The 57,289-nt window shown below is 63.4% G+C and carries 54 protein-coding genes and 1 pseudogene (1 of these 55 cut by a window edge); 23 read left to right on the top strand and 32 right to left on the bottom strand.

Going from position 1 to position 57,289, the window contains the following annotated elements:
• Positions 1-941 precede the first annotated feature (941 nt).
• The 3 genes from JQ575_RS21855 (at position 942) to JQ575_RS21865 (ending at position 2,922) form a co-directional block, all read left to right on the top strand.
• The gene (locus tag JQ575_RS21855) at positions 942-1,916 is read left to right on the top strand and encodes an N-carbamoyl-D-amino-acid hydrolase (protein WP_212035230.1); all 975 of its coding nucleotides are present in this window, start codon (positions 942-944) and stop codon (positions 1,914-1,916) included.
• A gap of 173 nt (positions 1,917-2,089) precedes the next feature.
• Positions 2,090-2,575, top strand: a complete 486-nt coding sequence (locus JQ575_RS21860) for a phasin (protein WP_312015986.1) — start codon at positions 2,090-2,092, stop codon at positions 2,573-2,575.
• 119 nt (positions 2,576-2,694) lie between these two features.
• The gene (locus tag JQ575_RS21865) at positions 2,695-2,922 is read left to right on the top strand and encodes a hypothetical protein (RefSeq protein ID WP_212035231.1); all 228 of its coding nucleotides are present in this window, start codon (positions 2,695-2,697) and stop codon (positions 2,920-2,922) included.
• Here JQ575_RS21865 and JQ575_RS21870 read toward each other — a convergent pair.
• From JQ575_RS21870 to JQ575_RS21880, 3 genes are all read right to left on the bottom strand, one after another.
• Positions 2,897-3,733, bottom strand: coding sequence for a Crp/Fnr family transcriptional regulator (locus JQ575_RS21870; protein ID WP_212035332.1), 837 nt, complete (start codon positions 3,731-3,733; stop codon positions 2,897-2,899). The genes JQ575_RS21865 and JQ575_RS21870 overlap by 26 nt on opposite strands.
• Positions 3,734-4,095: 362 nt before the next feature.
• The gene (locus JQ575_RS21875; protein WP_212035232.1) at positions 4,096-5,361 is read right to left on the bottom strand and encodes a D-amino acid dehydrogenase; all 1,266 of its coding nucleotides are present in this window, start codon (positions 5,359-5,361) and stop codon (positions 4,096-4,098) included.
• A 71-nt stretch (positions 5,362-5,432) separates the two neighbouring features.
• Entirely contained in the window at positions 5,433-6,761 is a 1,329-nt protein-coding gene (locus tag JQ575_RS21880) for an aspartate aminotransferase family protein (protein ID WP_212035233.1), read from the bottom strand.
• A 162-nt stretch (positions 6,762-6,923) separates the two neighbouring features.
• On the opposite strand from JQ575_RS21880, the gene JQ575_RS21885 reads away from it, so the two are divergent.
• A complete protein-coding gene (locus JQ575_RS21885; RefSeq protein ID WP_212035234.1) occupies positions 6,924-7,472 on the top strand; it encodes a cupin domain-containing protein in 549 nt (182 codons plus the stop codon).
• Positions 7,473-7,483: 11 nt separating this feature from the next.
• Here the strand turns inward: JQ575_RS21885 and JQ575_RS21890 are convergent, their stop codons facing one another.
• Positions 7,484-8,431, bottom strand: a complete 948-nt coding sequence (locus JQ575_RS21890; RefSeq protein WP_212035235.1) for a LysR family transcriptional regulator — start codon at positions 8,429-8,431, stop codon at positions 7,484-7,486.
• Between the two features lie 258 nt (positions 8,432-8,689).
• Here JQ575_RS21890 and JQ575_RS21895 point away from each other — a divergent pair, with 258 nt between their 5' ends.
• The 6 genes from JQ575_RS21895 (at position 8,690) to JQ575_RS21920 (ending at position 14,665) form a co-directional block, all read left to right on the top strand.
• Positions 8,690-9,772: an ABC transporter ATP-binding protein gene (locus tag JQ575_RS21895; protein WP_212035236.1), complete on the top strand. Its 1,083-nt coding sequence runs from the start codon at positions 8,690-8,692 to the stop codon at positions 9,770-9,772.
• Between the two features lie 44 nt (positions 9,773-9,816).
• Entirely contained in the window at positions 9,817-10,515 is a 699-nt protein-coding gene (locus tag JQ575_RS21900) for an HAD family hydrolase (protein ID WP_212035237.1), read from the top strand.
• A gap of 13 nt (positions 10,516-10,528) precedes the next feature.
• On the top strand, positions 10,529-11,836 hold the full coding sequence (locus tag JQ575_RS21905; protein WP_212035238.1) for an FAD-binding oxidoreductase: 1,308 nt from the start codon (positions 10,529-10,531) through the stop codon (positions 11,834-11,836).
• Positions 11,837-11,875: 39 nt separating this feature from the next.
• A complete protein-coding gene (locus JQ575_RS21910; protein ID WP_212035239.1) occupies positions 11,876-12,940 on the top strand; it encodes an ABC transporter substrate-binding protein in 1,065 nt (354 codons plus the stop codon).
• 130 nt (positions 12,941-13,070) lie between these two features.
• Complete coding sequence (locus JQ575_RS21915; RefSeq protein ID WP_212035333.1) at positions 13,071-13,883, top strand: ABC transporter permease; 813 nt, start codon at positions 13,071-13,073, stop codon at positions 13,881-13,883.
• Positions 13,880-14,665 (top strand): ABC transporter permease, encoded by a 786-nt coding sequence (locus JQ575_RS21920; protein ID WP_212035240.1) that lies wholly within the window; start codon positions 13,880-13,882, stop codon positions 14,663-14,665. Before JQ575_RS21915 ends, JQ575_RS21920 begins: the two co-directional genes overlap by 4 nt.
• A 5-nt stretch (positions 14,666-14,670) precedes the next feature.
• Here the strand turns inward: JQ575_RS21920 and JQ575_RS21925 are convergent, their stop codons facing one another.
• From JQ575_RS21925 to bla, 10 genes are all read right to left on the bottom strand, one after another.
• Entirely contained in the window at positions 14,671-15,888 is a 1,218-nt protein-coding gene (locus JQ575_RS21925) for a Xaa-Pro peptidase family protein (RefSeq protein ID WP_212035241.1), read from the bottom strand.
• A 19-nt stretch (positions 15,889-15,907) separates the two neighbouring features.
• Positions 15,908-16,792, bottom strand: a complete 885-nt coding sequence (locus tag JQ575_RS21930; RefSeq protein ID WP_212035242.1) for an ABC transporter permease — start codon at positions 16,790-16,792, stop codon at positions 15,908-15,910.
• 22 nt (positions 16,793-16,814) lie between these two features.
• Positions 16,815-17,858, bottom strand: a complete 1,044-nt coding sequence (locus JQ575_RS21935; protein ID WP_212035243.1) for a PotD/PotF family extracellular solute-binding protein — start codon at positions 17,856-17,858, stop codon at positions 16,815-16,817.
• 35 nt (positions 17,859-17,893) lie between these two features.
• Positions 17,894-18,946 (bottom strand): ABC transporter ATP-binding protein, encoded by a 1,053-nt coding sequence (locus JQ575_RS21940; RefSeq protein WP_212035244.1) that lies wholly within the window; start codon positions 18,944-18,946, stop codon positions 17,894-17,896.
• 2 nt (positions 18,947-18,948) lie between these two features.
• On the bottom strand, positions 18,949-19,779 hold the full coding sequence (locus JQ575_RS21945) for an ABC transporter permease (protein ID WP_249166807.1): 831 nt from the start codon (positions 19,777-19,779) through the stop codon (positions 18,949-18,951).
• A gap of 26 nt (positions 19,780-19,805) precedes the next feature.
• Positions 19,806-21,056, bottom strand: coding sequence for an amidohydrolase family protein (locus tag JQ575_RS21950; protein ID WP_312015987.1), 1,251 nt, complete (start codon positions 21,054-21,056; stop codon positions 19,806-19,808).
• 8 nt (positions 21,057-21,064) lie between these two features.
• Positions 21,065-22,300 (bottom strand): amidohydrolase family protein, encoded by a 1,236-nt coding sequence (locus tag JQ575_RS21955; RefSeq protein WP_212035245.1) that lies wholly within the window; start codon positions 22,298-22,300, stop codon positions 21,065-21,067.
• A 226-nt stretch (positions 22,301-22,526) separates the two neighbouring features.
• Complete coding sequence (locus tag JQ575_RS21960) at positions 22,527-22,742, bottom strand: hypothetical protein (protein WP_212035246.1); 216 nt, start codon at positions 22,740-22,742, stop codon at positions 22,527-22,529.
• 257 nt (positions 22,743-22,999) lie between these two features.
• Positions 23,000-23,254: a hypothetical protein gene (locus JQ575_RS21965; protein WP_212035247.1), complete on the bottom strand. Its 255-nt coding sequence runs from the start codon at positions 23,252-23,254 to the stop codon at positions 23,000-23,002.
• A gap of 190 nt (positions 23,255-23,444) precedes the next feature.
• On the bottom strand, positions 23,445-24,344 hold the full coding sequence (bla, locus tag JQ575_RS21970) for a class A beta-lactamase (protein ID WP_212035248.1): 900 nt from the start codon (positions 24,342-24,344) through the stop codon (positions 23,445-23,447).
• A gap of 100 nt (positions 24,345-24,444) precedes the next feature.
• Here bla and JQ575_RS21975 point away from each other — a divergent pair, with 100 nt between their 5' ends.
• The gene (locus JQ575_RS21975) at positions 24,445-25,362 is read left to right on the top strand and encodes a LysR substrate-binding domain-containing protein (protein ID WP_212035249.1); all 918 of its coding nucleotides are present in this window, start codon (positions 24,445-24,447) and stop codon (positions 25,360-25,362) included.
• 9 nt (positions 25,363-25,371) lie between these two features.
• Here the strand turns inward: JQ575_RS21975 and JQ575_RS21980 are convergent, their stop codons facing one another.
• From JQ575_RS21980 to JQ575_RS22040, 13 genes are all read right to left on the bottom strand, one after another.
• Positions 25,372-26,685: a c-type cytochrome gene (locus tag JQ575_RS21980; RefSeq protein ID WP_212035250.1), complete on the bottom strand. Its 1,314-nt coding sequence runs from the start codon at positions 26,683-26,685 to the stop codon at positions 25,372-25,374.
• Positions 26,686-26,743: 58 nt separating this feature from the next.
• Positions 26,744-27,142: a gamma-butyrobetaine hydroxylase-like domain-containing protein gene (locus JQ575_RS21985; RefSeq protein WP_212035251.1), complete on the bottom strand. Its 399-nt coding sequence runs from the start codon at positions 27,140-27,142 to the stop codon at positions 26,744-26,746.
• Positions 27,143-27,154: 12 nt separating this feature from the next.
• Entirely contained in the window at positions 27,155-27,310 is a 156-nt protein-coding gene (locus tag JQ575_RS21990) for a hypothetical protein (RefSeq protein ID WP_192734409.1), read from the bottom strand.
• Between the two features lie 34 nt (positions 27,311-27,344).
• A complete protein-coding gene (locus JQ575_RS21995; protein WP_212035252.1) occupies positions 27,345-28,355 on the bottom strand; it encodes a formate dehydrogenase subunit gamma in 1,011 nt (336 codons plus the stop codon).
• A gap of 65 nt (positions 28,356-28,420) precedes the next feature.
• Positions 28,421-29,017 carry a formate dehydrogenase FDH3 subunit beta gene (gene fdh3B / locus JQ575_RS22000; RefSeq protein WP_100418683.1) on the bottom strand — a complete coding sequence of 199 codons (597 nt, stop codon included), beginning with the start codon at positions 29,015-29,017 and terminating at the stop codon, positions 28,421-28,423.
• Positions 29,018-29,031: 14 nt separating this feature from the next.
• A complete protein-coding gene (locus JQ575_RS22005) occupies positions 29,032-31,998 on the bottom strand; it encodes a formate dehydrogenase subunit alpha (RefSeq protein ID WP_212035253.1) in 2,967 nt (988 codons plus the stop codon).
• Positions 31,999-32,011: 13 nt separating this feature from the next.
• Positions 32,012-32,236, bottom strand: a complete 225-nt coding sequence (locus tag JQ575_RS22010) for a hypothetical protein (RefSeq protein ID WP_212035254.1) — start codon at positions 32,234-32,236, stop codon at positions 32,012-32,014.
• A 41-nt stretch (positions 32,237-32,277) separates the two neighbouring features.
• On the bottom strand, positions 32,278-33,078 hold the full coding sequence (locus tag JQ575_RS22015; protein ID WP_212035255.1) for a molecular chaperone TorD family protein: 801 nt from the start codon (positions 33,076-33,078) through the stop codon (positions 32,278-32,280).
• A 146-nt stretch (positions 33,079-33,224) separates the two neighbouring features.
• Complete coding sequence (locus JQ575_RS22020) at positions 33,225-33,932, bottom strand: DUF3306 domain-containing protein (RefSeq protein WP_212035256.1); 708 nt, start codon at positions 33,930-33,932, stop codon at positions 33,225-33,227.
• Positions 33,929-34,447 (bottom strand): DUF3305 domain-containing protein, encoded by a 519-nt coding sequence (locus JQ575_RS22025; RefSeq protein WP_249166808.1) that lies wholly within the window; start codon positions 34,445-34,447, stop codon positions 33,929-33,931. The genes JQ575_RS22020 and JQ575_RS22025 overlap by 4 nt, the downstream gene beginning before the upstream one ends.
• Positions 34,448-34,472: 25 nt before the next feature.
• Positions 34,473-35,495, bottom strand: a complete 1,023-nt coding sequence (locus JQ575_RS22030) for a DUF6352 family protein (RefSeq protein ID WP_212035257.1) — start codon at positions 35,493-35,495, stop codon at positions 34,473-34,475.
• The gene (locus JQ575_RS22035) at positions 35,492-36,067 is read right to left on the bottom strand and encodes a DUF6505 family protein (protein ID WP_212035258.1); all 576 of its coding nucleotides are present in this window, start codon (positions 36,065-36,067) and stop codon (positions 35,492-35,494) included. The genes JQ575_RS22030 and JQ575_RS22035 overlap by 4 nt, the downstream gene beginning before the upstream one ends.
• A gap of 7 nt (positions 36,068-36,074) precedes the next feature.
• Complete coding sequence (locus JQ575_RS22040) at positions 36,075-36,830, bottom strand: biotin/lipoate--protein ligase family protein (RefSeq protein WP_212035259.1); 756 nt, start codon at positions 36,828-36,830, stop codon at positions 36,075-36,077.
• Between the two features lie 135 nt (positions 36,831-36,965).
• Here JQ575_RS22040 and JQ575_RS22045 point away from each other — a divergent pair, with 135 nt between their 5' ends.
• The 3 genes and pseudogenes from JQ575_RS22045 (at position 36,966) to JQ575_RS22055 (ending at position 40,480) form a co-directional block, all read left to right on the top strand.
• The gene (locus JQ575_RS22045; RefSeq protein WP_249166809.1) at positions 36,966-38,999 is read left to right on the top strand and encodes a 4Fe-4S binding protein; all 2,034 of its coding nucleotides are present in this window, start codon (positions 36,966-36,968) and stop codon (positions 38,997-38,999) included.
• Positions 38,962-39,861: pseudogene (locus JQ575_RS22050) on the top strand (Mrp/NBP35 family ATP-binding protein); the annotation flags it as partial. The gene JQ575_RS22045 and the pseudogene JQ575_RS22050, both read left to right, overlap by 38 nt.
• 115 nt (positions 39,862-39,976) lie before the next feature.
• Entirely contained in the window at positions 39,977-40,480 is a 504-nt protein-coding gene (locus JQ575_RS22055; RefSeq protein WP_312015988.1) for a tetratricopeptide repeat protein, read from the top strand.
• A 95-nt stretch (positions 40,481-40,575) separates the two neighbouring features.
• On the opposite strand, the gene JQ575_RS22060 is transcribed toward JQ575_RS22055, so the two are convergent.
• Complete coding sequence (locus tag JQ575_RS22060; protein WP_212035260.1) at positions 40,576-40,863, bottom strand: hypothetical protein; 288 nt, start codon at positions 40,861-40,863, stop codon at positions 40,576-40,578.
• A gap of 86 nt (positions 40,864-40,949) precedes the next feature.
• Positions 40,950-41,405 (bottom strand): Lrp/AsnC family transcriptional regulator, encoded by a 456-nt coding sequence (locus JQ575_RS22065; protein WP_192734397.1) that lies wholly within the window; start codon positions 41,403-41,405, stop codon positions 40,950-40,952.
• A gap of 157 nt (positions 41,406-41,562) precedes the next feature.
• On the opposite strand from JQ575_RS22065, the gene JQ575_RS22070 reads away from it, so the two are divergent.
• A complete protein-coding gene (locus JQ575_RS22070) occupies positions 41,563-45,027 on the top strand; it encodes an indolepyruvate ferredoxin oxidoreductase family protein (protein WP_212035261.1) in 3,465 nt (1,154 codons plus the stop codon).
• On the opposite strand, the gene JQ575_RS22075 is transcribed toward JQ575_RS22070, so the two are convergent.
• Together JQ575_RS22075 and JQ575_RS22080 are read right to left on the bottom strand one after the other, a co-directional pair.
• Positions 45,024-46,049: a histone deacetylase family protein gene (locus JQ575_RS22075; protein WP_212035262.1), complete on the bottom strand. Its 1,026-nt coding sequence runs from the start codon at positions 46,047-46,049 to the stop codon at positions 45,024-45,026. The genes JQ575_RS22070 and JQ575_RS22075 overlap by 4 nt on opposite strands.
• Before the next feature lie 57 nt (positions 46,050-46,106).
• A complete protein-coding gene (locus tag JQ575_RS22080; protein WP_212035263.1) occupies positions 46,107-46,793 on the bottom strand; it encodes a GntR family transcriptional regulator in 687 nt (228 codons plus the stop codon).
• Between the two features lie 153 nt (positions 46,794-46,946).
• On the opposite strand from JQ575_RS22080, the gene JQ575_RS22085 reads away from it, so the two are divergent.
• From JQ575_RS22085 to JQ575_RS22120, 8 genes are all read left to right on the top strand, one after another.
• Positions 46,947-47,720 (top strand): class II aldolase/adducin family protein, encoded by a 774-nt coding sequence (locus tag JQ575_RS22085; protein ID WP_212035264.1) that lies wholly within the window; start codon positions 46,947-46,949, stop codon positions 47,718-47,720.
• A gap of 57 nt (positions 47,721-47,777) precedes the next feature.
• The gene (locus JQ575_RS22090) at positions 47,778-49,343 is read left to right on the top strand and encodes an ABC transporter substrate-binding protein (RefSeq protein ID WP_212035265.1); all 1,566 of its coding nucleotides are present in this window, start codon (positions 47,778-47,780) and stop codon (positions 49,341-49,343) included.
• Positions 49,344-49,430: 87 nt separating this feature from the next.
• Positions 49,431-50,402: an ABC transporter permease gene (locus JQ575_RS22095; RefSeq protein ID WP_212035266.1), complete on the top strand. Its 972-nt coding sequence runs from the start codon at positions 49,431-49,433 to the stop codon at positions 50,400-50,402.
• Positions 50,399-51,238 carry an ABC transporter permease gene (locus tag JQ575_RS22100; RefSeq protein ID WP_212035267.1) on the top strand — a complete coding sequence of 280 codons (840 nt, stop codon included), beginning with the start codon at positions 50,399-50,401 and terminating at the stop codon, positions 51,236-51,238. The genes JQ575_RS22095 and JQ575_RS22100 overlap by 4 nt, the downstream gene beginning before the upstream one ends.
• A gap of 2 nt (positions 51,239-51,240) precedes the next feature.
• Entirely contained in the window at positions 51,241-52,857 is a 1,617-nt protein-coding gene (locus JQ575_RS22105) for an ABC transporter ATP-binding protein (RefSeq protein WP_212035268.1), read from the top strand.
• 3 nt (positions 52,858-52,860) lie between these two features.
• Positions 52,861-53,796: a glyoxylate/hydroxypyruvate reductase A gene (locus JQ575_RS22110; protein WP_212035269.1), complete on the top strand. Its 936-nt coding sequence runs from the start codon at positions 52,861-52,863 to the stop codon at positions 53,794-53,796.
• A gap of 42 nt (positions 53,797-53,838) precedes the next feature.
• The gene (locus JQ575_RS22115; RefSeq protein WP_212035270.1) at positions 53,839-54,903 is read left to right on the top strand and encodes a phosphotransferase; all 1,065 of its coding nucleotides are present in this window, start codon (positions 53,839-53,841) and stop codon (positions 54,901-54,903) included.
• A gap of 3 nt (positions 54,904-54,906) precedes the next feature.
• Positions 54,907-56,190 carry an aspartate aminotransferase family protein gene (locus JQ575_RS22120; protein WP_212035271.1) on the top strand — a complete coding sequence of 428 codons (1,284 nt, stop codon included), beginning with the start codon at positions 54,907-54,909 and terminating at the stop codon, positions 56,188-56,190.
• Positions 56,191-56,201: 11 nt separating this feature from the next.
• Here JQ575_RS22120 and JQ575_RS22125 read toward each other — a convergent pair whose 3' ends face one another.
• Positions 56,202-57,289: the 3' portion of an aminotransferase class III-fold pyridoxal phosphate-dependent enzyme gene (locus JQ575_RS22125; RefSeq protein ID WP_212035272.1), read on the bottom strand. The gene runs 160 nt beyond the window's last position; the window shows 1,088 of its 1,248 coding nt (coding positions 161-1,248); the start codon falls outside the window, past its right edge; its stop codon occupies positions 56,202-56,204.

Genomic DNA, 57,289 nt, shown 5'->3' on the forward strand with positions numbered 1-57,289 from the left:
CAATGCCGTAATCAGGTCGGGACAGCCTTGGAAAGGCGCTGCCGCCTCTTGACTCTCAACACGGTAGATCCCGGCTCAAGGCCGGGACGACGACGGCGTTTGTTGCTGCACCATCATCTAAACATGGCTTTTATCTAAACATGGCTTCACATTCTCGCGACGCATTGCGTCCGAAGTTTTCAAGATCATCCGCCCAAATTGAGAGGGCGCAGGGAAGACCGGGTGCGCGCTGCACCCGCGGTCCCGTGTGCGGTTTGCACTAAAAAAGCTGCACACGAGCATACAGGGCAGCGGAGAACACCCGGCCTTCCCTGCGCAATGGCTTTACGGCTTATGCCGTGATCTCCCCGGAGACGAGTTCTTGGTTGACTCCGTCGCCGCCGTTTCCGCTTGCGCTTCTCCGACAGCTTGACACCTGCAACGGGTGCCAGGACCACACGGTTTTGCCGTACGCTTAGTCCACGCCATCGTCTCAGCGCAAACCAGCGTCCACCGCAACCCGCCCAACGTCCGTGACGACGGCCGACGCCCTTCTGAGTAGGACGGGATGGCCAAACACATACTCCTGATTTTCTTTCTGGTAAACAGAAATATCTTTGATTCTGGGGCTTGACACGAATTCCGACAATCAGAAGTGATTTGCCCGTCGGGTTGATTTGTCGCACGCCGGTCGCCAGATTGCGCTTGCGCGCGAGACGACGTAGCCCGTAGCCCGGATGAGCCAACGGGTCGCGCGAATGCGCGCCCGATGACAGGCTCCGCGATATCCGGGTCTTCTCTTGCACTGCCCCGCATGTCGCTTGCGCTCATGCGGGCTACGCGCTGGTGTCGCACCGACCCAGCATATTGCGTAGCCTGTCGTTGGGTGGGCTGGCACGGGTTCTGCAGAGCAGCCAATTCAGATACGCACTCAACCCCGGTAACGGACCAGAGGAAAGACAGTGGCAAGATTTGTGAACGTCGCAGCGGGACAGTTGGGCCCTGTTGCCCGAAGCGAAACAAGGACCGAGGTTGTCGCGCGGCTGATGGCGCTGATGCGCCAGGCGCACGCCAACGGATGCGACCTGATCGTCTATCCCGAACTGGCGCTGACGACGTTCTTTCCGCGCTGGTACATGGAGGATCAGGCGGAGATCGATTTTTTCTTCGAGCATGAGATGCCCGGTCCGCAGACGCGAGCCCTGTTCGACCTGGCCCGGGAACTGGGCATCGGATTTTGCCTGGGTTACGCCGAACTGGCGGTCGAGAACGGCGAAACCCATCGGCACAACACCTCTATCCTCGTGGACAAGCGCGGCAACGCCATCTCCAAATATCGCAAAGTCCATTTACCGGGTCACGCCGAACACGAGCCGTGGCGTCGATTTCAGCATTTGGAAAAGCGTTACTTCGAGCCCGGCTCCGGCTTTGGCGTGGCCGACGCGTTCAACGGCACGATCGGCATGGCGATCTGCAATGATCGCCGCTGGCCCGAAACCTATCGCGTGATGGGACTGCAGGGCGTCGAAATGGTGCTGATCGGCTACAACACGCCGGTGCACAATCCGCCCGCGCCTGAGCACGACGACCTCGCGCTGTTCCACAACCGTCTTGTGATGCAGTCCGGCGCCTACCAGAACGGGACCTGGGTCGTGGGCGTCGCCAAGGCTGGTATCGAAGAGGGCGTCGACCAGATCGGCGGTAGCTGCATTGTGGCGCCATCCGGTGAAATCGTCGCCGCTTGCACGACCAAAGGTGACGAAATCGCATTGGCGCGCTGTGATCTGGATTTGTGCAACTCCTACAAGCGCACCACCTTCAACTTCGACATCCACCGGCAGCCCCATGCCTACGGGTTGATCGTCGAACGAAGGGGCCAGCACATGATGGCGGATGGAACGCCCGTGCCTTCGGGCAAAAGCGGTCGTGGCCCGTAGCGAAAGAATCCGACGCGAGAGTCAGAAAGCGAACGGAAGCCCCGGCGTTAGTCAGCCATATCTTGTTCAGGCAGGCGCGAGGCGGACATTTGCGGCAGCACCTTCAGGCAACTGCCTCGGAAGCTCCAGGCGCAAATCCGATTGCTGTTGACGACTTGAAAGGATGAAAACCCGTGGGAAAGGCCGATATTAAAGCCAAAGCGAACACCGATACGCCGAATGCGAAGGTCGAAACGAACGAAAAGCAAAACCTTGAAGGTTCGCTTTTCACGATGCCGGGAATTTTCCGCGGGATCGCCGAGCAGAGCATGTCGCGGACAAAGGACAACTACGAGAAGTTACAGGCTGCCTCGGGAGAGATAGCCGACATTCTCAGCGAAACCTATTCGACCCACGCCAAGACCGCCGCGGACTACGGGATCAAGGTCATCGAGATCGCGGGCGCCAACACCAACTCCGCCTTCGATTTTCTCTCCAAACTCACGGACACGAAGTCGCTCTCGGAAATCGTGCAGCTGTCAGCCGCGCAGACCCGCAAGAACGTCGAAGCCACGTCCGCGCAGAACAAGGAACTTTGGCAGCTCGCCCAGAAAGTCGCGACCGAGACGGCCGAGCCGATCAAGAAGGGCCTCACCAGGGTCCTGCAGAAAGCCTCCTAAGACGAACTTCCAAGGCCGCCGGGATCGGCTGGAGAAAGCGCCTTCGGTGAGAAGAGGTGCAGTCCAGCCGATGGCGAACGGACACGTTGCTGCCACACAACAGCCGAGGGAGAAACACGATGGGTATCATCATGATCAAGTGCCCTCAAACGGGACGCGAGATCCCGACGGGCATCAAGGCGGATCGGGAAAAATTTCGATGCAGCGTGGTGTTCTTCGCGCGCACCTTCTGCTCACTCTGCAAAGCCAACCACGAATGGTTCGCCAGGGATGCCTGGGTCAAGGAAGCCTGGGTTTACGAGCCAAGCGAGACGGCGGAGATCAAAGGCCTCTTGGCCGCGGGCTAGTCGTCCCATGCGTTCGCGGGTGCCGCTGCGCGACATCCACCTTGGCCAAAAGCGGATCTGGCGCGCGGAGGATCTTTTGTACCGGAGGGATGTGAGGCTTCATTCCTTCAGGCGAAACAATATGATCGATTCGACGGCGCATGACGTCGTAGCACTCGCATGCCGCGGCTTCGAGCCGCGGCCTGTCAATCTCGATCAGGCCCCGCCGATTGGACCGGATAGCCCGCAACGTCCGCAGCTTGTGCACGACATGCGTCACGGTCGTTCGACGTACGCCAAGCAGCTCCGCAAGCGCCTCTTGCGTGAGCGGCAGGAAATCACTGTCGACGCGATCGTGGATGTGGAGCAACCACCGGGCCAGGCGGGCCTCGACCGAGTGCAGCGCATTGCAGGCGGCCACATGCTGGAGTTGCGCCAATAGCGCTCTGGTGTAGATCTGCACCACGTCTCTGATTGCGCCACTGCGGCTGAGCGCCGCCTCAAATCTTGCCGGAGAAATCTGCAACGAGGTTCCGGCCACGCGAACGATCGCCGTAACCGGAGAGCGGGTAGGTCCCAATGCGGACAGGATGCCCACGGCCCCCTCATTCCCGACGACCGCGGTGGCTACCGTTTGTCCGTTTGGCATGTCCATGATGAACGCGATCGTCCCGCTGAGGGGGAAATAGATCTGTTCAACCAGGTCTCCCGATCGTAGCAGGACGACATCACGTTCAGACGACACTTTGCGGAGGTGCGGCGCGAGCAAATCGAAATCTGCCGCCGGCAACGCAGCTAACAGTCGATTACCTACCCTGGTAGTGGGCTCCATCACGGGAAACTCCTCCCTCGACGGACCGCGTCTTGCGCAGACTACTCCTGGCACCAGCCTGCGCAAGTAGCAGATTAGGCCTAGGTTACCAGAAACCTGCTGCGCCACTAGTTCCAGTAGCCCGAGCAGATATCCCTATTTTCCCACTCGGCCCCGCATGTGCGGGCTAAGCGCCAAGGGCGGTTTTTCCTGTCGTCATTGCGAGCGAAGCGAAGCAATCCATAGCGCGGCAAGCGGAGGCATGGATTGCTTCCGCCTACGCTCGTTGAGCTTCGGCGGACAAGTCGTCGCTTCGCTCCCTTGCGCAAACGCTTCGCGTTTGTCGCAGGCAATGACGGAAAGGCGAGCACCGTCCCGGCCCCTCAGCCAAACCGGTGATCGTATCTCGTGAGCGCCAGCTCCTTCACATCGATATCCGGCTTGCGGCCCGAGAGCATGTCCGCGAGCACCCTCCCCGAACCGCAGGCCATGGTCCAGCCGAGCGTGCCATGGCCGGTATTGAGATGGAGGTTGGAATAGCGCGTCGGGCCGATCACCGGCGGACCGTCGGGGGTCATCGGCCGCAGGCCGCTCCAGAACGTCGCCTTGCCGATGTCGCCGCCGCGCGGAAAAAGCTCGGTCAGCGAATGATCCAGCGTCGCGCGCCGCGCCGGGTAGAGCCTGTCGGAGTACCCCGAAATTTCCGCGGTGCCGCCGACACGGATTCGATCGCCGAGCCGAGTGATCGCGACCTTGTAGCTTTCGTCCATCACCGTCGATACCGGTGCGGCGTCGGGATCCGTTATCGGCACCGTGATCGAATAGCCTTTGACGGGATAGACCGGCAGCGAAATGCCCACCGGCCGCAGCAGCCGCGGCGACCAGCTGCCGAGTGCGACGACATAGGCATCGGCCTGCAACACGCCATTGGAGGTGGCGACGCCTGATATGCGCGACGCATCCGCGATCAATCCCTCGATGCCGACATTGAAGGCAAAGCGCACGCCGAGCTTTTCGGCCTCGAGCGCGAGCGCCTGCGTGAACATGTGGCAATCGCCGGTCTCGTCCTGCGGCAGGCGAAGCCCTCCGGCGATCTTGTCCGACACCTTCGCCAGCGCCGGCTCCGCGGCAATGCAGCCGGCGCGATCGAGCACTTCATAAGGCACGCCGTTTTGATTCAGGACGGCGATATCGTCGGCGGGGCCGTCGAGCTGTGCCGCGTAGCGGAACAGCTGCAGCGTGCCGCGCTCGCGCTCGTCGTAGCGAATGCCGATCTCGCTGCGCAACGCGCGCAAGGCATCGCGGCTGTATTCGGCGATCGGAATCATCCGCCGCTTGTTGACCGCGTAGCGCTCCGACGTGCAGTTGCGCAGCATCTTCAGCAGCCACAGCCACATCACGGGATCGAGCTTCGGCCGGATCACCAGCGGGCCGTGCTTCATCAGAAGCCATTTGATCGCCTTGACCGGCACGCCCGGCCCCGCCCATGGCGAGGAATAGCCGGGCGATACTTCGCCGGCGTTGGCAAAACTGGTCTCCAGCGCAGGTTTCGGCTGACGGTCGACGACCGTCACCTCATGGCCGGCTTTGGCGAGATAATAGGCTGACGTGACGCCGATGACGCCACTGCCGAGAATCAAAACTTTCACGATCCCTCATGCTTCTGCCGCGGCATCGTTCGATCACCGCACGATAGTCGATGCCGCAGTTAGAGCAAGGATCAGGCCACGCGCTTGATCGCGTCGCCGAGGATCGAGACCATCTCGTCTATGTGGCTCTTCTCCACGATCAGCGGCGGTGACACCGCAAGCGAGTCGCCGCTCTGGCGCAGATAGAGGCCGTTGTTGAAGCAATCGACCATCAGATCATAGCCGCGCGCGGCCGGCGCGTCCTTGCGCGGTGCGACCTCGATGGCGCCCATCAGGCCGACATTGCGGATGTCGATCATGTTCGGCAGGCCCTTGAGCGAATGCAGGCCCTGTTCCCAGTAATCGGCCATCGAGGCGCCGCGCGTCAGCAGCCCCTCGTCCTTGTAGATATCGAGCGTCGCGATACCGGCGGCGCAGGCCACCGGATGCGCCGAATAGGTGTAGCCGTGGAACAGCTCGATCTGGGCCTGCGGCCCCGTCATCAGCGTGTCGTGAATCTTGCGGCTGGCGAACACCGCGCCGCAGGGAACCGTGCCGTTGGTGATGCCCTTGGCGGTCGTCATCATATCAGGCGTGACGCCGAAATAATTGGCGGCGAACGGCGCGCCGAGGCGGCCGAACCCGGTGATGACTTCGTCGAAGATCAGGAGGATGCCGTGCTTGTCGCACAGGGTGCGCAACCGATTCAGGTAGTTCTTCGGCGGCGGCAGCACCGCGGTCGAGCCAGGTACCGGCTCGACGATGACGGCGGCGATGGTCTCGGCGCCATGCAGCGCCACCAGCCGCTCGACATCGTCGGCGAGTTCGGCGCCGTGCTCCGGCTGGCCCTTGGCGAAGGCGTTGCGGGCAAGATCATGGGTGTGGCTGATATGGTCGACACCCGGCAGATGGGTCGCGAAGGCGCGGCGGTTGTTCACCATGCCGCCGACCGACATGCCGCCGAAGCCGACGCCGTGATAGCCGCGCTCGCGGCCGATCAGGCGCGTACGCGTCGGCTGGCCGGCGGCGCGCTGATAGGCCAGCGCGATCTTCAGCGCGGTATCGACCGATTCAGAGCCGGAATTGGTGAAGAAGATGCGATCGAGCCCGGTTGGGGCGATTGCGGCAAGGCGCTCGGCGAAGTCGAACGCGAGCGGATGGCCCATATTGAACGAGGGCGCAAAATCGAGGTTCATCAGCTGGCGCTCGACGGCGGCAGCGATCTCCTTGCGGCCGTGGCCGGCATTGACGCACCAGAGGCCCGCGGAGCCGTCGATCACCTTGCGGCCGTCGATGGTGGTGTAATGCATGCCCGAGGCGGAGGCGAACAGCCGCGGCTCGGCCTTGAACTGCCGGTTGGCCGTGAACGGCATCCAGAACGATTCGAGCTTCACGGTGTTCGGAATCTGGTGAATCGTCATGGGGCGCTCCTGTGCGGGTTTCCCTACCCGACATCATGTTGATGATGTGCAGCAAGTCCTTTTCTGATACCATCCAAGCTATTGAATTTGCTGGGGGCGTTGGGTAGCATTCGTTCGATCCGCAACACACTCAACACCCCAAACCAACCCCTCGAGGCTTTGATGAGCATAGATGTCGGCGAACGGTTACGCTTCGTCCGCGCCCGCAACAAGATATCGCAGCGTGAACTCGCCAAGCGTTCGGGGGTGACCAACTCGACGATCTCGCTGATCGAATCCAACCAGATGAACCCGTCGGTCGGCGCGCTCAAGCGCATCCTCGACGGCATTCCGATGGGGATGGCGGAGTTTTTCGCCCTCGAACCCGACCAGCCGCGCACGGCGTTTTACCGCGCCGACGAACTGAGCGAGATCGGCAAGGGCAAGATTTCCTTTCGCCAGGTCGGCGACAATCTGTTCGGCCGGAGCTTGCAGATCCTGAAAGAGCGCTACGAGCCCGGCGGCGACACCGGACGGATTCCGCTGGTGCACGACGGCGAGGAAGGCGGCATCGTTCTCTCGGGCCGGCTCGAAGTGACGGTCGACAGCGAACGCCGCATCCTCGGGCCCGGCGACGCCTATTATTTCGAGAGCCGCCGGCCGCATCGGTTTCGCTGCGTCGGCGACAAGGCGTGCGAGGTGATCAGCGCCTGCACGCCGCCGACATTCTAAGGGCGGCCAAATCAATAGCTGGCGGCCATCAGCTTCAGGCGCGGGTAGAGCTTGTCGATCGCCACGATGTCGCTGCGCATTTGCGCGATGATCCAGTCCCTGATCTCGACGGCAACGGGGCGGATCGGCCGGTTGCGCGGGGTGACGAGTTCGCAGACCCGCCGCGTGCGGACGAGTTTTGCCGACGCCGGCACCAACGCACCGGTCAGCAGCCAATGCGCGACGACGGTGATCCAGCCGAGCGTCACGCCCTGCCCGAGCAGCGCCGCCTGCACCACGACCGCATAATCCGAAAAGCTCAGCGCCTTGGCCGGACCTGATGCGCCGGTGAGCGCGCCCGGATATTGCAGCACCCAGTCTTCGGGCGTGTCGGCCAGCTTGATGATGGTGCGCCCTTCGGCAGGCTTGCGCGCAACATTCGTGTCGCGGTAGCCGGGACTGCAGATCGGCAGCATGACTTCCTTCATGACCAGGGCGCCGCTGGTCTCGGGGTCGTCCTGATCGCGAAACCGCATGCCGACGTCGACGTTCTCGACCGCCCCGCGCAGCGAGCCCGAGATCAACTGGAACCGGAGGTCGACGTTCGGAAACGCGCGCTGCAGCTTGTCGATGCGCGGCATCAGCCAATGGTTGGTGAAGGCCGAGGAGACCGAGAGCGTGACGGTTTCGGTGCCCCGGCGCCGCCGCTCGATCTCGACCAGGCCGCTCTCGATGCTGCGAAAACCGTCGGTGACGCGGCGATAAAGCAGCTCGCCCTCTTCCGTCAGGGTCGCGCCGCCGGCGGTGCGGTCGAACAGGCGGACCCCGAGATAATCCTCGAAACGTCCCAGCATCCGGCTGACCGCCGGCTGGGTCACGTTCAGCTCGGCCGCCGCCGCCGTGAAGCTGCCGTTGCGCGCGGCGGCGTCGAAGACGAACAGCGCATTACTGGAAGGCAGCATCCGGCGAAGCTCAGGCATAACTTCAGATTATGACGCAAGTGATAATTTGGCAATTGCCCGGCCGCCCTAATTTTGATTGCCTTGCCGATCAAGGAGGCCTGCCGGGAAGCGGAGCATTCCGAGCAAACCACGGTCGGGGAGATTTGCCCAGTCGCGCGGGAAGCGTCCGCCTATAAATTGAGATCATGCCAGTTCAACGGCCCTTGCGACGAAGCAAGGGCGGCGGGAAATCGCATTCATGCGGCCAGCGGCGAAGCGCAACAGGAAGGTCGTTCATTGGGCAGCGGTGTTGAAAGCGTCGAAATCAAGTCCGCGAGCAAGCACTATGGTGCTGTCGTGGCGCTCGACAATGTCACGCTGAGCGTCGCGCCGCGCGAGTTCGTCTCGCTGCTCGGGCCCTCCGGATCCGGCAAGACCACGCTCCTGGGCCTGCTCGGCGGCTTCATCCAGCCGACTTCCGGTTCGATCCATTTCGGCGAGCGTGACGTCACGCTGGAGCCGCCGCACAAGCGCAACATCGGCGTCGTGTTCCAGAACTACGCGCTGTTTCCGCATATGAGTGTCGGCGAGAACGTCGCCTTCCCGCTGCGCGCGCGGCGGCTGCCGAAGGCCGATTGGCCCGCGAAAGTGCGCGGCGCGCTGGCGATGGTCGGCCTCGCCGGTTACGAAGAACGCGGCGTGGCGCAACTCTCCGGCGGCCAGCGCCAGCGCGTGGCGCTGGCTCGCGCGATGATCTTCGAGCCGCGTTTGATCCTGATGGATGAGCCGCTTTCCGCGCTCGACAAGCAGCTGCGGGAATCGATGCAGATCGAGCTGCGCCAGCTCCACAAACGCATCGGCGCCACCATCATCTACGTCACCCACGACCAGCGCGAGGCGCTGACGATGAGCGACCGCGTCGCCATTCTCAAGGACGGCCGCCTGATCCAGATCGATAAGCCCGCGCAGCTGCACGATCATCCGGCGGATTCCTTTGTCGCCAGTTTCATCGGCGAGGCGAGCCTGTTGCCGGTCCGCCGCATTGATTCCGGCAGCGTGGCGCTCGGCCCCGCCACCCTGCGCAGCGCGAGGGCGATCCCGAACGGCGATGCGCTGATGCTGGCGGTGCACAGCGAAAAGCTGCTGATCGACGACGGCGCGGATAATGCCGCGCTCAACCGGCTGACCGGCACCGTCACCGACGTCGTCTACCAGGGCGAAAGCCTGCGCATTTTCATCGCCCTGCCCGACGGCACCGCGCTCAGCCTGCGCCAGCCGAGCCATCACGAAGCCTATCGCCGCATCCCGCCCGTCGGCGGCCCCCTCACCGTGACCCTTCACCCGGAGGATACGATCATCGTACCGAAAGCCGCGGAATGAACGTCCACCACCAACGCAGTTCCAACACCAGAGAAGAAACGCCCATGTCGTTCAGCAATTTCAAGGTTCTCACTTTCGATGTCGTCGGCACCCTGATCGACTTCGAAACCGGCGTGCTCGACGCCGTCCGCAAGATATCCGGAAGAAGCGCCGCTGAACTCAGCGACGACAAGATCTTTGCCTCCTACAAGCGCGGCCGCGATGCGCATCCGGAGCGCTCCAGCGAAGTGATGTTCGACGTCTATCGCTACCTCGCCAAGGAACTCGGGCTGCCGGCCGATGATGCGGCCTGCGACTCTTTCCAACTGGCGGTGCTGCGCTGGCAGCCGTTTTCGGATTCGGTCGAGGCGCTGAAGCGCCTGCGCACGAAATTCCGGCTGGTCGCGATGACCAACGCCGACCGCGTCGCACTGTCCTGCTACGCCCACGCGCTCGGCGATCCCTTCGACGACACCGTCTGTGCCGACGAGACCGGCGTAGCCAAGCCGAACCCGGAATTCTTCGCCTATAATAAAGGGCGGCAATCGGCCTTCGGCTACAAGCAGTCCGACATCCTGCATGTGGCGCAGAGCCAGCACCACGACATCGGGATCGCGCGAAAACTCGGCTATAAAGTATGCTGGATCGAGCGCCGCCAGGGCATGGCGGGTTTTGGCGGCACGCCCGAAGTGCCTGAACTGACAAAACCCGATTTTCATTTCGCCACCATGAAAGCCTTCGCCGACGCGGCGGTCGGGCACTGAGGGGCGCGCGGCGATGGCACAAGTCTGGACCCCAATGGCATCGGCGAACTCGCTGTGGGCGAGTACGGCGACGCCGTTGCGGACCTTTCCCGTGCTGTCAGGCGCGGTTCAGGCTGACGTCGTGATCATCGGCGCCGGCTATACCGGGCTCTCCGCCGCGCATCATATCGCCAAGAACGGCCTCGCGCCGGTCGTGCTCGAAGCCAACCGTCCGGGCTGGGGCGCCAGCGGCCGCAACGGCGGTGTCATCACCGCAAAATTCCGGCAATCGTTCCGCGGCATCGATGCGGCCCATGGCCGCGCGATGGCCAAGCGCATGTACGAGATCGCGTATGAATCGACCGAGATCGTCGAGGAACTGGTTTCCGAATTCGGCATCACCAGTGCGCGGCTGACGCGCACCGGACAGGTCAAGGCCGCGCATAACCACGCGACGCTGAAGGCCGCGATCGATGAAGCCGAATGGATGAAGCGCGAGATGGGCGATGCCGATGTCCGGATCCTCGACGCCCATGAAGTGCGCGAGGAAACCGGCTCAAAGGCGTTCGTCGGCGGCGTGCTCAATCCGGGCTCCGGCGGCATCCATCCGCTGAACTACCTGCATGGCCTCGCCGAAGGACTCGCGGCGCGCGGTGTCGCTATCTATCAGGAAAGCCCGGCGCTGCGGATACGGCGCGAGAACGGGCGCGTCGTCGTTGAAACGCCGCAAGGCACGGTGCGCGCGCGGCAAGTCATCATCGCCACCAACAGCTATTCCGACCTGACCGACGCGACGCGCCATATGCAGCACACTTTGGTGCCGTTCCGCAGCGCCATCATCGCCACCGACCGATTGCCGCATAACCTCGCAGGCAGCCTGATGCCGACCGGGCGAACCTATACCGAGACCAAGCGCATGATGCGCTGGTTCCGCATGGTCGACGATCGCGTGATCTTCGGCGGCCGCGGCGCCTTCGGCAAACAGGATTCGGAAGCTGCCTTCGACGCGCTGCGCAAGGCCATGGTCGGCATTTTCCCGGAACTGAGCGACACACCGCTGGGATTCAAATGGTCGGGCCTCGTCGGCATGACGCTGGATTCCATGCCGCATATCGGCCGGCTCAACGACCACACCCTGTTCTCGATGGGCTACAACGGCGCCGGCGTCGCGATGTCCAGCCTGATGGGGCGTTATCTCGCGGCCTTCGTGCGCGGCGAGCAGCCTGATGTCGGCCTGCTCGATGCCAGCCGCCTCAAGGTCATTCCATTTTATCCGCTGCGTGAACCGGCCGTCCGAATGGTGGCCGGCTGGTATCAGTTTTTGGACGCGATCGGGCAATAGCAACGCAAAGGCCCGGTCATAACAGGAGGGGAACGTAAAATGGCAGTTGCTTCCAACACAGGACTAGGACGCGCGTTGTTCGGCGCAGCGCTCGGGCTCTTCGCGTCAACCAGCATCGCAGCCAACGCCGCCGAGCAGATCACCTTCGTGTCGCAGGGCGGCGCCTATCAGAAGGCGCAGACGGTTGCGATCCTCGATCCCTCGGCCAAGAAGCTCGGCATCACCATCAACCAGGACAGCATTCCCGACGCCTGGCCGGTGATCAAATCGCAGGTCGCCAGCGGCAAGCCGATCTGGGACGTGGTCGACGTTCCGACCGGCTATTGCCTGCGCGGCGGCGAACAGGGACTGATCGAAAAACTCGATTTCTCCAAGATTCCCAATGCCGCCGCCATGCCGGAAGCCTATCGCAATCCGTATTCGGTGGCGTACGAGTTCTATTCCAGCGTTCTGGCCTACAGCCAGAAGAAATATCCTGATGGCGCCACGCCGAACAGCTGGGCCGACTTCTGGGACGTGAAGAAATTCCCCGGCCGTCGCGCGCTGCGCAACCACCCCATTGCGACGCTGGAAGCAGCGCTGATGGCCGACGGCGTCGCGCCGGACAAGCTCTATCCGCTCGACGTTGACCGCGCCTTCAAGAAGCTCGAGGAGATCAAGCCCAACATCACGGTGTGGTGGACCTCGGGCGCGCAATCCGCGCAGCTCCTGAACGACGGCGAGGTCGACATGGTGATGGCCTGGAACGGCCGCGTCAGCGCGCTGACCAAGGAAGGCGCCAAGGTCGCCTATACCTATAACCAGGGCATCCTGCAGAGCACCTCGCTCTGCATCCTCAAGGGCGCGCCGAACCTGGCAACGGCGGTCAAGTTCCTCAACGAGGCCGTCGACCCCGTCCATCAGGCCAATCTGCCGCTGCACATCGATTACGGCCCGGCGAACCCGAAGGCGTTCGATACCGGCGTGGTCAAACCGGAGCGCGTCGCGCAGCTGCCGAGCGCGCCTGACAACGCCAAGAAGCAGGCGCTGATGTCCTATGCGTGGTGGGCGTCGCCGGACGGCGAAGCCGCCGAGAAGCGCTGGGTCTCGTTCGTACAGAAATAGGCGGAAATAATCCGGAGCGGGGTTCGACCGGCGCACCCCGCTCCAGCCATCTGGCAATGACAGGAACACGGCATTGACCCATTCCACACCAGACCTCTCGTTGCGTCACCATCGCCGCGAACAGGGCCTGATGCTGGCATTGGCGTCGCCGGCGCTGCTGGTGATCCTGCTCTTGATCGTGCTTCCGGTTGGCTGGCTCGCCTGGCAATCGATCTATCATGACGGCTTCACGCTGGAGAACTACCGCCGCATCTTCAGCGAAGCCATCTACTGGCGCAGCTTCTCGCTGACCTTCCAGATCAGCCTGCTGGTGACGGTGCTGGCGCTGCTGCTCGGCTATCCCATCGCCTATGCCGCCAGCGTGGTGCCGAAGGGATGGAGCGTATTGATTCTGGCGCTGGTGATCCTGCCGTTCTGGACCAGCGTCCTGGTGCGCGCCTATGCCTGGCTGGCGCTGCTGCAGCGGACCGGGGTGGTCAACCAGTTCCTGCAATATCTCGGGGTCATCGACGAGCCGCTGGCGCTGGTGCACAATACCTTCGGCACTGTCGTGGCGACCGTGCATATCCTGCTGCCGTTCATGGTGCTGCCGCTCTACGCCACCATGCAGAAGATCCCGCACGATTTGATGCAGGCGGGCGCCAGCCTCGGCGGCAGCCCTTCGCACACGTTCTGGCGGATCTTCCTGCCGCTGTCGCTGCCCGGCGTGCTCGCCGGCACGACCTTGGTGTTCGTGCTGTGCCTCGGCTTCTACATTACGCCCGAACTGCTCGGCGGCGGCCGTACCGTGATGGTGTCCCTGCTGGTCAGCCGCAATGTCGAACTCTACGACCAATGGGGCGCCGCAAGCGCCGTCGGTGTGGTGCTGCTGCTCAGCGTTCTCGTCATTTTCCTCATCGTCGGCCGGTTCATTCCGCTCGACCGCATCCTGGGGCAAAAATGAAAACGTTCTCGCTGCCCCGCATCGTCTTCGTCGTGTTCTGCGCGCTGGTGCTGCTGTATCTGATCCTGCCGGTGCTGATCATCGTGCCGATGTCGTTTTCGAGCACCCGCTTCCTGACCTTCCCGCCGCCATCGCTGTCGCTGCGCTGGTATGAGGAATACATTGGCAATGCCGCCTGGATGCAGGCGACCCGCGTCACCTTCGCGGTGGCCGCACTCACCGTCCTGATTGCAACGCCGCTCGGCGTCGCCGCCGCCTACGCCATCAGTAACTCGAAAATGCGCATCATGCGCATCGTCCACATGATGCTCATGCTGCCGTTGGTGGTGCCGATCATCATCACGGCGGTCGGCATCTTCTTTGTCTATGCCAAGATCGGACTGGTGGCGACGATGTCGGGACTGGTGCTCGCCAATGTCATGCTCGGCCTGCCCTATGTCATCACGTCAGTGGTCGCCGGCCTGCAGAGCTTCGATCCGGCGCAGGAGATGGTTGCGCGCAGCCTCGGCATGAACCGCCTGCGCAGCTTCTTCGCCGTCACGCTACCGCAGATCAAGGCCAGCGTGCTGACCGGCGCCATCTTCGCCTTCATCTCGGCGATGGACGAGACGGTCGTCGGCCTGTTCATATCAGGCGGCCAGTACCAGCCGCTGACAAAACGGATGTTCACCGCGCTGCGCGACGAGATCGATCCGACGATCGCCGCGATCAGCACGCTGATGACGGCGGCCTCGTTCTTGCTGGTGCTGATCGCCAGCACGCGGCAGAAGAAGAGCGGCTGAAGGCGTTATTTCTCCAGACCGAAGGGATCGTCGACCGAATGGGCCGGCTGGGTGAACCAGCGCGCGCCGGTTTCGGTGATGACCATGTGGTCCTCGAGCCGGACGCCGAATTCGCCGTAGATGCAGATGGTCGGCTCGTTGGAAAACGTCATGCCGGGCTTCAATACGGTCCTGTCGCCCTTCACGAGATAGGGCCATTCGTGCACGTCGAGGCCGATGCCGTGGCCCGTGCGGTGCGGCAGGCCCGGCGTGGCATAGCCGGGGCCGAAGCCGGCGCCGTTGATGACGCCGCGGGCCGCGATGTCGATATCCTCGCAGCGGTTGCCCGGCTTGGCGGCGGCAAAGCCGGCGGCCTGCGCCTCCTTCTCCAGGTTCCAGACGTCGCGCTGGCGCTTGCTCGGCTCGCCGAACACGTAGGAACGCGTGATGTCGGAGAGATAGCCATCGACCGGCGCGCCGGTGTCGATCAGGATCATGTCGCCCTCCTTCAGCACTTGCGGATACGGCACGCCGTGCGGATACGCGGTGGCCTCGCCGAACAGCACCGCGTTGAACGGCGGATCGCCTTCCGAGCCGAGCTTGCGGTGCGCGGCGGTGAGGAAGGCCTGCACTTCCGTGGTGGTGATGCCTTCGCGCATGATGCGGGCAGCCAGCCTGTGGGCTTCGAGCGTGATGTTCTTGGCCGTCTGCATCAGCGCGAGCTCCTGCTCGGACTTGATCATGCGGCATCCGGCGGTCACGTCGATCGAATTGATGAAGGTGTAGGCGTTGCCGGCGCGGCGCAGCCCGTCAAAGGTGAAAAACGGCGTCGCCTCATCGACCGCGATGGTGCCGGAGGGATAGCCGAGTGAACGCACGGTCTCGGTGACGGTGGCGGTCGGATCCTCGTCCTCCTCCCAGACCGCGATCTTTTCGCCGAACGAGGTCATGGTCTTGAGTTTCTCGACCTCGAAGGCCGGCGAGATATAGACGATCTCGCCCTTGGCCGGCAGCACTGCGCTGTGCATGCGCTCGGTGCGGCGGAACTTCAATCCGGTGAAATAGGTCATGCTCGAGGAGACATCGAGATAGAGCGCGTCGATGCCCTTCTCGCGCATGATGGCCTGGGCGCGCGCGATACGCTGCAGCCGCTCCTCGACGCCGATCGGCGGCACGTCGCCGCGCATGTTCTTGATTGCGGCGAGTTCCGCCTCCGCGGTCGAACCGCCAACACCAACCGTCATCACAAGTCCCTTTCAGTTATCATCGCCGGAACCGGCGCTGTACCAGGATATTTGCCGCCGCCGTCAATCCGAGGGTAGCCGTCATCAGGACGAACGCGACGGACGCGCCGAACGGCCAGTTGTTGAGCTGAAACTGTCCGTACACCAGCGGCCCCATCATCTTGAATTTGGGGCCGCCCAGCAGCACCGGCGTCGCATAGGCATTCATGCCGAGGATGAAGGTCAGGATGGTGCCGGCCAGGATGCCCGGCAGCGACAGCGGCAGCAGCACGCGGCGAAACATCGTCGCCGGCCCGGCGCCGAGGCTGAAGGCCGCCTCCTCGACATTGCGGTTGATGCCCTCGATCACGCTCTGCAATGTCAGCACCATGTAGGGCAGATTGACGGCAATGATGCCGGCAATGACGGCGCCCTCGGTAAACATGATCTGCATCGGTTGGGTAATGATTCCGATCTGCATCAGGGTGACGTTGAGAAAGCCCTTGGAACCGAACAGGGTCATCCAGCCGGCGGCGCGCACCGCATTGCCGACGAACAGCGGCAGCACCACCAGCATGATAAGCACGTTCTTGTACCGCGACTGCGTGCGCGCCAGTACATAAGCGAGCGGCAAACCCATCGCGAGGCAGATGACGGTACAAAGCGCGGCCACCCGCAACGTCGTCGCCAGCACGCCGGTGTAATAGGGATCAGAGAAGAACTTGACGTAATTGTCGAACGAGAACGTATCGATCATGATGCGCCGCGCGTCGACCTTGTCGAAGCTGTAGCGGAACAGGATCGCCAGCGGCAGCAGCAGACCGGCGACCACGAACACCGTCGCCGGCCCAATCAATGTCGTCGCCGAGAGCACCGACGTCGGCTTCTCGTCGGACTGGAACTGTGCTGCAGCGGTCGTGGCCATCGGCTGCTTCGCTAAAGCCCGCTCAGCCCTTCAGTTCCTTGTCCCACCATTCCTTGAGCGCGACGTCGTTCTTGTTGAGATAGTTGTAGTCGAGATCGACCAGTTTCTTGACCTCGTCCGGGGTGAAGCCGATGCGCTTGTTGAGATCGGGCGCGACCACGGCGTTGCTGACCGTGGGATTGTAACCCATGTCGACGGCGAACGCTTCCTGCGCGCTCTTGTCCAGCATGGCGTCAAGATAGGCGTAGGCGCCTTCCTTGTTGGGCGAGTTTTTCGGGATGACGAAGCCCGAGACATAGGCCAGTGCGCCTTCGGTTGGGGTCATCGATGTCACTGAAATGCCCGCGTTCTGCCATTGCACGACGCGCGCTTTCCACATCACGCCGAGGCCGAATTCCTCCGACTTCAGGCCTTGCGCAAACGCCTCGTTGGTCGGATAGATCCGCATGCCGGCCTTCTTGCACTCCAGTAGCAGTTTCTTGGCGGGCTCGAGATCATCGACCTTGCCGCCGGCAGCGAGCGCCGCGCAGACCAACGTGTACTGATACTGGATGTCGATGATGCCGAGCTTGTTGCCTTGCTTGGGATCGAACACGTCCTTGTAACTGACCGGCGCTGTTGTGATTACCTTCGGATTGTAGACGCCGACCTTGCCCGAATAGATATGGCCGACGCCGTAGGGATATTTCATCCCCGGCAGCAGATTGCCGGCATTCTTGAGCTTGCCGTAGTCGATCGGCAGCACACTGCCGGCGTCGTGCATCTGGAACATGTTGATGGCCGAAAGACCCTGCACATCAGTCGTGCCGCGCGGCAGCCGCATCTCGGCGAGCATCTTCGAGCGCCGCTCGGGATCGCCAGCCTGGTCCTGCACCACCTCCCAGCCATCCTTGATCAGGATCGGCGCCTCGATATTCTTGTTGAGCAGGCGGGCGTAGTCGCCGCCCCAGGTACCGACAACGATGCGGCCTTTGGCCTGCGCCGACGCCATGCGTGGCAGGCTGGCGGTACCGGCAAGGGCTGCGGCACCGAGCAGGACTTCACGGCGGGATTTCGAGCTGGTCATGGTGGATGCCTCCGGGATGTTGGTTGGCAGAGATATTATGATTGAAATACGCGGCCTGTCGATTTGCTCCAGCCGATACGGACCTGTTCTCCGATCACCGGCAACGGCTGTTCCGGCCGGTTCTGGATCTGCACGATGACACGCTCCTTGGGCGACAGGCGGACATGCAGATCCACCTGCGAGCCGAGATAGGAGATGAACTCCACGGAGCCTGGAAAACTGTTGTCCATCGCAGGCGCCGCAGCCGACATCAGTGCAAGCCGTTCGGGCCGCAGCGCCAGCGAAGCGCTGCCGGTAGCGGTCCCTTCGCAGGCGACGACGATGCCGCCGGCCGAGATGAAGCGCCCGGGGCCATCCATGCGGCCATCGATGAAGGTGGAGCGGCCGACGAAATCCGCGACGAATTTTTCCGAAGGCCGTTCATAGAGATCCTGCTGCGAGCCGATCTGGCGGATGCGGCCCTCGCTCATGACGACGAGGCGGTCGGCCATGGTGAGCGCCTCCTCCTGGTCGTGCGTCACCATGACCGTGGTCAGACCGAGCTTGCGCTGCAGTTCGCGGATTTCGACGCGCACGTCCTGGCGCAGCTTGGCGTCGAGATTGGACAAGGGCTCGTCGAGCAGCAGCACATCGGGGTGAAACACCAGCGCCCGGGCCAGCGCCACGCGTTGCTGTTGGCCGCCGGACAATTGTCGCGGCAGCCGGTCGCTGAGATGATCGAGTCGCACCAGGCGCAAGGCTTCCGCAATCTTCGGCGCCATCTCCGCCTTCGGTATCTTGCGCATTTCGAGGCCGAACGCGACGTTCTCGGCCACCGTCATATGCGGAAACAGCGCATAACTCTGGAACACGAGGCCGGTGTTGCGCTTCCATGGCGGCAGCGAAGTAATGTCGCGATCGCCCACGCGCACGCTGCCCGATGTCGGCTCGATGAAGCCGGCAATGATGCGCAAGGTCGTGGTCTTGCCGCAGCCGGACGGGCCGAGCAGGACGAGGAACTCGCCATCGGCGATGTCGAGCGACACGTCATCGGCGGCCTTGAAGTCGCCATAGCGCTTGGTGATGCCGGTTAATTGCAGACGCGCCATGCTCAGACCACGCGACCGATCTTGACGAAGCGATCGGTCAGCAGCATGGCCCCGCCGATAAACAGGATCTGCAGTACCGATACCGCGGCAATCGTCGGGTCGATCTTCCATTCGAGATATTGCAGGATCGCGATCGGCAGCGTGGTGCGGCCGGGACCGACCAGGAACAGACTCATTTCCAGATTCCCGAACGAGGCGATGAAGCCGAACAGAGCGGCCGCGACGATGCCCGGCAAAATGCCAGGCAGCGTGATGCGCCGGAACGTGGTCAGGCGGTCGGCGCCGAGGCTCTGCGCGGCTTCCTCGACGGCGCGGTCCATCCCGACGAGGCTCGCGGTGATCAGGCGCACCGTCCAGGGGATCGCGATCAGGACGTGACCGGCGACCAGGCCGCCGAGTGAACCGAGGATGGGCCATCCGGTAACGATCTCGGTTTCGACGTGGAAGACGTAGAGCGCGATGCCGAGCACGATGCCCGGCACGATCAGCGGCAGCAACAGCAGATTGTTCACCGCCTCGCGCCCGGCAAAACGCCCGCGCACCAGGCAGACGGCGGCAGGAATGCCGATCGCCAAACCGATCGACGTGGCGATCACGGCGACCTGCAGGCTAAGGAAGAATCCCTTGACGAACCTGTCATTGCCGGGAACAGCGCGAAACCATTTCAGCGAATAGCCTTCCGGGGGGAATGACGGAATTTCCTGTGCGAAGAATGCCAGCCAGATCACGAAGAACATCGGCAGCAGGATATATGCAAGCGACACGCCAGCCGCCGTCCCGAGCGCCATCCGGCCGACAACGCGTGATGAGGTCCATCGGGGTACGACGGTCAAGATCGCCTCTTTGTGGGAGCCTTCGATTAGTTCAGCCGGTTCTTATGCAAAATGCCGGCCTTCATGATCAGGGAGAGATGTTTGCCTTGATCGCCAAGCAGCGCAAGGTCTTTCAGCGGATTGCCGTCGACCAGAATGGCGTCGGAGAAGGCACCTGCCTGCAAAGTCCCCACCTTGCCCGGCATGCGCAGCACGTCGGCGCCGATCGTGGTCGCCGAACGGATGATCTCGATCGGCGAGACCACCTCCTGGCGGATGGTGAACTCCTTGGACTGGTCCCAGTGCAGCTCGCCCAGCAGGTCGCTGCCATAGGCGACAGGAATATTGTGGCGCTTGCAGATCTCCAGCGATTTCAGCCCGCCCTGCAGCACGATTTCGTTCTTGGCGAGGCTTTCGCCGATCATGCCGAACTGTTTTGCGCGATCCTTCATGGCGTAATAAGTGACGAGGTTGGCCACCAGGAACATGCCCTTTTCGGCCATCAGCTTGGCGGAAGCATCATCGATCAGATTGCCATGCTCGATAGTGCGGACGCCGAGCCGCGCGGCGCGGGTGATGGATTCGGCGGAATAGGCGTGCGCGCAGACGTAGCGGCCGAAGGCAGTCGCCTCCTCCACCGCCGCGCTGACCTCGCCATCCGAGAATTGCTGGCTGTCGAGCGGATCGTAAGGCGACGCGACGCCGCCGGACATCATGATCTTCACATGGTCGGCGCCCTGGCGCATCTGCTCGCGCGCGGATTTGCGGACCTCGTCCACGCCATCCGCGATCGCGGACTTGAATTGCAGGCCGTTGCAGCAGACGCACTCGTTGTTGCTGCTGTTGAAGCGGTTGGTACGCCGGCGCGAATCCGAATGGCCACCGGTGGGGCCGATCGACTGGCCGGCGATGTAGAGCCGTGGGCCGGTGATATGCCCGGTTTCGATCGCGGTCTTGATGCCCCAATCGGCGCCGCCGGTGTCGCGCACGGTGGTGAAGCCGCGGTCGAGCATGGCGCGCAAACGCGTCGCGGCGCGCGCGGTGACCAGCGTCAGCGGCAACGCCTCCATGAAGCGGACATTGACTTCGCTATGGATGGCGTGGACGTGGCAGTCGATCAGCCCCGGCATCAAGGTGCGCTTGCCGCAGTCGATCACCGTGGGCTCGGCCGCCTTGATCGGCGTCGTGCTGAGTTCCTTGATGGAATCGCCCTCGACCAGCATCTGATAGCCGCCGCGGAGCTCGCCGAACGAGGGTTCGAGCAGTTCGAAATTCTTGAACAGAATTTGCTGGGACACTGGCAGGCTCACTGCAGCCGATTCTTGTGGAAGCGCCCGGCCTTCATGATGATTGAAAGGTGTTGGCCCTGGTCCGCGAACAGTTTCAGGTTCTTCAAGGGATCGCCGTCGACGACGAGCAGGTCGGCAAACGCGCCCGGCTTCAGGCAGCCGATCTTGCCCTCCATGCGGGTGACCTCTGCGCCGATCGTGGTGGCGGAGCGGATGATCTCCGCCGGCGACAGCACCTGCGCCCGCAGCGAAAACTCCTCCGACTGCGCCACCTGCAGTTCGCCGAGCAGATCGGTGCCGTAGGCGACCGGGACGCCGTGGCGCTTGCAGATTTCGAGCGATTTTAAAGCGCCATCGATCACGAGGTCGTTCTTGGCCAGCATGTCCGAATTCATGCCGTACTCGGCGGCATGCTTCTTCATCTCGAAGTAAGTGACGAGATTGGCAACCAGGAACATGCCCTTCTCGGCCATCAGCCTGGCCGAGGCATCGTCGATCAGATTACCGTGCTCGATGGTGCGAACGCCGGCGTGCGCCGCGCGCGTGATCGCTTCCGGCGTATAGGCGTGCGCACAGACATAGCGGCCAAAGGCGTGCGCTTCCTGCACGGCGGCCTCGACCTCGCCGACCGAGAACTGCAGGCTGTCGAGCGGATCGTAGGGTGACGCCACGCCGCCGGACATCATGATCTTGACCTGGTCACAGCCCTGCCGCATCTCCTCGCGCACCGCGCGGCGGACCTCGGTGATGCCGTCCGCGACGCCCATGGAAAACGACATGGCGTTGCAGCAATGGCAGCGCGAACCAAAATCGGTGCGACGACGTGCATCGCTATGGCCACCGGTCGGACCGATCGCACGCCCGGCGATGAACAGCCGCGGCCCCGGTATCAGCCCCTTGTCCGTCGCCTCCTTCAGGCCCCAATCGGCGCCGCCGGTATCGCGCACACTGGTGAAGCCGCGGTCGAGCATCCTGTGCATCAGACGGGCGGCGCGCGCCGTCATCAGCGTCAGGGGCACGCTCTCCATGTTGCGGATCACGACCTCGGACAGCACCACATGGACATGGCTGTCGATCAGGCCGGGCATCAGCGTGCGTCCGCCGCAGTCGATCACGCTGGTGTTTGCGAGCTTGATCGGTTTGGCCGAGACTTCCCGGATCGTGTCGCCTTCGACCACCAGTTCATGGCCGCCGCGTAACTCCCCGACCTCCGGGTCGAGCATTTCGAAATTCTTGAAATGGGTGACATTCATGGCCCGGCTTCCGATCGCTCGCACGTTGATCGCGCGTTGATCGAAATGTCCTATGCCGACTTGCCGGCGTCAATGGGCAAGCCATGCGCTCACGTGGTGAACGCCGTGCCTTGGGCGCTGTGTCTTGGGCGACGTGGCTTTCCGGCGAAAATAAGCGCGTCGTGATGCAAATTCACGCGCCAATGTTCGCGAAGTCACGACCCAAGAATCATGCCGTCCGCGCCTTTCAGCGCTTGGGCGGGTGCGAAAAGACGAACGACATATCCTCGAACTCCTCGATCGGGAGCTTGTTCGCCGTAGTCGAAACGGAACGTTGCTGCGATGACGCCAGACCGGTTGTCCCGGTGGAGCGATGGCCCCAAAGCGAGTGCGACGGCAACATGGTGATGGTAGCGGCAAGCAACGCGACCGCAATGAATCCAGAGATCATCAAACGGTTCATGGCAAACCTCCGTTCGGAGAAGCCCACCCCGTCTGTCTCTTAGCGTGAGGCCCGAAGCGCGGATGTGAACTGAGTCACAGACAGCGTTCACGCTTTCTCTAGCGCCCCGGGAATTGCACCAAAACGGCACGCTCGAAACCGATGGGCTGCTCGGGCATCTTGGTGCCTGGTATGTAGGCCGCAGGCCGAACTTCAGAGCCGGCGTCGCGCCGTTCGGCCCGGCTGCGATCTCGCTTGCACCGCACTCGGGAACCAGATCACGGCTCCGGCCTGCTCGCCAAACAAGGATCCAGGAGGATGTGATCGTCATCGCGTCGTTGGTATCCGCCTTTCACGATAATCCTGTCACCGGCTTCCATGCCGTTGGACTGGTAGGTCACGCACATAATCCGGACATCGGGCGGAGAACACAGCACGAGATACCACAACGCTCCATCTGTCTTCACCGCCGTAAGACTGCCGACCACCGAAAGGTCGATCCGGTAGTCGAGTTCGGGAAGGCCATCCGCCATCGGCCTCACCTCTCCACACCCGGCGGCCCTCCGCACAGGCTGGTCCGCTTCCGAGAATGCCGGACGCCTGGTGAACATCCCGTTCGACGCAAGCGATGGAACCGAACTCGGCATCACAAGGCATACAGCGACGACGGCTATCGATAGTCCGCCCGCCGTTGCCGCCGAGAGGTTTGCTCGCATTCCGCACCTAGCCCGATCTCATCGCCGCGACCGCTCGCGCGATCGAAGCGATGGTGGCGTTTTGTTGCGCGCTGGGAACGCTGGCGCCCGTCAAATAGGCCGCGACGATGACAGGGGCGCCGTCGGGAGGCCACACCACGGCAACGTCATTGTTCGTGCCATGGTCACCGGCGCCGGTCTTGTCACCGACACGCCAGCCTTTCGCAAACCCTGCGCGCAATCGGGTTTCGCCGGTCTTGTTCGCGACCAGCCACGCCGTCAGCTGTTCGCGCGACGCAGCCGACAACGCTCCGGTCCCAAGGACAAGTTTCTCGAAATTCGAAACCATCGCATTGGGTGTCGTGGTATCGCGGGGATCGTCGGGCAGCGCCTGGTTGAGCGAAGGTTCATTCCGGTCGAGCCGCGTGACCTGATCGCCGAGCCCTCGCGCGAAGGCCGTCAGCTCCGGAGGTCCGCCGATGCTGGCGAGCAGCAGGTTGCCGGCAGTGTTGTCGCTCCGTGTCATCGCCGCCTCGCAGATTTCAGCGAGCGTCATGCCGTCGCCCCCGACGTGCTTTTCGGTCACCGGTGAATTCACCACGATCGCGGATGCGTCGAAGGTGATGCGCCGCCGCGTCAATTGCTCCTTCCCGGCATCCACCCGCGCCAGCACCGCCGCGGCCGCCAGCGCCTTGAAGGTGCTGCACATCGGGAAGCGCTCGTCGCCCCGGTGGACATGACGTGCACCGGTTGCCGTTTCCAGCACACAAACGCCGAGCCGGCCACCGCTCTCGCTCTCCAGACGCCTGATCTCGTCGATCAGCCGTTGATCCGTGGCCGCTGCGCGTGCCGGTCCTGGTAAGCCGCTGATATCAGCGGCTATCAGTCCTGCCCCGAAACCGAGATGAAACTGTCTCCTGCTGATCATTCGAATCCCTCTGGGTTGCGGGCGGGAACGTGCCCAGAAGGCGCCGTCTTGACAAACGATCAGTTTTGAACGCAGGCATTAGAAAAACTAGGGACGAGCAATGCGCCGCAGGACGAAGCTTTCACACCTTCCGCTGAATGCGCTACGGGCCTTTGAGGCGACGGCGCGCAACCTGAGTTTCACCCGTGCCGGGCTTGAGCTCCGCGTAACGCAGGCCGCCGTCAGCCAGCAGGTGAAAGCGCTGGAGGACAGGCTTGGCGCGCAGCTGTTTCGCCGGCTTCCGCGCGGCGTCGCGCTGACCGACGAAGGACAGTTACTGCTTCCCAGCATCGTCGAAGCCTTCGGGCGCCTCAACGAAGCGCTCAATCGTTTTGAAGACGGTCGCTACCAGGACGTCATCACGATCGGCGTCGTCGGCACCTTCGCGTCGGGGTGGCTGCTGCCGCGGCTCGACAGTTTCAGGAAGGCGCATCCGCGGATCGACTTGCGCCTGTTCGTCAACAACAATCGCGTCGACATAGCGGGCGAAGGCCTCGATTACGCCATTAGGTTTGGCGACGGCCTCTGGCACGGTACGGAGGCGATCCACCTGATGGCGGCGCCGCTTACTCCGTTCTGCGCGCCGGCAGTGGCCCGCCGGCTGAAAAGGCCGGCCGATCTCAAACGCGAGGAGCTGCTGCGTTCCTATCGGCAGGATGAATGGTCGCGCTGGTTTGCCGCGGCGGGACTGCTCAGTCCCGTCATCAAGGGAATGGTGTTCGATTCATCGATCACGATCGCCAGCGTGGCAGCGCGCGGTGCCGGCGTTGCGTTGTTGCCGGCGGAGATGTTTCGGGACGAGGTCCTTGAGCGGCGGCTGGTACGTCCGTTCAAGACCGAAGTAACGCTCGGCGACTACTGGATAACGTCGCTGCACTCCCGGCGACCATCGTCTGCGATGCTCTCGTTCAAGAGCTGGTTGCTTGAATCGATCACAGCGAAAACGGAAGCCCCGGCCCGGAATACCCGCAGCCAATAGTCGGGGTTGCTACCGCTTCGTGGCGCGCTCCAGGAACTGCACCAAAGCGGCACGGTCCTGTTCGGAACCGATGCGCTGCTCGGGCATCTTGGTGCCCGGCGTGTAGGCCGCAGGCCCGATCTCGAACAATTTCGAAACCGTTTCCGGCGTCCAGACGATATCGAGCCGCTTGAGCGCGTCGGAAAAATCATATCCCGGCAAGGTCGCAATGCGCCGGCCGAACAGGCCGGCCAGCGTCGGCCCTGCCCGGTTGGCCTGATCAGCACCTAGCGTATGGCAGGCGACGCAGGCACGAAAAATATCCGCGCCGCGGTCGCCGGCATACGCGGCCAGCGGGTCTGCCGTGTGTTCAAACAGCAAGGGATCGACGGGATCTCCGGTCACCGCGTTCCAGCGGCGGATGGTGCTGTCAGCGCCGCCGGTGAGCAGCGTGCGACTATCAGGCAGAAACGCCACCGACCAGACCGGCAGCCCGGGACCTACCAATGTGCGCGCCAGATTGCGCGTCTTGCGATCGATCACCGCGACCGCGCCACCAATACCGGCGGCCGCGACCCACGCGCCGTCGGGCGAGATCGCCATCGAGATCACAGGCCTCGGGCCGGTTTCAACGTCACCGGCGCGCGCACCGTCGCTGCGCAGAAAATACAGTTTGCCGTCGGCGCCTCCGGCCGCGATTTCGCCATCACGGCCAATCGCCACCGCGTTGAGCGGGCTCGGCATCGCAATGACTGTCGGCGGCGACGCGCCCGCCAGCGGCCAGATGCGAACGCTCTGATCGTAGCTGACGCTGACCAGCGTGCGGCCGTCGGGCGAAAAGGCGACGCCGTTGACGTTCTGGGTATGCCCTTCCAGCACGCGCGGCGCGCCGCCCGCGAGCGGCCACAGGCGCACCGTTTGATCCCACGACACGGAGGCCAATGTTGCGCCGTCGGGCGAAACCGCAAGGGCTGCGATCGGCGCGGTATGGCCTTCCAGCACCGCGTCGGGCCGGGTGTTGCCGGCGGTCCAGATCGCAATGCGGCCATCGGCGCCCGCCGTCGCGGCCCGTCCGTCCCGGAGCAACGCCACCGCGTTGACGGCGTCGGCGTGGAAACGGAGCACCTGCTCGGCCGCATTTGTCGTCAACGACCAGCGGATCGCGGTTGAATCGAAGCTGCCTGAAATGACGCTCGCGCCGTCGGGTGAAATCGCCAAGGCCCGCACCGGCCCGCCATGGCCGCGCAACTGCGCGTGGGCGGCGCTGGTGCCAAAGGCCGGCAGGACCAGCAGAGCGGCCCAGGTCAGTGCTATGAGGCGGGAGATGGTGTGAGCACGGATCATCTGCGGCGATCGTTTCGTCCGTTCGTGTCGCCGTCAAGGCAAGCATTGCTGAATGGGATCAGCGCATGCCCGGTTTGTCGCGATCGAGGGCCTTGGCCTGGAGCTCGTCGAGATAATCCTGAAAACGCCGCTCGGCGTTGCTGCCGAGATCGTGCAGGAACGCCCAGGAATAGATGCCGGTATTGTGCATGTCGTCGAAGCCGAGCCGCACGGCGTAATTGCCGACGGGATCGACGGAGAGAATGGTCACGTTGCGCTTGCCGCCGACCGTCTTGCGTTGCGCTTCGGAATGCCCCTGGACTTCGGCGGACGGACTGGTCACCCGGAGCAGTTCGGCCGACAGGTTGAAATCCGCACCGTCGTCGAAGGTGACGTGAAGGGCGCGGCGGTCCTTCACCAGCCGGATTTCCACCGGCCACGCCGCAACTGCCTTAACTTCCTTGGGAGCGTTCAACATCCGAGCCAAAAATCAGTTCGGCCCGATCAGATTTTTACCGGGATCGCCGACCCTCGCCCCGCTGGTGGTGTAGGCAACCGAACTCGACTGCTGAATGGTGTCGAGCACGGACGACACGCAGAACGCGGCGATCGCCGCAAACGCCAAAGCCGCCAGAAAGCTCTTCATCGTATTTCCCTCGAACTGCTCGGTACCCGTATCGTCATTCGGCCGCCACGGCGTGCGTGCCATCTTTCGACGGCGCACGGCCCTTGGCCTGCTCCTCCGCGACCCAGAGCGCGTGATGCTCCTTGGCCCAGTTCAGGTCGACCTCGCCGGTGCCCATCGCATCGAACGCACCCTCCATCCCGACGGAACCGATATAGATGTGGGCCAGCATGGCCGCGATGAAGAGCATCGCGATCACCGCATGGATCACGGTCCAGAATTGCAACGCCGTGACATTGGCCGGAAGATACGGGAACAGCATGAACCAGCCCGACACCGACATCAGCGCGCCGCCGATGATCACGATCCAGAAGATGCCCTTCTGGCCGGCATTGAAGCGTTTGGCCGGCGGATGCTTGCCATTGGCCAGGATCCCGCCGCCCTGCTTGATCCATTGCCAGTCGAGCTTCCCGGGGATGTTATCCTTGATCCAGATCAGGAACATGATCGCGAGGCCAAGCATGAACGGAAACGCCAGATAATCGTGCGCGATCTTGGCCCAGCCCGACATGGTCGCGAACGCCTGGGCGCCGAACAGCGGCATGATCAGGACCCGCCCGAAGCTGATGTTGAGCCCCGACAGCGCCAGCACGACGAAACAGCTCGCCGTCAGCCAATGGGTGAAGCGTTCGAAGCTCGCAAAACGCAAGATCTTGGTGCCGGAAAAACCGTGATCGACGCGAATCCTGCCGCGCACCGCCAGGAAGATCGCCAGCAGCACGATCATTCCAAGGATGGCGACGCCGCCGATGATCGGCAGCTTGCTGCGCTGAAAATCGCGCCAGTCGCGGCCCGCGGGCTGGATCAGGCTGGAGGCCATGGTATCCGGGATCGATATCCGCCCGGTGATCTTGTCGCCCTCCTTCAGCGCGTTCAGGAGTTTGTCTTCCTGAACAGCTTCAGCGGTCGGCTTGAACGTCAGCTGCGCGGCGGCGGGATGCGCGAACACAAACAGCAACGCGATGGCGGCGCATAGCGCCCGGAGGTGTGAAAGAGAGCTTGGCATAGGCCCGTGACCTTCCCGTTTCTCGTGACATGTGCGCCGCCGCGCCCCGCGCGACGGCCAAGGCATCAGCCGGTCGGTGAATCCGCGTAAGCCGTTTTCCAGCCCCACATGCCCGAACCGTAACCGCGCTTCATCACGCGCTCCTTGTAGATTTCGGCGATGATGGCGCCGTCGCCGGCGAGCAGCGACTTGGTCGAGCACATCTCGGCGCAAATCGGCAGCTTGCCTTCGGCCAGACGATTGGCGCCGTATTTGGCGTATTCGGCCGGGGTGGAGTCCGCTTCCGGCCCGCCCGCGCAATAGGTGCACTTGTCCATCTTGCCGCGCGAACCGAAATTGCCGACTTTCGGATATTGCGGCGCGCCGAACGGGCACGCGTAGAAGCAATAGCCGCAGCCGATGCACAGGTCCTTGGAGTGGAGCACCACACCGTCGGCGGTGGTGTAGAAGCACGACACCGGACAGACGGCGGCGCATGGCGCATCGGTGCAATGCATGCAGGCCATCGACACCGAGCGTTCGCCGGGCTTGCCGTCATTAATGGTGACGACGCGGCGGCGATTGATGCCCCACGGCACTTCATGTTCGTTCTTGCAGGCCGTCACGCAGGCGTTGCATTCAATGCAACGGTCGGCATCACAGAGAAATTTGACGCGAGCCATGATCTATTCTCCCCTCACGCCGATTGAATCTGGCACAGGGTCACCTTGCCCTCGTGCATGCCGGTGACCGGATCGTAGCCGTAGCTCGTGATCGAGTTCACGCTTTCGCCGAGCACGATCGGATCGCTGCCCTTTGGATATTTGCTGCGCTGGTCGACGCCCTGGAACCAGCCGGAGAAGTGGAACGGCATGAATGCGACGCCCTTGCCGACGCGGTCGGTGACCAGCGCCTTGACGCGAGCCTTCGATGAGTTCTCCGGGCCATAAACCCAGACCCAGCCGCCATCCTTGATGCCGCGTTCGGCAGCATCCGATGTGTTGACCTCGACGAACATGTCCTGCTGCAATTCGGCAAGCCATTTGTTCGACCGGGTTTCCTCGCCGCCGCCTTCATATTCGACGAGACGACCCGACGTGAGGATGATCGGGAATTGCTTGGCAAGCCCCTTGTCCACCGCGGCCTTCTGAACCGAAAAGCCGAGATTGGCCATCCGGAATTGGCGGCCATCCGGGCGCGTCGGGTATTTGGCGACGAGTTCGGGGCGAGAAGTGTAGATCGGTTCGCGATGGACCGGCACCGGATCCGGCAGATTCCACGCCACCGCGCGGGCCTTGCCGTTGCCATAGGCCATCACGCCATGTTCGAGCGTAACGCGGATGATGCCACCCGACAGGTCGACGGCCCAGCCGACACCGTCGGGATTGTTGCCGCCGATCTTGTTGATCGTCGCCAGTTCGGCCGCGGTGAGGTCCTTGTCCCAGCCGAGTTTCTTCAGCACGCCGTAGGTAAACTCCGGATAGCCGTCGGTGAGTTCAGAACCCTTGCTGTAGGAGCCTTCCGACAGCAGGTTGACGTTCTTTACCGAACCGTCCGGCTGCTTCTCTTCATAGACGACGCCGAACCGCGCCCGGAACGTGCCGCCGCCGTCCTTGACGTGCAGGTTGGTGTTATAGAGCGTGTGCGTTCCCGGATGCTTGATCTCCGGCGTGCCCCAGCACGGCCACGGCAGGCCGTAATAGTCGCCGCCGATTTCAGGCTCGTCGGCCTTGGCGCGCAGGGTCACCAGGTCGAACTTGCCCTGGTTCTTCATATGCGCCTTCAGCCGCTCCGGCGACTGGCCGGAATAGCCGGTCGAGAATCCGCCGCGGTTGATTTCGCGCAGCAGCTCTTCCGGCGACGGACGGTTGTTCTCCACCTTGAGGTTCTTGAACATCGGGTCGGCGAAGCCGAGCTTCTTGGAAAGCAGGTAGATGATCTCGTAATCGTCCTTGGATTCGAAGATCGGCTTGACGATCTGCTCACCCCATTGCAGCGACCGGTTGGAAGCGGTGCGCGAGCCCGAGGTTTCGAACTGGGTGCAGGCCGGCAACAGATAAGTGCCGTTCTTGCGCTCCGAGATCGCCGCGAACGTTGTCGGATGCGGATCGGCGACCACGAGCAGTTCGAGCTTCTCGAGGCCCTTCACCATCTCGGTCATGCGCGGGATGGTATTGCCGCCATGCCCCATGATGACCACGCCCTTGATGATGTCGCGTTGATCGACATCATCAGGATTGGCCAGCGTCGCGTCGAACCAGCGGGTCCACGGGATGCCCGGCAATTCCATGTTCTGCTTGCGGGTGCGGGCCGGACGGCCCGCCTTGGCCGGCACTTCGTCGAAGCGCGCCTGCAGATAATCGTATTCGACCTCCCAGACCCGCGCCCAGTGCTTCCAGGCGCCTTCAACGAGGCCGTAATACAGCGGCAGCGTCACGATATCGAGGCCGATATCGGTGGCGCCCTGCACGTTGCAATGGCCGCGGAAAATGTTGGCGCCGCCGCCGAAGGTGCCGACATTGCCGGTCGCCAGCAGCAGGGTGCAATAGGCGCGGACGTTGGCGGTGCCGACGGTGTGCTGGGTACCGCCCATGCACCAGACGAACGCCGACGGCTTCTGCTTCGCAAAGGTCTCGGCGACTTTCTTGACCTGTTCGCCCGGAATACCGGTGACGCGCTCGACCTCTTCCGGCGTCCACTTGGCGACTTCGGCGCGGATCTGGTCCATGCCGTAAACGCGCTGCTTGATGTATTCCTTGTCTTCCCAGCCGTTGGCGAAGATGTGGTGCAGCATGCCCCAGATCACCGCGATGTCGGTGCCGCTGCGGAAGCGCACATATTCGGTGGCGTGGGCCGCGGTGCGGGTGAAGCGCGGATCGAGCACGAAGACGTTGGCGCGGTTGATCTCCTTGCCGGTCAGGATGTGCTGCAGCGACACCGGATGCGCTTCGGCGGCGTTCGAGCCCATGAAGACGATGGTCTTCGAGTTGCGCATGTCGTTGTAGGAATTGGTCATCGCGCCGTAGCCCCAGGTATTGGCGACGCCGGCGACGGTGGTCGAATGACAGATGCGGGCCTGGTGGTCGATGGAGTTGGTGCCCCAGAACGCCGCGAATTTGCGGAACAGATAGCCGCCCTCATTGGAGAATTTCGCGGAACCGAGCAGATAGACGGAATCCGCGCCCGACTTGGCGCGGATCTCCAGCATCTTGTCGCCGATCTCGTTGATGGCGACGTCCCACGATATTTTCTGCCACTCGCCGTTGACGAGCTTCATCGGGTATTTCAGGCGGCGATCGCCGTGCACGAGCTCGCGCACGGACGCACCCTTGGCGCAATGCGAGCCGCGGTTGATCGGGCTGTCCCACGCCGGCTCCTGGCCGACCCAGACGCCGTTCTGCACTTCGGCGATCACGGTGCAGCCGACCGAACAATGCGTGCAGATGTTCTTTTTGATTTCCGTCGGCGCGCCGACGATTTTCGGACCGGCCTCTGCCTTGCGCACCGAGCCGAGCGGCATCAAGCCGAGGGCGGCGCCGGCGCCTGCAGCCAGACCGGATCGGCGCAGGAACGTGCGGCGGTCGAGAACCCCTGAAGCCAGGCCGGCGGCGACGCCTTGCAAACGCGCCTTGCCTGCGGATCCGTCTTTTCGCTTCATCAACATGTGCGTGTTCCCATCAATAGCGGTTGACGCGGTAGAAATTCTTGACGTGATCGGTTTCCTTGTAGCGGGCCTTGATGCGCTCGCCCTGCGCCTCGTCCGCGACCGCCTCTCCTCCCGCCAGCGGCACCACGGCTGCCGCAGCGACTGCCGATCCGCCCATCATGAACAAACGGCGGCGATCGAGCCCCTTGGCATCGAGCGGCTTGTCGGCCGGCGCCTTGTCGGATGGTTTGCTCATCGCGGTCTCCTCCACTTCAAACGTTCAGTTGCCTTTGCGCGTCACTCGGACAGCGTGAAGGCCTCGGCTTCCAGTTCCATAAACACGCGGCCGACGCGGCCAACGGCACGGTAGAATTTGGCGGTCCCGGACATCTCCAGATCGGCGAACATCCGTGCCGCCCACGGCTTGAGATGCCGGTCGAAGAAGCGCGCCTGTTCGGCGAATGGAGCCTCAAAGTCGCCGCGCGCCAGTCCCGCCATCACCTCAAGAAGAATCGCGATGTGATCTTCCGGCTCGCGCGAGGGGCCGGCACGCTCGATGCCGAGCAGGTCCAGATCTTCGCGCACACGCGCCAGCGGGCGCTCGTGCAGGAAGCCGGTCAGGTAATAGGAGGCATAGGGCAGCAGCTCGCCGCGCCCGAGCCCGATGAACAGGTCGAAGAATTCCTTGCTGGCGGCGCGGTCGTCCACAGCCGACGCGGCCACGGCGAGTTCGACATGCGCCATGCCGAGATCGGAGGCGTCGCCCTTCAATAGCGCGACCCGCGCCAGCGTGCCCGCGTCCGGCGCCTTGCCGAGCAGCAGCGACAGCAAGCCGTATTCCGCGGCGCGCAGCTGATCGATCTCGTCGATTTCCGGTTTCGCTGACAAGTTGGATGACACCTGAGCCTCGGATGATCCATAGAGATCGGGGCGAAGCACGGAACGCTCGACGCGCGTCAAGGCCGCGACCGCGAGAACCCGCTCGGCGGGAATCCGCGACCATGATGAAACCGAAGGCTGCGCAATGCCGATCGCTCGCGCTAACGACGCGACGCCACCCGCTGCCCTGATTGCCTGTTCCAGTCCGGCGTCACGCATGGTGAACCCGACATCTCCCCAGCCTCGCGCCCAGTGTCCCGTATCCTGTGTCCGATGCCTCTTAATCGGGCATACAAATTAGAACTGGAATTATTCCAGTCCTAAATTTGTATCATAGGCTTTGCCTATGTCTCGAAAACTTTTGTCTAAACAACAGGTTTTGCCGAGCCATGGCGTCGCACCGGCTGTTGCGGTGCAGCAGAATCGGAAGCCACGGAGATCGCTTCCTGCACTGGTCCGAGGCTGGCTCCCGCGTCGTCCCTCACAGGATTCGGCTCTACTGGCTCCGGCTGACCGCTCAATCGCAGCGGCTGATCCGGCAGATCCGGCTTTGGCTGGCCGGAAGATTCAGTGTCCATGGCAATCTCCGCCGGGACCTCGGCGGCAACCGGCGGCTCGGCCGGGGCTTCGCCGGTGCCCATGATCTGGGTGACCATCCGGGCGATATCGATGCCCGCGCCGAGTTCGCTGTTGCCCGGCACGCCGCCCGGCGTGTTCCAGTCATACGCGTATTCCAGTGCGGGATTGACGTAGTTGCGGATCGCGGGATCCAGCGCCCAGGATTTTCTCAAAGCCGCATTGCGCAGATGCTCAGGAACGCCCTTGCGCAGAAAGCCGGTGATATCCGTCTCCGCCGTCAATTCTTCGAGCGACGGCAGGCTGGAGAGATCGAACTCCGGCGCAGCCTCCTTTTCAGCCTCAGCCTCGGCCTCAGTCGCCGGAGCAGCAGCGATTTCGGCATCGGCAACGGGCGCTTCGCGCTCGGGCTGCTTTATCTCTTCCTTGGCCTCCTGCTTGCGCTGCGACCATCGCGCCAAAAAGCCCTTGTCGTCGCCCTGGTCCGGAGCACTCATGCGCGCCCTGTCCCTTCGTTCGGGCCGCGATCCTTCGGTCCACGCGGGCGGTCGCCGCCGGCACGATCGCGCTTGCGTTTGTGGAACACCCGCTCGACATGAAACTCGTCGACAAAGGCGGCGATCCAGGCCGCGATCTCCGGAGACATCGGAACCGTGCCGATGACGTCGCAACCGCTTTCGAAGATCGCCTCCCCTTCGGTCGGATCGGCCGTGATTTTTGTCAACTCCAGTTCGGATCCGCCGGCCTGTCGCCGCAGCGCGACCCAGATGCGCGGTTCGCCGTCGGCGAGATTGTCGCGGTAATTGGCGGTGTCGGAACTGAACAGGTCGATGCTGGCGGCGCCCGCGTAATACATCGTCGCATCCGGTTCAGTGGACAGCACGGTCCATGGCGCGGTTGCCGGCACCTCGTCGAGCACCATCGCCGGCGACCACATATGATCGATCCATGGATTATCGACGGCGCGGCGCCGCACCACCACACCCACTTCGCGGGATGCGGTCATCGCCATGCGCAATCCTCCGTGCACCGGCCGGTCATGCCACATTCGCCTTTGGCGCGAGCGGCAGCCCGGCGACCAGATTTTGCGGCTTCAGGCGCACGACCTTATCCGCGCCCATTGCCAGAATGAGGTAAACCGGCTTGCTGCCGACGCGTTCATCCACCAGCCGCGTATCCGCGATGGTCAGGCGCATCAGCGCGACAATGCGCTCGGCGGCGTTGGCGTCCACCGACGTGCCGTTCCACAGCGCATTGCCGATTTTAGTGCCCTCGCTGTCGAGACCGACAAACCAGCGCCAGTCACGGTCTTCGATCGAAGGAACCGTCTCGACGCTGACGGTTACATCGAGCAGATGGGCGATCCATCGTTCGATCACCCGGCAAAGCCCGGCACGCGCCTTCGCATTGCCGCCGATGTTCATGACCATCGCATGCGCATCCGAACGCGACCAATAGGTCCAGGCGTTCTCGTCGTCCATCACATCCATCTCGCCGAACGCCTTTGGCGGCGCCAGCATCGCTGTCAGCGGCGACGCATGCAGGTCATGTTCGGCCTGTTGCTGCGCCTCGACGATTTCGGCGTCCGCAAGCAACAGCGTGCCCTCATGAAACGCCGCCTGCTGGCTGCGATAGAACAGTTCGGCCGCACGCAGCATGTAGGGATCGTCGCAGCCCTCGAGCGCGTTGCGCAGGATCAGATGGCAGAGCTGCGAGACGAAGATCGGCGGCAGGTCGCCGGCGCCATTGCGGGCGATATTCACATAGACCGCCTCGAGTGACGGAGCCGCGACCAGCCGATCGCGAAAATTCATCATAAAGGTCCAGTTCTCGCGCGCATCGGGATCGGCGAGCGCCGCGATATCGGCTTTCGAAACCGAACGGAGCGGATCGGCCAACAGGCCCGCGTGCAGGTTCCGCTCGGCTTCGCAGGCGTCCTCCGGCGGCATCAATTCGGGCCGCGCCAGATAGGCCATGATCAGTTCGGGCGTCGCAATCAGCCCGCCGTGATCGGCGCGCCGCGTCAGATGATGGCCGGAGGCGACCCAGAATTCTCTCATTTGCGATTTCCGGTTTTCTGTTCAGTTCCCATCAATCCCAGCAGGTCGACCTCCTCGGCAGGTTCATCGTCGCCTTCGATCTCATGAAAGGTAAAAGCGCTGGCATGGGCGTGCAACCGGTCGGCATCGCCTGCGGCTTCGCGCGGCTTGAGGGTGCGAAAGCGCTCGCGGATTTCTCCGTCCTCGATGCTGCGTTGCACGGCGAGCAAGGTCTGCGCCGGGTGATCGCACAGCGAAGCCGCAAACGCGACCTCTTCTTCGGCGGCGCCGCGCGCGGCTTTCAGATCCGGCGCGCCGAACTTCTCCAGCAATTGCGCAGCAAGCCGATCGACTGCGGCTTGCCGCTCCGCTTCCGTCGCCTCGGTCACGATTGCCAGCGTCGACCATCCCAGACTTTCGATCCCGAGAAATCCGGAACGCAGCGCCACGCGCTGCTTCTGCGCCAGATCAGCCGAATCCTGGTTCCAGAACACGAACGCGCCGGAAACCGCCCATTCCCCGGGTTCCGCGGCACGCTCGAAAACAAACGTGTCCGATGGGTCGAGCCTGATGGTTCGCGGCAGCTTCAGCATGTCAGCCTCATCCGAACTTCGGACCGCGCAATTGCGGATCATACCAGTCCGCTTTCGCCAGCGCATCCACGAGGCTGGATCGATCGGGCGGCCCGCTGCCGGCGGGCAGCTTGACCAGCAGATCGCCATTGACGTCGATGGCCCTGATCTCGCCTGCCTTGCGCCCCGGAAGCCGCTCCAGATAATCCCGGGCGATGGCCTCAAAACCGCGCTCGTTCCAGCGATCGAACGCGGTCATCAGATGGCGGGCGAAGCTGCCGATGATCGCGTCGGCATCGACCATCTCAAAGCCTGCGCCCAGCATCGAAACGCCGGCCGCGGCCTGCACCTCGTCGAGATGCACCATGTCGGCGGCACGCAGGATCACGCCGAAAACCAGCCAGTTCGGCACGTCGGTCTCCGCGCAATCGACGGGCCAGCCGAGCCGCGCGCCGCCCAGCAATCCCGCGTCGAACCTGATCGCATCAGGCCAGTCGAAACTGACGTCCCGTTCGGGCGGGCAATGCGCCGCGATCGCGTCCGCCAGCGCGTTCATGCCGGCGAACAACGCCCGGCGCGCCGAGTTCAAGGGCTCGTCGGGTTCGAGCACCACGGCGAATTCGACCAGGTCGTAGCGCCGCACCCAGACCAGCGTTCCGGCGCCCGCTTCGGCCGCGATTTCGCATCCATGGGCAAACGCATCGCCGAGTTCGCGTAACGCGACCAAAGTATAACCGGGGGGCAGATCGGGCGCCTGATCCGCTTCCCCGCGACGCGATATCATCGAAAAGCTCATCCTGCGTTGCTTTGCTAAATTGCTTTGCAATCCGCCGGTGTATGCTATCCCCGTCGGGCTCGCAACGCGAGCGGAACCAGAAAACGAACCGTGCGATGTGCGCGCCGGTTCAGGAAGTTAACGATGGCTACGGCGTCTCATCTTCTGATTTGCAGTTGCGAGAAGACCATGCCGCTCGACGTGCCGGCAATCAACCGTGGCTGCGCCGGGAAGATTACGCAAGCCAACCAGCTCTGCGGCCTCGAACTCGACCGCTTCAAGCAAGCGCTTGCCGACGGTGCGCCGATCACGGTGGCCTGCACGCAGGAAGCGCCGCTGTTCCGCGAAGTTGCCGAGGATTTCCCGCAAGCCCAACTCACCTTTGCAAACATCCGCGAAGCCGGTGGCTGGTCGAACGATGCGGCGGCGGCCGGTCCGAAAGCCGCGGCGCTGATCGCGGCCGCGCAGGAAGACATGCCGCCCATCTCAATGGTGACGCTGGAAAGCAACGGCGTCGCGCTGATCTATGGAAGCGACGAACTCGCCATCGACGCCGCGCAGCGCCTCGCCGACCGTCTCGACATCACCGTGCTGCTGAGCAAACCCGGCGACGTCATGCCGCGCCGGAGCAATGAGTTTCCGGTGCTCAGGGGCACCATCCGCAACGCCCGCGGTCATCTCGGCGCGTTTGAGCTTGCGGTCGACGACTACGCGCTGCCGCTGCCATCTTCGCGCGCCAAGCTCGTGTTCGGCCCCGCACGCAACGGCGCGACGTCGACCTGCGATTTGATCCTCGATCTCAGCGGCGGTACGCCGCTGTTTCCCGCGCACGAACTGCGTCCGGGATATCTGCGCGCCGATCCGCGCGACCGCGCCGCCGTCGAGCGCGCGATTGCGGATGCGGGCAATCTGGTCGGCACCTTCGACAAGCCGCGCTTCATTCAGTTCGAGGAAGCGCTCTGCGCCCATTCGCGCTCGGGGATTACCGGATGCACGCGCTGCCTCGATCTCTGCCCGACCGGCGCGATTACGCCGAACGGAAAGGCCGTCGCGATCGACGCCAACGTATGCGCCGGCTGCGGCGCCTGCGCCTCGGTGTGTCCGACCGGTGCTGCTTCATATGCACTGCCCAGTGCAGACGCGCTGATGCGGCGATTGCGCACGCTGCTGCAGACCTATCGCAAGGCCGGCGGCGACAACGCGATCGTGCTGTTCCACGACGGCGAGCATGGCGACGCACTTATCGACGCGTTGGCAAGGTTCGGCGCCGGACTGCCGGCCCATGTGCTGCCGCTGCGCGTCAATGAAGTGACGCAGCTCGGACCGGAGAGTATCGCCGCGGTGTTCGCCTATGGCGGCAACGGTGTCGCGATCCTGACGCGCGGCAAACCCAGGCATGATATTGCCGGACTGCGCCGGACGACAGAGACGTCCGACACCGTGGTTGCCGCGCTCGGCTTCGGCGCTGGCTTGGTGCGCATCCTCGAGACCGACGATCCGGACCAGTTGCGCGCGATGCTCGATGCGGCGCCAGGCGGCGTCGCGACGCCAAAGCCGGCCGGCTTCGTGCCGCGCGGCGCCAAACGCAGCGTGCTCGAAACGACGTTTCGCGAACTTCACCTCGCAGCCCCCGCGCCGGTGGATAGCGTCCCGCTTGCGCCGGGCGCGCCGTTCGGCGGCGTCAATCTCAATGTCGAAGGCTGCACGCTCTGCCACGCCTGCGTCACCGCCTGCCCGACCGGCGCGCTATCGGACAATCCCGATCGTGCCATGCTGCGCTTCACTGAAAGCCTGTGCGTGCAGTGCGGGCTTTGCGAAGCGACCTGCCCCGAAAAAGTCATCACGCTCGAGCCGCGGCTGGATTTTGCGGCATGGAACGCGCCGCTGCGCGTCCTCAAGGAGGAAGAACCGTTCAACTGCATCGCCTGCGGCAAACCGTTCGGGACCAAAAGTTCGATAGAACGCGTACTGGCAAAACTCGGCGAGAAGCACTGGATGTTCCAGGGCGCCAACGCCAAACGGATCGATGTCATCAAAATGTGCGCGGATTGCCGCGTCGAGGCCGTGGTCAATGAGGGTTTTGACCCGCACGAGGCGCCGCAACGGCCGCCGGTGATGACGACCGAAGATTATTTGCGCGCGCGCGATGGCAAGAAGGGCGATCCCATTGGATCGTAAGGAGCCCGCCGTGTCCGCCACCCAGCCTGCCCCTGCAGCCCGCGCGATGTCACGCGCGTCAGGCATTCCCGGCGTCAAGCACGTGATCGCGGTCGCGTCCGGCAAGGGCGGCGTCGGCAAATCCACCACCGCGTGCAATCTCGCGCTCGGCTTCGCCGCCATCGGGCTGAAAGCCGGTATCCTCGACGCCGACATTTACGGCCCGTCGCAGCCAAAACTGTTCGGGCTGCGCGGCAAGCCACGCCAGGTCGGCCCGCGCATGCTGGAGCCGCTGGAGCGGTTTGGCGTCAAGGTGATGTCGATCGGCTTTCTGGTCGAGGAAGACCTCGCGATGATCTGGCGCGGGGCGATGGTGATCTCGGCGATCACGCAATTGCTGCGCGAGGTGGCGTGGGGCGATCTCGATATTTTGGTGATCGACCTGCCGCCGGGCACCGGCGACGCGCAGCTCACGATGGCGCAGCAGGCGCCGCTGGCCGGAGCGGTGATCGTCTCCACTCCGCAGGACATCGCGCTGATCGACGCGCGGCGCGGCATCGCGATGTTCGAGAAGGTGAACATCCCGATCCTCGGTCTGATCGAAAACATGTCGGCGTTCTGCTGCCCGGCCTGCCAGAAGCTCACGCCGATCTTCGGCCATGGCGGCGCACGGCAGGACGCCGAACGGCGCGGGATTCCGTATCTCGGCGAGATACCCCTCGATATCAAGATTCGCGAGACGTCTGACGATGGCCGCCCGGTGGTCGCGACCGAACCTGACGGCGTTCATGCGCGCCACTACATCGCGATTGCCCGCGATGTCTGGGCCACGATCACGTCAGGCGCGGCAAGCCGGCCGCCACCTCGCATTATCATTGAGTAAACGCGTTCATTGCATCGCACCGAAGCTGCGGGATGGCCACGCGATTGTGCCGCGCCGATTTTCGAGATACGAGGGAGTCATAATTTTTTCTTCAAAGCATTTAAGGGAGAAAATCGTGCGCTTATTGAGACATCTGGGATTGATGACCGCGATCATGTTCGCTCTGACAGCCAACGGACCCGCTGCCCATGCCGACAGCTTGAAGGAAGCCACGGCCGCGTTTGCAAAAAAGCAGTATGCGGCGGCGATCAAGCTGTTCCGGCCGCTCGCGGAAAAAGGCAATGCCGTCGCGCAATACAAGGTCGCGGTGATGCACAGGATGGGCCTCGGCGTTCCCAAGAGCGAAAAGGAAGCGCGGAAGTGGAGCCGGCTCGCGGCCAAGCAAGGCAACCCCCAGGCCCAGACATTGCTCGGCAGCCTCTACTACAAGGCCAGCGGCGAGGAATCGCCCGACACCGTTCGCGCCTACATGTGGTATGAAGTGGCGGCGGCGCAGGGCAATGCCGAGGCCAAGAAGGATCTCGCTTTGCTCACCAAGGAGCTGACCCCGCAACAGGTCACCGAAGCGCGCGAGAAGGCGCAGAAATGCAAATCGTCCGGCTACGAGCAGTGCGATTGATCGAACGTAGTTCTCACGACAGGTAGGCCGGCATCATCCTTGCGCCGGCTCCTTAGCGAAGGCAGAACGAGCATTCGCACGGCGCGTCGATGCGTTCATCCCTTCGGTTTGGAATCCGGCGGGCAGTCCTTTCGGACCAGCATGGGCTTGCCGCCGCTCTGCACGGTGGGCGCGGCCGAATCGGCGCCGCCGGCATCGGGCAGGATCGCGCTCTTTTCCACGGCCATTGAATTCGACGTCTTTTCATCGCCGTGTCCCGAGGTCGCGGAGCCCGTTGTCGTACAACTGGTCTCCGGCTTTTCGCTTGACGGCGTCGTCGATTGCGCGGCCGCAGGTCCAATGACCAACGATCCCACTAGAATTGCTGCGGCAGCACGAATCATTTTGCTCTCCCGTGATCAAAACAGGCTTTCGAAATTCGGAAGACAAACGTTCTGCAACAACGATAGTTCCCCGGCCCCAAGCCCTCTCAGAATGGCAGCGCGACGTCGCACTTGATCTCCTTGAGGATGACATTGGTGCGGACGTGACGGATGCCGGGAATCTTGAACATGAACTCGTCGAGAAACCGGTTGTAGGCGGCCATGTCGGCGACGACGACGCGCAGGTGATAGTCAGCATCTCCCGTCGTCGCAAAGCACTCGAGCACCTCGGGGCGCCGCTTCACGCGCGCGACGAACTGGGTAACGAAGGTCGCGTCGTGGCGATCGAGCGACACATGCAGAATGGCTGAAGTCAGGAAGCCGGCCCGTTCCCGATCGACCAGCGCCGCATAGCCGGTAATGACGCCGGACTCTTCAAGCGCCCGCACCCGGCGCCAGCACGCCGAAGACGACATGCCGACGTCGTCAGCCAGATCCTGGTTGCTGCGGCGGCCATCTTTCTGGAGATGGGTCAGCAATCGTCGATCCTGTCCTTCAATCATGATGGGCCTCTCCTGAACTGCCGTGGCAGATCATGCCGGATGATACGTCACTGCTGGTAGTTTCTACCATAACAGACGGAAATATCGAACAATTAGAACAGCTCTTCCACCCGATCGGGTCGACACTTTCACCGACCTGATACGGCGGGAGGCCGACATGACCCAGACCCTGACGACAGGCAGAGACCTCGACGATTACGCCCTGATGGGCCGATACACGCGCCGGACCGGGCGTGTATTGCTCACGGGCACGCAGGCGCTGGTGCGCATCCTGCTCGACCAGCGCGACCGCGATTCTGCCGACGGCATCAACTCGGCCGGATTCGTCTCCGGTTATCGCGGTTCGCCGCTGGGCGGCGTCGACCTGGAACTCTGGCGCGCCAAAAAACTCCTGAGCGAACGGCGCATCGAATTCCTTCCCGCCGTCAACGAAGACCTCGCCGCCACCGCCGTGCTGGGATCGCAGCAGGTCGAAACCAACCCGGCGCGCGAAGTCGATGGCGTGTTCGGCCTCTGGTACGGCAAGGGCCCCGGCGTCGATCGATCCGGCGATGCGTTGAAGCACGGCAACGCCTACGGCTCCTCGCCGCATGGCGGCGTGCTGGTCGTTGCCGGAGACGACCATGGCTGCGTGTCGTCGTCGATGCCGCACCAGTCGGACGTCGCCTTCATGGCGTGGTTCATGCCGACGCTTAGTCCGTCGAGCGTGGCCGAATATCTTTCCTTCGGCGAATATGGTTACGCGCTGAGCCGCTTTTCCGGCATGTGGGTCGGATTCAAGGCGATCTCGGAAACGGTCGAATCCTGCGCCTCGGTCGAACTGCCGCCGCGCCGCCTGTTCAACCCGCCGGCATTCGAACCGCCCGCAGGCGGCCTGCATTATCGCTGGCCGGACCTTCCCGGTCCACAGATCGAGCACCGGCTGGAAGCCAAGAAGAACGCGGTGCTCGCCTTTGCCGCCGCCAACCCGATCGATCGCCGGATCTACGACATTCCCGACGCCACCTACGGCATCGTCACCACGGGCAAGGCTCATCTCGACCTGATGGAGGCCTTGCAACTCCTGGGCTTAACCGAATCCGAATGCCGCAGGCTTGGTATCGACATCTACAAGGTCGGGATGGTGTGGCCGCTGGCGCATCACGACGCACTGGAATTCGTCCGGGAGAAACGCGAGATCCTCGTGATCGAGGAAAAGCGCGGCATCATCGAAAGCCAGTTCAAGGAATATTTCTACGACTATCCCGGCCACAAGCCCGAACACATGGCCGGCAAGAGCGATGAAAACAATGACCCGCTGGTGCCCTGGGTCGGCGAGTTGTCGCCGCGGCTGCTGGCGCCGATCGTCGCCAAACGGCTTGACCTGATATTCCCCGGCCTCGACCTCACATCGCGCGCCGAACGCCTGCAGCGCCCAAGCGCGGAGATCATCAACATCTCAGGAGCAACGCGCACGCCCTATTTTTGCTCGGGCTGCCCGCACAACACATCAACCAAGGTCCCTGCGGGATCACAAGCGCTGGCCGGCATCGGCTGTCATTTCATGGCGAGCTGGATGGATCGCGATACCAGTTCGCTGATCCAGATGGGCGGCGAAGGCGTCAACTGGATCGCCTCCTCGCGCTTCACCGGCGGCAAGCACGTGTTCCAAAACCTCGGCGAAGGCACTTATTACCATTCCGGATCGATGGCGATACGGCAGGCCGTCGCCGCCAAGGCCAACATCACCTACAAGATCCTGTTCAACGACGCGGTCGCGATGACCGGCGGCCAGCCGGTCGACGGGCCGATCAGCGTGACCGCCATCGCCCACGAAGTTCGTGCCAACGGCGTGGCGCGGATTGCGATCGTGTCCGACGCGCCCGACAAATTGCACGCGGGCGATTTCCCGAAGGGCGTGACGATCCATCCCCGTGCGCAACTCGATGCCGTGCAGCGCGAACTGCGGCAGATCGCGGGCGTATCCGTCCTGATCTATGAGCAGGAATGCGCCACCGAGCGGCGGCGCAAGCGCAAGCGCGGCCAGGCGCCCGAGCTGAAGAAATTCGTCGTCATCAACGATCTCGTCTGCGAGGGCTGCGGCGATTGTTCGGTCGAGTCCAACTGTCTCAGCGTCGAGCCAAAGGAGACGCCGTTCGGCAGCAAGCGCCAGATCAATCTCTCGACCTGTAACCAGGACTTTTCCTGCGTCAACGGCTTTTGCCCGAGCTTTGTCACCGTTGAAGGCGCGACCCGCCGCAAGAAACGGGGAGCCGGCATCGACGCGATGGCCCGCACGACGGGGCTGCCCGAGCCAAATTTCGTTTCCCTGGAAAAGCCGTTCAACCTGCTGGTGACCGGCGTCGGCGGCACCGGCGTCATCACCGTCGGCGCGTTGATCACGATGGCCGCGCATCTGGAGGGCAAGGGTGCATCGGTGCTCGACTTCACCGGCTTCGCGCAGAAATTCGGCCCCGTCCTGAGTTTCATCCGGCTGTCGAATAGTCCTGACGATATCCATCAAGTCCGGATCGATCAGGGAGCAGCGAACGCGCTGATCGGATGCGACATCGTGGTGAGCTCCTCGCCGAAGGCTTCCGGCACTTACGGACCTGACATGCGGGCCGTCATCAACACGGCTGAAATGCCGACCGGCGACATCGTGCGCAATCGCGATGCGAGCCTGGAAGCGGCGGCGAGACTTCGGCACCTCGAACGCGTCGTTGGATCGGACAATTTCAGGAGTCTTGACGCGAACCGGCTATCCGACGCGCTGTTCGGCGACACGGTCTTTGCCAATGTGATCATGCTCGGAGCGGCGTGGCAGCAAGGATTGGTGCCGGTCACACTGGAAGCGCTGATGCGCGCGATCGACTTGAATGGCGTTGCGATCGAACAGAACAAGCAGGCTTTTGCCAGCGGGCGGCTCGCCGCTGCGGATCGTGATTTCGTGACGTCACTATTAGGGCAGGCCAAAAAGGAAGAGACGCTGGACCAAATCATCTCTCGCCGTGTCGACTTCCTCACCGCCTATCAGAATGCGAACTATGCCGATCGTTACCTCAAATTCGTCAGTCAAGTCCGCGCCGCCGAGGAACGCCACGCGCCCGGCTCGCAAGCGCTAACGACCGCCACCGCTCGGTCCCTCTTCAAGCTGATGGCCTACAAGGACGAGTACGAGGTGGCGCGGCTGCACATGGAGACCGGGTTTCAGGACGGGCTGCGGCAGGAGTTCGAGGGCGACTTCGCGATCAAATATCATCTGGCGCCGCCGGTCCTGTCGTCCGGCAAGGACGCCCGCGGCCGGCCGCTCAAGCGTCAATTCGGGCAATGGATACAGACACCATTCCGGATTCTGGCGCGGCTCAAATTCCTGCGCGGTACCGCGTTGGACGTGTTCGGCTATACGCACGAGCGCCAGATGGAGCGCGGCCTGATCGACTGGTACGAAAGGCTCGTGACCGATCTCACGCCGTGGATTTCACCTGACACCATCGAACGCCTGGCCAAGATCGCAGCCGCACCAATGGACATTCGCGGCTATGGCCCCGTGAAGCTGGAAGCGGTGGCGAAAGTACAAAAGGAGACGGAAGATTTACTCCGTCTCCTGAAGTCGTCGATGTCAGAAAGGCGCGCGGCCTAGCGGGCTTCTTCGAAGCCGGCGAGAACGGATGTCAGGTTGGCGCCGAGAATGTCGGAGAGGTATCCGCCCTCCTGGACGAACACGGTAGGAAGCCCGAGCCGCGCGATAGCGGCGCCAATGCGCCGGAAGCCGGCGGTGGTCACGGCGAGCCCCGCGAGTGGATCGTGCTCCGACGCATCGAGACCGAGCGCCACGACCAGCGCGCCGGGTGCAAAGGCGTCGATGGCTTTCTTTGCAACGCCGAGCGACGCGATGTAGCCGTCATCGCCGGTGCCGATCGGCAAGGGAATATTGAGGTTGGTGCCAAGGCCGGGACCCGCGCCACGCTCGTGCGCGTAACCCCAGACGAACGGATAATACGACGTGGGATCGGCATGGATCGAAACCGTAAACACGTCGGGTTGTTCGTAGAAAATGCCCTGCGTGCCGTTGCCGTGGTGGACGTCGACATCGAGGATGACAACACGCTCGTGCCGCTGGCGCAGATGTGCCGCCGCGATCGCGCTGTTGTTGAAGAAGCAGAAGCCGCCCGCCATATCGCGGTAGGCGTGATGACCGGGCGGACGGCAGAGCGCATAGGTCGCGTCTTCACCGTCCATGACAAGCTGAGCCGCCGTCGTTGCCACATCCGTTGCCGCGCACGCCGCAGCGAAGGTGCCGGGACCGATCGGGGCCGCGGTATCGGCGGTATGCCAGCCGAGCCGGCCGACGATATGGGTCGGGTAGGTCGCGGCGTGGCGCACTGGATGGATGTTGGCGATCATTTCCGGACCGGCATTGCCGAGCGCGGACCAGGCCTCCCAGGCTTCGGCGAGAAAGCCGAGATATTCCGGACTGTGAATCCTTGCACGTGGGCCCTGCCCGAACAGTGTGGGCGCAACCAGTTCGTGCTTGCCGGCCTTCAATCCCGCGAGCAGCCGGTCGGCGCGTTCGGGCTGTTCGGTGGTGCGCTGGACGACGCCGCGCACCAGAAAGAATTGCGGATCGTGACTGCGATGCAGTTCAGTGTAGACGGCCTTCACGCGAATACTCCTGTTTTCTGTCAATGAAATCTGGCGTGCACCGGCGTGCGCCGCCGGCTAAGCGGGAATCTCCCGCACGAGTTTTCCGACTTCGCGCCACGCATGACCGATATGATAGTCGATATGCGCCACGATACGTTCGGGATGGCCTTGTTCGATGGCAGCTAACACGGGTTCGTGTGTCCGGGCGATTTCATGCGGATCATCGTACAGCCGGCCGATCAGGCCGATCACCATGCGCATTTCAGATGCGAGATCGTCGAACAACCGCAACAGCCGCCGGTTCGCCGCTATCTCGCAGATCAGGCGGTGAAAGCGGTAGTCCTCCTCGACCTGCCTTGCGGGATCCTCGAGATCAGCGGTCTGGTGCAACACGTCGATCTGCCGCCGCAGCATGTCACGCGTCTCCGGCGTGAGGTTGCGCGCGGCGAGCACGGCCGCGTGGCGTTCGACGCACAGCCTGAGATCATAGATGTCGTCAATATCGTCGGCGGCGAATTTGCGCACGAAGAAGCCGCGGCGCGGACTGGCCACCAGAAGTCCCTGCTGTTCCAAGAGCCGCGCGGCCTCGCGCACCGGCGCCCGGCTCACTCCAAGCTCCCTCGCAATCCCGGCTTCCACGACTTTGGAACCCGGTGCCAGCCGGCCTTCGACCACCGCCTGGGTCAAAAGACGGGCGACCTGACCGACGAGATCGGCGTCGGCGAGGGCTGGTAACCCGACCGGTGGAGACAGTGTGCGCATCAAAATGGTCCATTTTGGCCCGTGCTCGTCAGGTTTTGAGCCGGTTTTACCACTTGTACATTATTTAATCGTCGATTGTCGACAGTTTAGTCTTGTCATGACCCGTGTTGCAGTGCAACCCTTAGACCTGTTCAAAAAGGGTGCATTCCAAAAATGACAGCGCACGTACCGCCCCCGGCCATCAAGGACGGAACCCGGCAAGCTCGCATAGATCTCGCCGCCGCCTACCGGCTGATTCACCGGCTCGGCCTCGACGACAGCATCTACACCCATATCTCGGCCCGGCTGCCCGGCAGCCATGACCGCTTTCTGATCAATCCCTACGGCCTGCGGTTTGAAGAAGTCACCGCGTCCAATCTGGTCACCGTCGATATCGACGGCAACGTCATCGACGACCCGATGAACCTCGGCATCAACCCGGCCGGATTCACTATTCACAGCGCCGTGCATGCGGCGCGAACGGATGCTGCCTGCGTGCTGCATACCCACACCGTCGCCGGCGTCGCGGTGTCCTGCCAGAAGCAGGGACTGCTGCCGCTCAATCAATGGTCGATGCAGTTCACCGACCGCCTCGCCTATCACGACTATGAAGGCATCGCGCTCGATCTGGATGAGCGCGAGCGCCTGGTCGCCGACCTCGGCGACAAGTTCGTGATGGTTCTGCGCAATCACGGCATGCTCACCTGCGGCCGCTCCGTCGCCGAGGCGTTCAAGCTGATGCACAATCTGGAGCGCTCGTGCCGCGCGCAGCTCGCGGTTCAGGGCGCTGGCGCCGAGATCGTGCCGCTCTCGGCAAGCGTCGCCCGCAAGACCGCAGGCCAGTACGAGACCTTCTATGACAGCATCGAACTCAACGGTGTTCCTGACATCGAATGGGTCGCCTTCAAGCGGATGCTGGAACGGTCAGATCCGGACTTCATGAACTAGCCCCCACTCCAACTTCAACGCAACGCACGCCGCTCAGGCGATCAAGAGAGAGATGTCATGCTGAAGCAATTTGTTATGGGTCTTGCGGTGGCAGGCGCCCTTTCAAGCACAGCCTTTACCAGCGCAGCCTTTGCCCAAGAGCCGAAGGCCGGCGGCGTCGTCAATGCCGTGATCCAGCCGGAACCGCCGGGCCTGATGCTGGGCCTTGTGCAGAACGGCCCGACCCAGATGGTGTCCGGCAACATCTATGAAGGCCTGCTGCGTTACAGTCCGAAGCTGGAGCCGCTGCCGGGTCTCGCCGAAAGCTGGAGCGTCAGCGAAGACGGCAAGGTCTACTCGTTCAAGCTCCGCAAGGGCGTCACCTGGCATGACGGCAAGCCGTTCACCTCGGCCGACGTGGTGTTCTCGATCGAATTCCTCAAGCAAACCCATCCCCGCGGGCGCAACAATCTGCTCCAGGTCGACAAGATCGAGACGCCCGACGAGCAGACCGTCGTGTTCACGCTGAAGCAACCGTTCGGGCCGTTCATCGGCATCTTCGAAGTCGGCTCGATGCCGATGATTCCAAAGCACATCTACGAAGGAACCGATTTCAAGACCAACCCGGCCAACAATACGCCCATCGGCACCGGCCCCTTCATGTTCAAGGAATGGCAGAAGGGCTCGTTCATCAAGCTGGTCAAGAACCCGAATTATTATATCAAGGGCAAACCCAACCTCGACGAGATCTACTGGCACGTCATTCCCGACGCCGCGGCGCGGTCGGTGGCGTTCGAGACCGGCAAGATCGACGTGCTGCCGGGCGGTTCGGTCGAGAATTTCGACGTTCCCCGCCTGAGCAAACTCAAGAATGTCTGCGTCACCGGTGCGGGCTGGGAATTCTTCAGCCCGCATTCATGGCTGTGGCTCAACAACCGCTCCGGCCCGACGGCCAACAAGAAATTCCGTCAGGCCTTGATGTTCGCGATCGACCGCAATTTTGCAAAGGACGTGATCTGGAACGGCCTCGGCAAGGTCGCGACCGGCCCGTCCGGCTCTGCGATCAAGTACTACACCGATGCGGTGACGAAGTATGATTTCAACCCGGCCAAGGCGAAGGCGCTCCTGAAGGAGGCCGGCTACAATGGCGAGAAGGTTCGCCTGCTGCCGCTGCCCTATGGCGAAACCTGGCAGCGCTGGGCCGAGGCCGTGAAGCAGAATCTGCAGGACGTCGGCATCAACGTTGAAATGATCGCGACCGATGTTCCCGGCTGGAATCAGAAAACCTCCGACTGGGATTACGATATCGCCTTCACCTATCTCTATCAGTATGGCGATCCAGCACTGGGCGTCAGCCGCAACTACGTCACCAGCCAGATCGTCAAGGGCAATCCGTTCAACAACGTCGAAGGCTATTCCAATCCGGAGATCGATCAGCTGTTCGCCGACGGCGCGGTCGCCTTCCCGGATGCCAAGCGCCAGGAGATCTACGCCAAGGCGCAAAAAATCCTGACCGACGACGTGCCGGTGGCATGGCTGCTCGAATTGCAGTTCCCCACCATCAGCCGCTGCAACGTCAAGAACCTCGTCACGACCGCGATCGGCGTCAATGACGGTTTTCGCGATGCGTGGATCGAAAAGTAACGCCTGACATCGGACCGCGGCGGCACCTCCTGTGCTGCGCCGCGGTCTGACACTTCAACAACAAGCTTCGAAGCGGAAATCCACACGATGCTCGCATTCATTGCCCAGCGCATAGGCAAGGCCGTCATCGTCCTGCTGGCCATCGTCGTCCTGAACTTCTTCCTGATCCGGATGGCGCCGGGCGATCCGGCACTGGTGATGGCCGGCGAAGCCGGTGCCAGCGACCAGATTTTCCTGACCCAGCTCCGCGAGAAATTCGGCCTCGACAAGCCGCTTCCGGTGCAGCTCTACCTTTACGTCAAGGGCATCGTCAGCCTGGATCTCGGCTTCTCCTTCCGCCAGCAGATGCCGGTCTCGAAACTGATTATGGACCGCCTTCCGGCCACGCTGCTGCTGACCGGCACGGCGTTCGCGATATCGCTCGCCTTCGGCGTCCTGTTCGGAACGCTGGCGGCGCGCCGCGCCGGCAGCTGGACCGATACCGCCATCACAGTGCTGGCGCTGATCTTCTACGCCACGCCGCTATTCTGGGTCGCGCTGATGGCGATTCTGCTGTTCTCGGTGACGATGGATTGGCTGCCGAGCTTTGGCTACGAGACGGTGGGTGCTGGTTACACCGGGCTCGCTCACGTGCTGGATGTCGGCGCCCATCTGATCATGCCGGCGACGACGATCGGCCTGTTCTTCATGGCCACCTACGCCCGCATGACCCGCGCCTCGATGCTCGAGGTCAAGCGGCTCGACTTCGTCAAGACCGCGCGCGCCAAGGGGCTGCGCGATGCCGTGATCCAGCGCCGCCACGTGCTGCGAAACGCGCTGCTGCCCGTGGTCACGCTGGCCGGATTGCAGGCGGGCACGCTGGTCGGCGGCGCCGTGCTGACCGAAACCGTATTCGCCTGGCCCGGCATCGGCCGGCTGATGTACGAGGCGCTGCTGCAGCGCGACTACAATCTGCTGCTCGGCGTCTTCGTGGTTTGCTCGGCAATGGTGCTGGCCTTCAACCTGATCACCGACCTGATCTACCGCTCGGTGGATCCCCGCATCGAGTTCGCCGCATGAGACAGTTTTGGCGAACGATGTTGCGCAATCCCGGCGGCCTGATCGGCCTCGTGATCCTGACTGTCGCGATCGTAATTGCCGTGTTCGGTCCCCTGCTGTTTCCGACCTCGCCCTGGCGCATGGTGCAGCGGCCGTTCCTGCCGCCGTTCACGCTGGCCGGGCTGCCGCTCGGCACCGACGCGCTCGGTCGCGACGTGATGGCGGGCATCATCTATGGCGCCCGCGTCTCGCTGCTGGTCGGGCTCGTCTCGACGCTGGCGGCGCTTGCGGTCGGCATTCCCGTTGGCGCTGCGGCCGGCTATTTCGGCGGCCGGATCGGCGACGCCCTGATGCGCTTCACGGAGTTCTTCCAGACCGTGCCGAGCTTTGCGCTGGCGATCGTGCTGGTCGCCGTGCTGCAGCCGTCGATCGTCTCGATCGTGATTGCGATTGCCATCGTCAGCTGGCCACCGGTGGCGCGGCTGGTTCGCGGCGAGGTCTTGTCGCTGCGCACCCGCGAATATGTCCAGGCCGCGATCGTGACCGGGCAGACCAACAGCTGGATCATCTGGCGAGAGATCCTGCCCAATGCCCTCTCCCCGGTGATCGTGCTGGCGTCGCTGATGGTCGCCACCGCGATCCTGCTCGAATCCTCGCTGTCGTTTCTCGGGCTTGGCGATCCCAATTTGATGTCTTGGGGCTACATGGTCGGCGCCGGCCGCACCGTCATTCGCCAGGCCTGGTGGATCACGGTGTTTCCCGGCGTCGCCATCCTGATCTCGGTGCTGGCGCTGAACCTGATCGGCGAAGGCCTCAACGATGCGCTCAACCCGCGTCTCAACAAGGACGGGCGCTGAGCATGTCTGACGCCGCCGTAGTTATCAAAGACCTCAAGCTGGCCCTGCCGCCCGGCAGCGACCGCTCTTACGCCGTGGACGGCGTTTCGTTCGAGCTCACCGCCGGCAAGATCCTTTGCGTCGTCGGCGAATCCGGCTCGGGCAAGTCGATGTGCGCGCATGCCCTGATGGGCCTCTTGCCGGACACCGTGATCGCCGAGGCCGGCGAGATCAGCTTTGGCGGCCAAAACCTGCTGACCCTCGACGCGGATGGCTGGCTGGGCTTGCGCGGCCGCCGCGTTGCGATGGTGTTCCAGGAGCCGATGACGGCGCTCAACCCCTTGATGCGGATCGGCGACCAGATCGCCGAGATGTTCGAGGCGCATGGCCTGCTCACGCCGAAGGAGCGAAGACAGAAAGCGGTGAGCCTGCTGCGCGAGGTCGGCCTTCCCGACCCCGACCGCAGCGTGCGCGCCTATCCGCACCAGCTCTCCGGCGGCCAGCGGCAACGCGCGATGATCGCGATGGCATTGGCGCTCGAACCGACGGTACTGGTAGCCGACGAGCCGACGACCGCGCTCGACGTCACCACGCAGGCGAAGATCCTCAAACTGATCCGCGACCTGCAAAGCAGCCGCAACATGGCTGTCATGTTCATCACCCATGATTTCGGCGTCGTCACTGATATCGCCGATCGCGTCGTCGTGCTCCAGCACGGCAAGGTGGTCGAACAGGGCGCGGCAGACGAGGTGCTGCAGCGTCCGCAACATCCGTATACAAGGGCGCTGCTCGCAGCCGTTCCGAAGCTGCAGCCGCCGGCGCGCGTTTCCCGGCTCGATCGGCCGAAGGTGGTCGAGGTGATCGGTATCGAAAAGACCTATGTCAGCGGCGGCGGCTGGTTTCAGCCGACCCGCAGCGTCCAGGCCGCCAAGGAAGTCAGCTTTGACATTTTTCAGGGCGAGACGCTCGGGCTGGTCGGCGAATCCGGTTCCGGCAAATCGTCCATCGCGCGCCTGATCATGCGGCTGATCGAGCCGGATCGCGGCACCGTCCGGCTCGGCGAAACCGACCTGACGCGCATCAACGGAAAAACGCTGCGCGAGCAGCGCAAGCGCATCCAGATGGTGTTTCAGGATCCGTTCGCGTCGCTCAATCCGCGCCGCAAGGTCGGCAACATCATCACCGATGGCCCGATCGCGCACGGCGCGGAGCCTGCGGCGGCGCGACAACGCGCCCATGAGTTGCTGAGTCTGGTCGGCCTCAATGCGAGTGCGATGGAACGTTTTCCGCACGAATTCTCCGGCGGCCAGCGGCAGCGGATCGGAATCGCGCGGGCGCTTGCGCTCGATCCGGAAATCCTGGTGGCCGATGAGGCCGTCTCCGCGCTCGACGTCTCCGTGCAGGCGCAGGTTCTGAACCTGCTCGAAGACCTCAAGACGCGCCTTGGGCTGTCGATGCTGTTCATCACCCATGATTTGCGGGTGGCAGCCCAGATCTGCGACCGCATCGCGGTGATGCAGCGCGGGTCCATCGTCGAGCTCAGGCCTGCCGCGGCGCTGTTCTCCGCTCCCGAGCACCCCTATACGCAGGAGCTTCTTGCTGCGGTGCCCGGCCAGATATCATCTTCCAAGGCGGCGTAAACGATGCGTTGTGCGCTCGTCAGCAGCAGCCTCGATATCAGAGGCTACCTCGGAACAGAATTCGCCCGCATCGCCGACCGCATCGAAATCGTCGATCATCGCCGCAACGGGTCCGACGCGGACATCAGCCTTGCGATCGCGTGGCACCCGCCGGCAGACGCTTTCGAGCGTTACCCGAACCTGAAGGCGGTCTGTTCGCTCGGTGCCGGCGTCGACAATATTGTCGCCTGCCCGAGCCTGCGGCCGGATATCGACGTCGTTCGCATCGTCGATCCCCTGCAGGCGCAAACGATGTCAGGCTTTGTCATCTGGCATGTGATCTCGCATCAGCGGCGTTTTGCAACTTATCTGGCCCAGCAGCGTGACGGAATCTGGAAGCGCCTCCCGCAGCGTGCCGCGCAGGACGTACCGGTCGGCATCCTCGGTTACGGCGAAATCGGCCAGCGCGTTGCCGCCGATCTGGCGCAGCTCGGTTTCCCCGTCATGGTGTGGAGCCGGACGGCGAAGCCGACGCCCGCCTCCGTCCGGGGATTCCATGGCCCCACCGGCCTCGCCGCCATGCTCGGCGAAACCGAGGTGCTGGTGAACCTGCTGCCGCTGACGCAGGAGACCCAGGGCATCCTCAACGCAAAACTGTTCGCCCGCATGCGCCGCGGCGGCTATCTCATCCAGGTCGGACGCGGCGAACATCTGGTCGATGCTGACCTGCTGGCCGCGCTGGCGAGCGGTCAGCTCGACGGCGCCGCGCTCGACGTGTTTGCGGCCGAACCGCTGGCGCTGGCACATCCATTCTGGCATCATCCCAAAATCGTCGTGACGCCGCACGACGCCTGCGAAGTCCGGGTCGAGGCCGTTGCGACCACGGTCGTCGCAACCGCCGACGCGATACAAACCGGCCGACGGCCGCCAAACGCCATCGACCGCCAACGCGGCTATTGACCGGTCGCACGCCCCAGGGATCACGGCCTAAAGGACACTGCGGTGCCAGACTCCTCTCCCGCGACTGACGCGGCACATCCGATCGATGGCCTGCGCGCCGCGTCAAGCATTCCGGAATCGCTTGCCAAGCAACTGGCGGCCGAACATTACGGCTTGCCCGTCACGGTGCGTCGCCTCGACAGCGAGCGCGACCAGAATTTCCGGCTGCGGACGCCTGACGGACGCGAATATGTGCTGAAGATCGCGAACCCCACGGAGGATCGCGCGGTTACGAATCTGCAGACCGAAGCCCTGGTGCAGCTGGCCGCCGCCGACCCCGGCCTGCCGGTGCCGCGCATCTTCCCGGCGTTGAACGGCGCCAACGAACTCGAGATCGGCTTCGATGACGGCTCGACGCGGGTCGTGCGTCTCTTGTCGTTTCTTGCCGGAACGCCCTTTCACACCGTCGAGAGTTCAACGGCGCTGCGGCGCGACTTGGGCCAATGTGCCGCACGGATGGCGCGTGGCCTACGCGACTTCCGGCATCCCGGCGCCAACCACAAGCTGCTGTGGGACCTTCAGCACGCCGCCGAATTGCGTCCATTGATCGACGCCGTCCCGGCCGACCGGCGCACCCTCGTCGAGCGCACCCTCGACCGGTTCGAGACTGACGCGCTTCCGGTGCTGTCGGGCCTGCCCAAACAGCCGCTTCACAACGATCTCAACCCGCACAACATCGTCGTCGATTCCGCCAACAGCGAGCGCATTGCGGGAATCATCGACTTTGGCGACATGACGTCGACCGCCCGGGTCGTCGACCTCGCCGTGACCGCGGCGTACCAGGTCGTCGATGGCAACGATCCGCTCGCGCCCGCCTGCGATATGATCGCGGCTTACCATGGGATTACGCCGCTCGACGGAATCGAATTCGAGATCCTGTTCGATCTGATCGCGACGCGCATGGTGATGACCATCGTCATCAGCAGCTGGCGGGCCATCCGCTATCCCGGGAATCGGGACTATATTCTACGCAACAATCCGGCGGCCTGGGGCAGACTGCAGCGAATCGCTGGTATTCCCCGGGCTCAGGCCCGGCAGCAGATTCAGTCTGCCTGCAACTCGGAGTAACCGATGTCCACCAACCATGAGACTGCTTCGGCCAACGACTTGATCGCACGGCGCAAGCGCCTGCTCGGACCGGCCTACCGGCTGTTCTACGAACAACCCGTGCAATTCGTCCGCGGCGAAGGCGTGTGGCTCTACGATCCCGCAGGGAATGCCTATCTCGACGCCTACAACAATGTCGCGTCGGTCGGCCACTCGCATCCCCACGTCGTGCAGGCGATCGCGCGGCAGGCTGCGGTGCTGAACACCCATACGCGCTATCTGCACGAGACCGTGCTCGATTACGCCGAAAAGCTTCTCGCCACCTTCCCGGCCGAGATCAGCCAGATCATGTTTACCTGCACCGGCAGCGAGGCCAACGACCTTGCACTGCGCGTGGCCCGCACCTGCACCGGCGGCACCGGCTTCATCGTGACGGAAACCGCCTATCACGGCGTCACCAGCGCGCTGGCCGAGCTGTCACCTTCGCTCGGGCTGCCGCTGGCAAAGGACAGCCACGCCCGGCTGGTACCGGCGCCACGTTCTGCCGGCGACGACACCGGCGAGACCTTTGCGCGGCACGTGCGCGGCGCGCTCGACGACATGAAGAAAAACGGCATTCGCCCGGCCGGACTGTTGGTCGATACCATCTTCTCCAGCGACGGCGTGTTCGCCGATCCCGCAGGCTTCCTGCGCCCCGCGGTCGAAGCGGTGCGTGCGGCCGGCGGCATCTTTATCGCCGACGAGGTGCAGCCCGGTTTCGGCCGCACCGGCGAGCAGATGTGGGGTTTTGCCCGCCACGGTCTCATTCCCGATCTGGTCACGATGGGCAAGCCGATGGGCAATGGCCATCCGGTCGCCGGCATGGCGGCGCGACCGGAAGTGCTGGCCGAGTTCGGCGCGCGCTCACGCTACTTCAACACTTTTGGCGGCAATCCCGTCTCGGCGGGGGCCGGAATAGCCGTGCTCGAAGTGATCGAGTCCGAAGGCTTGCTTGCGAATGCACAGCGCGTCGGCGGCTATCTGCGTGAACAGTTTCGGCAGCTGCAGGCGCGCCATCCATTGATATCAGAGGTGCGCGGCGCCGGATTGTTCTTTGGCGTGGAACTGCGGCACAGCGGAACGGCGGGGACGCCGGCCGCCAGCGAGACCGCGGCCATTGTCAACATGCTGCGCGAGCGGCACGTGCTGATCAGCGCCGCCGGGCCGCAAGCCAATGTTCTCAAGATCCGGCCGCAGCTGGTGTTCACCACCGAGCACGCCGACGTGCTGGTCGAGAAACTCGATCAGGTTTTGCAGGCGCTGAAATAGCCGCAAAGCAACTAGGTAAGCGCGCGGACCGCCTTGAAACCGTGCGAGGCTGCCTCCAGCGCCGCGTCGATATCGGCAGCCTGATGGGCCGACGACAGGAACATGTTGTGCACGGGATGAAAGAACGCGCCGTGACGCAGGGCCGCTGAGCAGAACGCCCGGCCCTTCTTCACATCCGGATCGGCGTCGAACAGCATCAGCGGCATCTGTGGCGGGCCGCTCTGCCGGATTGCGATGCCGTGCTGGTTCGCCAACGACGCCAGCCCCTCGCGCAGCCGCAAGCCCATGGTGCGGATATGCCCGGGCACATCGGTTTCCCGCGCGATCCGCAGCGTCGTCCGTGCCGCTGCCATCGCCACGGTGCCGCACCAGAACGAGCCTGTGACGAACACCTTTGTTGCCGCCTCGCGGAATTTGTCATTGCCGGTCACGGCTGCCAGCGCATAGCCATTGGCGATCGCCTTGCTCCAGGCCGCGAGATCCGGCCGCACGCCGTGCGCCTCCCAGCTTCCCCTGATATCGAGCCGCAGCCCGGTGCGCACCTCGTCGAGAATGAGCGCGGCGTCCACCGCGTCGCACGCGGCGCGTGCAGCGGCGGCGAATTCGCGCGTCGGCAATTCGAGATCGCGGGCGATGTCATGCCGGAAGCCGGTGACCAGGATCGCAGCAAGATCCTTTCCCGCCTCATCGACCGCCGCCTGCAGGCTTGCAACGTCGTTATATTCGAAGTGCAGCAGGTGCGCGCGGTCTTCGCTGGTGACGCCGGCCACGCTCGGCGAACACCATGGCAGCGCGCCGTGATAGCTGCCCTTGGCGACCAGCACCTTGCGTCGACCGGTGCCGGCCCGCGCGATGGTCACACTGGCCGTGGTCGCGTCACCGCCGTTCTTCTGGAACATCGCCCAGTCCGCATGCGGCACCATTGCGACGAAATCTTCGGCCAGATCCACCATCACCGCGCCCGGCCCGTTCAGACAATCGCCCAGAGCAGCCTGCGCCTCGGCCGCCGCCTGCACTTCGGGGTGGCGATGGCCGAGCAGCACCGGCCCCCAGCTGCACATGAAGTCGATATATTCGCGCCCGTCGACGTCGCGCACCC

The organism is Bradyrhizobium sp. JYMT SZCCT0428 (assembly GCF_018131075.1).
GTDB lineage: Bacteria > Pseudomonadota > Alphaproteobacteria > Rhizobiales > Xanthobacteraceae > Bradyrhizobium.

Excerpts from the sequence above, each read along its gene's own strand:
- JQ575_RS21865 (WP_212035231.1), top strand. The coding sequence starts at position 2,695 with ATGGGTATCATCATGATCAAGTGCCCTCAAACGGGACGCGAGATCCCG.
- JQ575_RS21870 (WP_212035332.1), bottom strand. The coding sequence starts at position 3,733 with ATGGAGCCCACTACCAGGGTAGGTAATCGACTGTTAGCTGCGTTGCCG.
- JQ575_RS21880 (WP_212035233.1), bottom strand. The coding sequence starts at position 6,761 with ATGACGATTCACCAGATTCCGAACACCGTGAAGCTCGAATCGTTCTGG.
- JQ575_RS21885 (WP_212035234.1), top strand. The coding sequence starts at position 6,924 with ATGAGCATAGATGTCGGCGAACGGTTACGCTTCGTCCGCGCCCGCAAC.
- JQ575_RS21890 (WP_212035235.1), bottom strand. The coding sequence starts at position 8,431 with ATGCCTGAGCTTCGCCGGATGCTGCCTTCCAGTAATGCGCTGTTCGTC.
- JQ575_RS21900 (WP_212035237.1), top strand. The coding sequence starts at position 9,817 with ATGTCGTTCAGCAATTTCAAGGTTCTCACTTTCGATGTCGTCGGCACC.
- JQ575_RS21905 (WP_212035238.1), top strand. The coding sequence starts at position 10,529 with ATGGCACAAGTCTGGACCCCAATGGCATCGGCGAACTCGCTGTGGGCG.
- JQ575_RS21910 (WP_212035239.1), top strand. The coding sequence starts at position 11,876 with ATGGCAGTTGCTTCCAACACAGGACTAGGACGCGCGTTGTTCGGCGCA.
- JQ575_RS21915 (WP_212035333.1), top strand. The coding sequence starts at position 13,071 with ATGCTGGCATTGGCGTCGCCGGCGCTGCTGGTGATCCTGCTCTTGATC.
- JQ575_RS21920 (WP_212035240.1), top strand. The coding sequence starts at position 13,880 with ATGAAAACGTTCTCGCTGCCCCGCATCGTCTTCGTCGTGTTCTGCGCG.
- JQ575_RS21925 (WP_212035241.1), bottom strand. The coding sequence starts at position 15,888 with ATGACGGTTGGTGTTGGCGGTTCGACCGCGGAGGCGGAACTCGCCGCA.
- JQ575_RS21930 (WP_212035242.1), bottom strand. The coding sequence starts at position 16,792 with ATGGCCACGACCGCTGCAGCACAGTTCCAGTCCGACGAGAAGCCGACG.
- JQ575_RS21935 (WP_212035243.1), bottom strand. The coding sequence starts at position 17,858 with ATGACCAGCTCGAAATCCCGCCGTGAAGTCCTGCTCGGTGCCGCAGCC.
- JQ575_RS21940 (WP_212035244.1), bottom strand. The coding sequence starts at position 18,946 with ATGGCGCGTCTGCAATTAACCGGCATCACCAAGCGCTATGGCGACTTC.
- JQ575_RS21955 (WP_212035245.1), bottom strand. The coding sequence starts at position 22,300 with ATGAATGTCACCCATTTCAAGAATTTCGAAATGCTCGACCCGGAGGTC.
- JQ575_RS21960 (WP_212035246.1), bottom strand. The coding sequence starts at position 22,742 with ATGAACCGTTTGATGATCTCTGGATTCATTGCGGTCGCGTTGCTTGCC.
- JQ575_RS21965 (WP_212035247.1), bottom strand. The coding sequence starts at position 23,254 with ATGGCGGATGGCCTTCCCGAACTCGACTACCGGATCGACCTTTCGGTG.
- bla (WP_212035248.1), bottom strand. The coding sequence starts at position 24,344 with ATGATCAGCAGGAGACAGTTTCATCTCGGTTTCGGGGCAGGACTGATA.
- JQ575_RS21975 (WP_212035249.1), top strand. The coding sequence starts at position 24,445 with ATGCGCCGCAGGACGAAGCTTTCACACCTTCCGCTGAATGCGCTACGG.
- JQ575_RS21980 (WP_212035250.1), bottom strand. The coding sequence starts at position 26,685 with ATGATCCGTGCTCACACCATCTCCCGCCTCATAGCACTGACCTGGGCC.
- JQ575_RS21985 (WP_212035251.1), bottom strand. The coding sequence starts at position 27,142 with ATGTTGAACGCTCCCAAGGAAGTTAAGGCAGTTGCGGCGTGGCCGGTG.
- JQ575_RS21990 (WP_192734409.1), bottom strand. The coding sequence starts at position 27,310 with ATGAAGAGCTTTCTGGCGGCTTTGGCGTTTGCGGCGATCGCCGCGTTC.
- JQ575_RS21995 (WP_212035252.1), bottom strand. The coding sequence starts at position 28,355 with ATGCCAAGCTCTCTTTCACACCTCCGGGCGCTATGCGCCGCCATCGCG.
- fdh3B (WP_100418683.1), bottom strand. The coding sequence starts at position 29,017 with ATGGCTCGCGTCAAATTTCTCTGTGATGCCGACCGTTGCATTGAATGC.
- JQ575_RS22005 (WP_212035253.1), bottom strand. The coding sequence starts at position 31,998 with ATGTTGATGAAGCGAAAAGACGGATCCGCAGGCAAGGCGCGTTTGCAA.
- JQ575_RS22010 (WP_212035254.1), bottom strand. The coding sequence starts at position 32,236 with ATGAGCAAACCATCCGACAAGGCGCCGGCCGACAAGCCGCTCGATGCC.
- JQ575_RS22015 (WP_212035255.1), bottom strand. The coding sequence starts at position 33,078 with ATGCGTGACGCCGGACTGGAACAGGCAATCAGGGCAGCGGGTGGCGTC.
- JQ575_RS22020 (WP_212035256.1), bottom strand. The coding sequence starts at position 33,932 with ATGAGTGCTCCGGACCAGGGCGACGACAAGGGCTTTTTGGCGCGATGG.
- JQ575_RS22025 (WP_249166808.1), bottom strand. The coding sequence starts at position 34,447 with ATGGCGATGACCGCATCCCGCGAAGTGGGTGTGGTGGTGCGGCGCCGC.
- JQ575_RS22030 (WP_212035257.1), bottom strand. The coding sequence starts at position 35,495 with ATGAGAGAATTCTGGGTCGCCTCCGGCCATCATCTGACGCGGCGCGCC.
- JQ575_RS22035 (WP_212035258.1), bottom strand. The coding sequence starts at position 36,067 with ATGCTGAAGCTGCCGCGAACCATCAGGCTCGACCCATCGGACACGTTT.
- JQ575_RS22040 (WP_212035259.1), bottom strand. The coding sequence starts at position 36,830 with ATGATATCGCGTCGCGGGGAAGCGGATCAGGCGCCCGATCTGCCCCCC.
- JQ575_RS22045 (WP_249166809.1), top strand. The coding sequence starts at position 36,966 with ATGGCTACGGCGTCTCATCTTCTGATTTGCAGTTGCGAGAAGACCATG.
- JQ575_RS22060 (WP_212035260.1), bottom strand. The coding sequence starts at position 40,863 with ATGATTCGTGCTGCCGCAGCAATTCTAGTGGGATCGTTGGTCATTGGA.
- JQ575_RS22065 (WP_192734397.1), bottom strand. The coding sequence starts at position 41,405 with ATGATTGAAGGACAGGATCGACGATTGCTGACCCATCTCCAGAAAGAT.
- JQ575_RS22070 (WP_212035261.1), top strand. The coding sequence starts at position 41,563 with ATGACCCAGACCCTGACGACAGGCAGAGACCTCGACGATTACGCCCTG.
- JQ575_RS22080 (WP_212035263.1), bottom strand. The coding sequence starts at position 46,793 with ATGCGCACACTGTCTCCACCGGTCGGGTTACCAGCCCTCGCCGACGCC.
- JQ575_RS22085 (WP_212035264.1), top strand. The coding sequence starts at position 46,947 with ATGACAGCGCACGTACCGCCCCCGGCCATCAAGGACGGAACCCGGCAA.
- JQ575_RS22090 (WP_212035265.1), top strand. The coding sequence starts at position 47,778 with ATGCTGAAGCAATTTGTTATGGGTCTTGCGGTGGCAGGCGCCCTTTCA.
- JQ575_RS22095 (WP_212035266.1), top strand. The coding sequence starts at position 49,431 with ATGCTCGCATTCATTGCCCAGCGCATAGGCAAGGCCGTCATCGTCCTG.
- JQ575_RS22100 (WP_212035267.1), top strand. The coding sequence starts at position 50,399 with ATGAGACAGTTTTGGCGAACGATGTTGCGCAATCCCGGCGGCCTGATC.
- JQ575_RS22105 (WP_212035268.1), top strand. The coding sequence starts at position 51,241 with ATGTCTGACGCCGCCGTAGTTATCAAAGACCTCAAGCTGGCCCTGCCG.
- JQ575_RS22110 (WP_212035269.1), top strand. The coding sequence starts at position 52,861 with ATGCGTTGTGCGCTCGTCAGCAGCAGCCTCGATATCAGAGGCTACCTC.
- JQ575_RS22120 (WP_212035271.1), top strand. The coding sequence starts at position 54,907 with ATGTCCACCAACCATGAGACTGCTTCGGCCAACGACTTGATCGCACGG.